Raw genomic sequence first — 57,671 nt, 5'->3', positions numbered from 1 at the left:
AGAATTAGAATCAATAACTTATTTGATAAGTGATTTAAAGTAAGCGTTCAGTTTTTAAAAGGTATTTGAAATCAAAATGAGCATCTTATTAACATAGATTAATAAAAATTAATCATTACATTATCCATTACAACCCAAATAGTTTGCTATTGAAATTTTGCCATATGACTAAATTTCCGAACTGATGAATTACTAACTTACTTTTATATACGATAAACCATTTCGATAAATGCGGCCCGAACAATTTGTTACACCAGCCTGTCATTTATGAATGTATTTTCATTTCAAGTCAGTCGAAAGAAGTAAGATGAGATATTCTGCGGCTTTTTGAAATGACCATAACAATATCAGGCATGCTTTTTTACAGAAGAAAAGACTTATTTGTATTATCATTTTTAATTATCTCCGGACTGCTTTTGATGCCCGCCCTACTTTCAGCGCAAATAATGGATTCAAGATCAATTGTGGCTCCCGGAGCTCAGATGGAAAAATTGGGCGATGGCTACAAATTCACCGAAGGACCGGTACCCGACAAAGATGGAAACGTGTTCTTTACCGATCAGCCCAACAACAAAATCATTCGCTGGGATGCTGAAACAGGGAAATTTAGTGTTTTCTCTGACAATGCAGGCCGGGCCAACGGCATGTATTTCGATAAAAAAGGTAATCTGGTTGCTTGCTCGGACGAGGAAAATCAGGTTTGGTCTTTCGATAAAAATGGCAAGCCAACCGTGTTGGTAAAAGACTACGAAGGCAAACTTCTAAATGGCCCCAATGACCTCTGGATCGACGCGAAAGGCGGGATTTATCTGACCGATCCTTTGTACAAACGTGATTACTGGAAACGTGATCCCGCTATGCAGCAGGATGGCCAGCACGTTTATTACCTGAATCCAAAGACCAAAAAACTGACGAGGGTCGATGAAAAATTGAAGAAACCCAATGGTATTATTGGAACAAAAGATGGCAAAAAGCTTTACGTCGCTGACATTGGCGATAGCAAAACCTATGTGTATGACATTCAAAAGGATGGTACTCTCGCAAACCGGACCCTTTTCGTCTCCAAAGGTTCGGACGGTATGATCCTGGACGAAGAAGGAAACCTTTACATCACCGGCGACGGAGTTACTGTTTTTGATACAAAAGGGGAACAGATCGCCCATTTCCCGGTTCATAAAGGCTGGACAGCAAATATCTGTTTCGGAGGAAAAAACAGGGATATGCTTTTTATTACTGCTGAGACTGCGGTTTATGGGTTGAAGATGAAAGTGAAGGGCGTTGCTGGATATTGATGATTGAGTGATTGACAATTGACTAGTTGGCTATTGACCGCCGACCATTGACTATTTATTACAAAAATCAATGGTCAATGGTCGATCGTCAAATTTACCGTTTACATAAAAACGCAATAACGTTTCCAACCCCAGTGCCTTATCCTGTTTCATGGCTAGTGTAATATTATTTATTAGCTATGAAACAAAATTTCAAATTCTCTCTTTTTGCTGCAAAAGCGGCTATTTTAGGTGTTCTCGTTTCGGTTGTCGCTTGCCGGACCGCCGAAGTCGCGATCGACAAAGGCTTAAAAAATGACACCGAAGTTTTTTCTGTAAAAGGTCGGCAGGGCTTTCAGATAGGGCAGATCATTTCCTTTGGCGATTTCAAAACCAGCAAGGTCAAACGCGGCTGGACCTTTGGTTACTCGATTCCTTTTATCGTCAAGTTTAATGGTGCGAAGGAAAAACTGAGCTTCCAGCAATTTGATCCAAACGGTCGCGCTGCGGATGTAGTACTGGTAAGCCAGTTTAAGGAAACCGAATATGCTCCATTGAACGATTACTTCTCAATTTCCCTGAACTACAAAAACTACTTCGCGGGCTCAGTTAAGCTGAATGAGCAGGAACATGCATGGGATTTCATCGTCCATCATGTTGACGGAGCGAGCAGGGGCCTTGGGAAAAACAACACGATCGGGTTTTTACAGAATGCTGCAACAAAAATTGACATTACCGGCGTAAGGGAATTAGAAGGCTCCACTTCCTTTATCACGCAAAACGATGTATATGGGTACGAGTTTCATCTCAACGGGAAAATAATCGGCTCTGTGTCGGTACTCAATAATGGAAAGGTGTGGTTGAAAAAAGGCCTGAGTGACGATCTAAGGCTGGTTTTGGCCAGTGTTTCCTCCGGACTCATGCTGCGGAGCAACGTGGAGGACAATGCATTGAGCATGAACTAAAAAAAGAGTTGGCCTGACCTTTGCCCTTTATAATGATCCATACTATATACCTGAGCGAGTCGTTACAAAGGGGAATCAGTTTCCCGACTATGCGATTAATCTTTACAGCTACATTCTTTTTCGCTTCATTCATCGCCTTTGCTCAGGAACGTATAACGCTTAGCGGATTTGTAAAGGAACAGGGCAGCCAGGAACAATTGCCCGGTGTCAATGTCTACCTGGAAGGCACACCTTATGGAGCGGTAACGAATACTTACGGCTTTTACTCACTCACAGTCCCTGCTGCCGACAGTGCAACTGTTTCATTCTCATTTGTCGGTTATGAAAAAACCGATCGGCGCGTCAGGCTGACCAAAAATATTGAGCTTAATATCTTTCTTAAAACCGTAAATCAACTGGAAGAAGTGGTCGTTTCGGCCCGCAGGCAGGAGGATTACGTAAGCCGGTCGGTGCAAATGAGCAAGATAGAAATCCCGATCTCGCAACTCAAAAAGGTACCTGCATTCTTTGGTGAAAAAGATGTGTTACGCGTTTTACAGCTCATGCCGGGTGTTCAGAAGGGTACCGAGGGGCAGACTGGTCTTTACGTACGCGGCGGCGGCCCTGACCAGAACCTGATCATTCTCGACGATGCTGTGGTTTATAATGCCAATCACCTTTTCGGGTTTTTCTCGATCTTCAATAGTGATGCCCTCAAAAGCGTGGAGCTTACCAAAGGTGGCTTTCCCGCCAGGTATGGCGGCCGGCTTTCGTCCGTTCTCGAAATGAATATGAAGGAAGGCAGCAAGGATAAGCTCCACGGGGAAGGCGGGATCGGGCTGATTTCTTCGCGGCTGACACTAGAAGGCCCTATTTCGAAAGGGAAATCGTCCTTTCTGGTCTCCGGGCGTCGAACATACATCGATGTACTCGCCTCCCCGTTCATTGCGCAGCAGCAGCGGGGCGATGACAGTCAGGTGAAACCTGGCTACTATTTTTACGATCTCAACGCAAAAATGAATTACGACCTCGGAAATAAGGATAAGCTGTATATCAGCGGTTATTTCGGTCGCGACAAGTTTTATGCACGCGAAAAAAGCAGCTCCTCCGAAACCCGGGCTGGGCTCGACTGGGGCAATGCCACCGCCACCATGCGCTGGAACCACGTTCTAAACCAAAAGCTGTTTGTTAATACTTCTTTGATTTTCAGCAATTTCAACTTCGGCGTTTCCAGCTATTCCAAAGATATCAATACCGACGGAAGTGCCGACGATGAGTTCAGCCTGGATTACAATTCGAGGATCAGGGACCTGGGGGTAAAAACGGATTTTGATTTTTATCCTTCTACCAAACATGCTGTCAAATTCGGGGCGCAGGCCACATTCCACAGGTTTGTCCCGTCGGCGCTGGCTATTGAGGGCTCTTTCATCGACAATCCTATCGAGCGGTCGGTAAAGCCGGTTAATGCGCTGGAAGCAGGCATTTACCTGGAAGATACCTGGCAGGCTTCCGATGCATTGAAAATCAATGGAGGTGTCCGGCTAAGTTCTTTCCAAACGCAGAGCAAAACTTACATTCGCCCTGAGCCACGGATTTCGGCAGCATTAAGACTGGCGCAGGATTTCTCTTTCAAAGCTTCCTATGCCCAAATGAACCAGTATGTTCATTTACTTTCCAACACAGGCCTTGGGCTTCCTACCGACCTATGGGTACCGACCACGGATCGCGTGGCGCCGCAGCAGTCAAAACAGATCGCCGCAGGTTTTGCAAAAGACCTTGAAAAACCTGCCCTCACGCTTACATTGGAAGGCTACTACAAAAGAATGAACAACATTCTGAACTATAAGGAAGGTTCTTCGTTTTTGAGCATCAATGGTGAAAACGCCAATGAGCTGAGCTGGGAGGACAATGTCACTGCCGGCAAAGGATGGTCGTACGGCGCAGAGTTCCTGGTTCAGAAGAAAACGGGAAGATTTTCGGGATGGATTGGCTATACATTATCATGGACTTACTGGAAATTTCCGGAGCTTAACTTCGGCAAAACATTCTTTCCCCGCTACGACCGCCGCCACGATCTTTCGGTGGTTGGTATTTATGAAATCAGCAAAAAAATCACGGTTTCCTCTACCTGGGTGTATGGTACGGGCAATGCGCTCACGCTGCCGGTGGCTACCTATACGGGTGTGAGTGATAATTTCATGACGCGGTTTAATCCCAATGGCAAAACTGCAATCGGCTGGAATGGCCCTACGGTGAGCGAATATGGACAAAAGAACAGTTTCAGGGCTGAGCCTTTCCATCGCATGGATTTTGCCATTCAATTTCACAAAAATAAAAAAAGGCATGAGCGTACCTGGGAATTCGGCGTTTACAATGCGTACAACAGAAGAAATGCATTCTTCTATGACATTGATGAGGAGACAACGGTAAACGGGACTACTACGACGACAAAAAATACCTTGAAACGGTATTCATTGTTCCCGGTACTGCCCTATTTCAGTTATAATTTCAAGTTTTAAGCTAAGTTTATGAGGTTTCGATATAGCATTCTTATTCTGTCAATGATCGGGCTTTTTGCCTGCGAATCCCTTATAACCGACATTCCGGCTTCCAAACTTCCGCAAACTGAGTCCAAGCTGGTGGTCCAGTCGTTCATTTCTCCGCAGGCGGCCCGCATTAATGTCGTTGTGACAGAATCCGTTCCGCTATTTGGTGAAATAACCAGTTCCAGGGGCAGCGTGATACCCAATGCAATTGTCAAAATTTCGGACGGGGCCAAAGAAGTAGTTATCCCTTTCGACACCGCAAGTCAGCTATACAGTCTCGACAAATCGCTTTTTACAATTGCCGCTTCCAAAACCTACACATTGAATGTCACAGACGGAAAAAGGACGGTAACTTCCAGCTGCACCGTTCCCCAAAAGCAGGTAGTAACCAAAAGCTATGTCATTGATACGTCTTTTTCTAGGGGCGACATGAATAGCGACACGGCACTTACTCTGAAAATGACCTGGGACGACATCGTCGCTGATACCAACTTTTACCGCGTAAAAGCCTCTGTGGATCTTGAATACAGTATTCCCGAAGGAAATAGCGCAGAAACTTTCAAAGAAAAGCGGGTAAGGACCCGTTTTAATTTCAATTGGGAGGAAACCATTGGAAGAAACGACTACCAGTCCGACCTTAACCTCGACGGGGTCACTTTTACCTCACCGATCGGTCGGGCTAATTTACCACAGATGGTGACCTACGATTATGGCAATGGCAATAAATTCACGGTTTATCCCAAATCCAAGATTATCATGGTCACCATGGAGATTTATAATACCGACGAAAATTATTTCAAATACCATCGTTCACTCGAATTGCGTGGAAATTCAGACAATCCCTTCGTGGAGCCTGCACTTATATTTACCAACATCAATGGCGGACTAGGCTGTTTTGCCGCGTACAACGTCGGCCAAGTCATTTTCCGCCCCCGTTAAGTACCAGACAAACTTCCTATTACCCATTTTCCGGTTCTACATTTTATGGAAAACTGAGGTCAAAGCACCTCAAAATGTACGGGCTGATTTTTCGATTTAACAGCCTCCGTAACTTCCCAGGCAAGGCATACTTTTTTGTCATCTGTCCATTATACCACTATCAGTTTTTGCGGATACAGATCATCTTATTATAATCTTAAATGACTTACTTATGGACTTGCAAGGAACCGATCAGGACAAGATTAAAAAATCAAATCCTTCCAATAAAAACATGAGTGAACCAGATACACTCATTGAAACGCTAAAAGATTTACAGGAACAGGGCTACACATATGACTTTAACCTCACCGCCCATTCGCTGGAAGTGCACAAAGATGATGGTATTTGCCTAACATTGTCACCCGACGATTTCGATATCGTACAGGTTTACCGTTTCGAAGGAATGACGGATCCTTCCGATATGTCTATTTTGTATGCCATTGAATCAAAAGACGGACTAAAAGGAACATTAGTAAGCAGTTACGGGGTATATGCTGATGCTATGTCCAACGAAATGATCAAAAAACTTGATACCAGAAGCTCTCTTATTGTTCAACATCCGGAAGGCGACGATATGGCGCATTGAATCAAATAGCGTACGCAATCATTAGTTAATCGGAAGATGTTGCTTTACCATCAAGATGGCTAGGTAACATCTTTTCCATAATTAAATACATGAGCATCACCCCCTTCCTCAGATTCAAACTAGTGGCCCCCTTATTCATCGTATTGCTCACCTTGGGCTGCACAAGGGAGAAGCCCGAAACCACCGGGTTGGTCGGTCATTACATTAACCGGACTTTCCTTGAAGCCTCCCGCGACTCCATTCCGGGCATGGTGGGAAATTACTGCCACGAACTCAATTTTGTGAGCAAGGACAGCGTGCTCATCTTCTACGGATTTGAAGAAGCAGTGCTCGGCTATGAAAAAACAGGTGATAAATATTTGATTAAAAATGCCCTTGGGGACAAGGATATGTCGTTTTTTATAGATCCATATCACAATCTGATTTTGCAGGATAGCTCCTGGACCAAGTTAAATGTGAATTCAATTTTCACCAAATCGTATCCCGCCGATACGCAGAAATGGACCTTTGAAACGGAACTGAATAAGACGCTGATCGCTGGCAGCTACACTTTATTTGAAAATAATCTGCCTACTTCTAAACAAGTAACGTTGAGCCCGGACGGCCGCGTGGATGGATTGGCCAACTTTACCAACTATGAACTGTGTTTCAGCGGGGACTGCGTGGGAGAAGTGACACCAATCTCCAATAACATCACTTTTACCAATTCCAAAGATAGCTCAGTGGTTTATGCTGTTAAATTTGGCCAGAAAAAAAGGTTCAAATTATACAATATCGAAAAGCCTGAGGAAGACATCAAGGGAGAGCGCGAAATCATAGACCTGGCGTTTGACTTTCGATAGTATTCAAAGATAAAAGGTGCTAATTAAAGCTCTGGCACGGGTATTTAGTAAAAACAAGATATAGATTAAAAGCATTTTAGACCATGGAACTGATCGAACTAACCGACGAACTTATCAAATCCGCAGAACAACGGTCTATCGGGCAGCCATATCCTTATTTCGTCAAGAACCTGAAAGCCATTGGCGTGGACAATTACGAAGTGAAAGTAAAAAATCACGAACGTACTTACACCTCCGTTACAGGAGAAAAACTGATTATTTCCGGCGACCTGCCCGAATTTGAATGTGCCGAGACTTTCGAACTGGAATCAGTAAAAACCGCCATCAGACGCACACAGGAAGGTATTACGGACTACCCATCTTTTCTGAGAGAAATTGGGGCGGCGGGAATACACACTTACGTCGCCGATTTATCGGGCATGAAAATTATTTATCAGGGGCCTAATTCAGAGTATGAATACGAAGAAATTATTCCGGAAGTTTAATGCATTAAATTTACAATGAGATTATTACCTTTCTCATTTCTTCCAGGTGGGCGTCCGTAAAATCCAGATGCGTTACAAAACGGACCAGCCCTTTACCAAAAGTAACAGCCAGTATACCGACCGTTGCCAACTTTTTGACATAGTCCGTTTCAGACAATCCGGCCGCAAGCCTTATAATAACAATATTGGTATCAATGGGAAACACTTCCTCCACTTCCACCAGGTTGTGCATAAACATCTCCCCTATTGCCCGTGCCCGTCGATGGTCTTCTCGCAAGCGTTCCACATGGTGATCAAGGGCGTAAATCCCTGCCGCTGCCAGAAAACCAGCCTGGCGCCATCCACCTCCCATGACCTTGCGGAAGCGCTTTGCTCTTTGAACCAACTCCTTCGTGCCCAGCAGCAACGACCCCACCGGACAACCAAGGCCTTTGGAAAGACAAATACTGATGCTGTCGAACACCTGACCGTACTGGGCGGGACTCTCCCCGGTTTCGACCAAAGCATTGAAAAGTCGTGCGCCATCAAGATGTAGTGGAATGCTCCTGTCCGAGCACACCTTCCGTATTGCTTTAATCTCCTCAAAGTCATAATAACAGCCGCCACCCTTGTTCATCGTATTTTCAAGCGAAACCAGGCGGGTTAATGTGGAATGAATGTCATGCTCGGGACTAATCGCATCGGCAACCTGCCCCGCAGAAATCCGGCCACGGTCCCCGTCCAGCAATTTGACCGAGGAAAGAGAATTGAGCATGATACCACCGCCTTCGTACAGATAAATGTGAGAATACTTGTCACAAATGACATCGCTTCCCGGCTGGGTATGAGCCCGTATTGCAAGCTGGTTCGTCATTGTACCCGACGGACAAAAAATAGCTGCCTCCATGCCAAATAGCCTTGCCGCCTTTTCCTGCAAAGCATTAACCGTCGGATCGTCTCCAAAAACATCATCTCCTACCTCCGCTTCCCACATTGCCTGCTGCATTTCAGGAGTGGGTTTGGTAATGGTATCGCTGCGTAAGTCTATTTTCATTTATTTTAAACTGATATATTGCGTACAAAATTAAAGCAATGGAATTCCAGGAATATTTAATAATGAAAAAAATAGATGCGGATGCGTTCAGAAAAGCGGATCATTCCCGCTTTTCTGAGTGGGAATCGCTGTTTAGGACCATGCATCCGGAAAGTTTTACCGCTCACAAAAAATTCCTCATCAATGAGATACGCCGAAGGTACCACCTGAGCTGATAGGTAGGGAAAAGTTAAAGTCTTGGTGCCCGTCAACCTTTCATTTCTTCCATTAATTTCATTAGAATCCCCACCGTTTTCTCAGTTTGTTCCTTGCTCGGTGTGGTATCCCAGTTTCCGACGATACCATTGCTCCCAATGTAAATCCCATCTTTGCGGGAGATAAAATTGGCGCCCTGCGTGTACAGCTTGTAGTTAATGTCGCTCTGAGGGATCAGGCAAGATAGCTGGCCCGAAACCGGTGTAAGTTCCTGGTCATTGAAAACCGGCTTGGCCCCCAGGCCCATACAATTCACTATAACCTTTTCGGGTAATGCGTCAATGTCTTCCAGCTTCTTGATCTCCTGGATCTTTACCTTTCCGCCAAACATCATAAAGTCTGTAAGATGATGCCGAAGGTAGGTAGGAATGTTAAACATGATGTTGGACCGCCTGGTAACATGGTCCGCTTTAAAGGGATGCTCCTTTTCAGTCAGCCTGACCCGTTCCGGCAGCAGTCCTTCTATTTCAAAATCCTCTCCGCCTGCACCTGGAATGTAAACCGGGGACTGCTTGAATACACCATATTCCTCAGCCCAGCACGCAATGTCATTCATACCCAACAGAAACTGAAAACGCCTGAAAGAGAATTTTGTAGCTTCTTCCCAGATCGCTTTAAACTCCGGTTTGGCAACTTTCACATCACATACCCGCGACGCCGGTGACCATGTACCCGTCGCCAGGTTACTAGTGATATTCGGGGGGACGTCTTTGGTGTAAATGGTTACGTCGCAACCGCTCTCCTGTAATAGCCGGGCGGTGGCTATACCTACCGTTCCGCAGCCCAGCAAAGCGATCTTCTTTTCTCCTGTTGCCAGTACCTTGTTCCGCGTAATGTTGCCGGTACCCCACGAAAGCGACCAGCCACTACCCCCATGACCATAGTTATGAACAATGGTCTTGTTACCCAGCTGTTCCACATCCAGCCGTGGTCCCGATGCCCGAAATGGGCGTAAACCAACTGTTTCCTTGACAATCCGGTCCATAGATAACCGCAGTTTGGGTATCTGATGATACCCGCGATTGATATGGAAATGCTTGTCTGGATATTGCAATTGGTTTTTTGGCACACAGGCGGTGGCCACAGCACCCAATGCAAAACTTGCGGGTACTGCCTTTTCAAAAAAGTTTCTGCGATTCATCTGGATTGGCTGGGAATAAGATTTTGGACTGTCGAAAATTAATCAGGAACATCAATGTTTACAAATTATATATGGCAACAAACAGAAGCATCAAAACAATATTTCTATTTTTAATATTAAGTCCAATTATTACCCTGCATTATACCAATTCAACCAACACCTGCCATTTCCTATTTTTATCAGTTTTTGGAAAGTGAGAAAGGAACATCTGCCGCGCTGGCTCCCCAGCTTTTATTTGGAGTGTTGCCCATTTGCAGGATCAGTTTTCCACCATTGCTAATTTCGTCGTGCGTCAGATATGTTCTGGTGAATGGTTTCCCATTCAATGTTCCGGACTGAATGTACGGTGCATCATCGGATACGCCTTTTGCCTCTATCACAAACTTTTTACCCTTGGCACCGAATATCGTCGTTTTCTCAAAAACGGGGCTTCCCAGCACATACTGCGGTGTTCCGGGAGTAACAGGATAAAAACCCGCCATACTGAAAGCCAGCCAGGCCGACATTTGCCCGCCGTCCTCATTACCACTCAATCCGCCTGGCCCGGTGTCATACTCATCACGAATGATCTTCCTGGTCCATTGCTGCGTTTTCCAAGGCTGCCCTGCGTACGGGTACAGGTACGCGATCTGGTGATTGGGCTCATTGCCATGCCAGTAATGTCCCTGTTCAAATAATGTGTCCAGTTTGCTCAAAAATGCCTTATTGCCTCCAACTAGTTTCTCCAAACCCGCAATGTCCTGTGGCACAAACCAGGTGTACTGTGCCGGTGAGCCTTCGGTAATGAAACTGGAACGCTTTGTGAAAGGATCGAAAGTGGTGATCCATTTTCCGTCCGCGTACCGACCGCGTGCGTAACCTGTTGCAGGGTCAATCACATGCTGATAGTTCAGTGCTCTTTTTTGCAGCTGGGCCGCATCCTCACTTTTCCCCAAACCTGCCGCCAGTACTGACAGGCAAAAGTCGTCATAGGCGTATTCCAATGTCCGCGAAACCTGTTCCCGCTTGTGAAAAGCCTGCCAGACGCTGTCCTCCAAAGGTACATAGCCATATTCAAGATAGGATTTCAGCGCCCTGCGTCCCTTGCCCGCCTCGTAGCTTTTGGCATCCGCATTGATTTCAAATGCATTTTTTCTCAAATAGTCATATCCCGATTTTACATCAAAACTTCTGACATTCTTGACATAGGCATCGGCCATTACAGACATGACGTGGTCACCGACCATAGCCGCCGTGTAATGGTTCCAGCAAGGGAAAATAGGCATCCACCCACCCTGTTCCGCTTTTTTGACCAAAGACTGCATCATATCTCCCGCTTTCTTCGGCTCCGTCAATATTTCCAATGGCATAGCAGCCCGGAATGTATCCCACATGCTAAAATCGCAGTAATAGTCAAATCCATCTGCCTTTTGCAAAGGCGTCCCCCCTGCGAATGAAGGATACTGCCCGTTTACGTCAGAAAAAAGTCTTGGAGAAAGTTTAGTCCGGTACAACGCGCTGTAAAAAAGCGTCTTATCTTTTTCGTTTCCTTTTACTTCTATTTTACCTAACGCCAGATTCCAAATTTTTTCCGTTGTCTTTCTCACAGTTTCAAAATCCTTTTCGCCAATTTCTTTTTCCAAATTCAGCCTGGCTCCCTCCACGCTGGTAAACGACGTCCCGATTTTGACGGTAACGGTTTGCTTCTCCTCACCAAATCCCACATAGGCCCCCAGCTTTTCTCGTTTCCCTTTTCCCGTAAGCATCCGGCTCATAGGCGAAATCGTGTCGCCCAGAAATGTGCCCGATTGAATGATTTTTTTATCAAATTTCAAGACAAAATACCCACTGAAACCCGCCGACTGACCCGCTCCCTGATAAATCCGGTGTACAGGATTGTACCCTACCACCTCGCCTCTTTCTGGAAGCACTTCCACAAATCCCTGCCCTTCGTCGCTATTAGGTTCAATGACGATGAATGATTCTTCGCCACTTTCGAAAGCAAACCGCATGACCGCAGCTCTCGCGGATGCGGTAACTTCTGCATTTATTTGATGCTCGTCGAGCCGGATGCCGTAGTAATCCGGAGAAGTCTTTTCTTTTTCATGCGTGAATGTCGCCGCTCTCAGTTCCGGGTTTGTGATCAGCTCGCCGGACATGGGCATGACCGTGAGCGTCCCATAGTCCTGCACGCAGGAGCCGTTCAGCCAATGTGTCCCGCGAAAACCCTGGAATTTGTTATCTGTATAATAGTAAGGTGCAATGCATTTTGTTTCCGTAGACCTTGTCTGCGCTGTCCATTGCGTCATTCCGTTCGGTACACCCACAGCCGGAATTGTCTGACCTTTGAGCTCGCTACCCGCCTCGCTATGCGATCTGGCACTTTCTGTTGCCGACGGAGCGGTTCCGATTCTTGTCTCTACATAGCGGATCGGTGTCTTTTGCGCATCAGAATCCTGATTATTAAAAAGTAGGGCGGAAAGGAGTAAAACGTATCTCGGAAATTGCAAATGCATGTGTCAGGCTTGTTTATTAATAATGTCGGAAGATCGAAAAAATAATGGTATGTTCGGCGGGATAATATTCCTGAACTGATTGTTAAGACGAGCAAAAACAGCTATCCCCTTATGAGAATAAATATCATTGATACCGGCTATTTCAAACTGGACGGTGGCGCGATGTTTGGCGTAGTGCCTAAAACCCTCTGGAGCAAGCATAACCCGGCCGACGAAAAGAATCTATGCAGCTGGGCAATGCGCTGCCTGCTCATTGAAGACGGCGGCAAATTGATTTTGATCGATACCGGAATGGGCGACAAACAAGACGCAAAATTCTTCGGACATTATGACCTGCACGGCGACGAAACATTACTTTCGTCCATTCGGGAAAAAGGATATGATCCCAAAGACATTACGGACGTGATTTTAACACACTTGCATTTTGATCACGTCGGCGGCGCAGTGCAGTTCAGCAAGGACGGTTCAAAGTTGAGCCCAACGTTTGCTAATGCAACTTACTGGTCCAACGATGCGCACTGGCAATGGGCGATCGAGCCCAATCCGCGGGAAAAGGCATCCTTTTTAAAAGAAAACATTCTTCCGTTACAGGAATCAGGCCAGCTGCATTTCATTGAAAAAGGTACCTCACCGTTTTCATCGATCGATTTTATTAATGTAGACGGACATACGGAGCAAATGATGCTTCCCGTGATTCGATATCAGGACAAAAAAATAATTTACGCGGCCGACCTCTTTCCGTCCTCATTTCACGTGCCTATTCCCTGGATCATGAGCTATGACATGCGGCCGCTCATTACGATGGAAGAGAAGATCCAGGTTTTGCAAATGGCCGTTAATGAAGATTGCATCCTGTTGTTCGAGCACGATCCGCTTTATGAGGCGGCATTGGTGGAGCAAACCGACAAGGGCATCAGAATTAAGCATCGCGGCGGATTAAGCGAATTCATTTAAAATCTCAGCCATGAAAATCGGTTTGGTCTTGTCGGGAGGCGGCGCGCGGGGAATTGCTCATATTGGTGTTGCCAAAGCTTTGATGGAGAAAAACATCGAACCCGAAATCATCAGCGCGACGAGTTCTGGCGCATTTGTGGGCGCGATGCTCGCATATGGTTACGCCCCGGACGAAATCATCGGGCGGATCATTGAAACGCGTTTTTATCCGTATCTGAGATTGGGGTTCGGAGCAACCGGGCTCCTGCAAATGCAGAGAATGGAGACCGTGCTGTGCAAATATATTCCCGAGAACACATTTGAATCGCTCAAAATCCCATTGGTAGTAACTGCTACCGACATTATCGCGGGTACCGAAGTGCTGTTTCGGAAAGGAGAACTCGCATTGCCCATTCTGGCGTCGTCGTGCATTCCGGGACTATTCAGTCCGATCAGGATTGAGGGGCGTGACCTGGTGGATGGAGGCGTGCTCAACAACTTGCCCGTTGAAGCGATTCGCAGTGAAGCCAGCTACATTATTGGCAGCCATTGTAACCCATTTGGCCTTGACAAACCATTGAAAAGGACTACTGAAATCGTGTACCGCAGCCTCATTCTGGCCATGCACGCCAAAACCAAAGAACGGTTCAGTAAATGCGACCTGCTCATCGAACCGCCAGCATTAAGCCGTTTCAGTATTTTCGACTTCCGCAAAGCAAGGGAATTGTTTGAAACCGGGTATTGGTTCACAAAGGATTTGCTGGAAAAAAGCACCAGCTTCCCTTTGGTTAAAAAATAATTAACCTAGTAAATCCAGAGTTAAACTTTGGATTTACTAGGTTAGCTCATGATATCAACTTCACTTTTTCAAAGTCTTAACAACCCATTCCCCAACCTGAACGCCCTGCTTCTGGCCGTTTTCGATTGCGTCCATGAAGTGAATACCGCCGTAAAAACGAGACATACCGGATTCCTGAGCAGCTGCCAAAAAGGAATCAAATTTTCTGGCTTTGAGGTTAAAACGCTCCTCTACTGTATCGGTATAAGCATAATTATCACCGAAGTAATGGGTCAATATAACAGCGGAGGCCGTAGAAATCACTGAATGCCCGCTTAGGTACTCAGGAAAAGGAGGTGTCTGCAAAAACGGTTTCCAGGTTGGATCAATGTACTTTCGGATTGCTGTTTCAGGCCTGATGCGGTTGCTGCGGTATTTCTCGTCCCAGCAGGCCATAAACCCATCCATTAGCCCTATCGTGACGGAAGTATTAATGAGTAATGTTTTGGAAAAATCTGTTTTTGCTTGCCTGCAGGCAATGTCGGTAATACCCATCCAATGTGACCCAGGAGATATCTTCTTCATGCCTACCAACAAATGCCCCTTATTTTCCAAGGCAAACGGGTTGCAGTCCCAAAACGCTGCAATCACATTGTGCTCTGGCTGATTTGTGTCGTCATAGTTTTGCTTCATTAAGTTGAAGAATGCTGAATTTTTGTCTTCTGAAAAAGCGACTGGTTCATCCGGACGAAACTGTGAGGAAGAATCTAATGTGAATGGCCTTATTGTTTTAAAATAAGGCTCCACGGGCGGGAAATAGCCAGGAGGTGTTGGGTACCAGTCACCGGCTTTGCCCGTAGGCTCATATCTCGGGAAATTACTAGTCCTGTTGTACTTGTCAGATTTGGCATATTTCAGGATCTGCTTACTGACGGCGAGCCCGTACTCCTGCGATCCAGCAATTACTTCATCCGTAAAACCGATCGTCCTGCATGAATCGATCAACTTGTCCTGGAACTTCTGCAAAAGCACACCGGAAGGCTGCATTTTTTTAGCAGTTTCCAGCATCGCAATGACTGACGCCAGCTGGTAGCTATACTCCGCTACCGCCGGCTTTGTAATTTCAGGAAATTCATTCAAAACCCCGTGCATGGTTTTATAAGCCGCATCATTCTGGGCGACTACTTCATAACCCGCGAGGCAGGTATAGGCAAAAAAGCGGGCACCCAGTGGCGGGTTAGTAACATCATGGACCATCACGTCCGTCATTTGCATGGTTACCTGCCCGATCACTGCCGGATCGATTTCCGTTTTGTTTTCACTTTTTTTGCACCCGGCGAGAATACAAATGAATGCGAGTATGAGGGGTTTTTTACTGAACTTTACCAATTTGATAAGCTTTAATTTCCTGTTGATTAATTCCGAATAACAGCTTGTTACCAATCGGTAACACACTTCTTACATCACCTTTCAATACGAACCCGGAATGGGTTTGACGAATGTATTCAAATTTACCTTTGCCATTACCTTTGAGTAAAACGCCATAATTGGCATCGTATTTTCCAAATCGGAGTCTGGCTTTGCTAACATTACCGCACAAAAGGAGGTCCTTGTTACCATCCGAATCATAATCGAGCGAGGTGATGGTGTAAACCGGCGAAACCTGCACTTCGAGTGGAAGTGATTTTTCGGTAAATTTGCCTGTCCCGGTACTTTCAAAGTACGCCGTTTTGAGATAATTCGACTTTAATTCTTTCGCTCCTTTCAACTCATCGGCGGTAAAAATCTCTTTCACAGTCGCATCTGCGTAGCTTTTGTAGTCCTGAAAACGGGTACGCATAATGCTCATCTGATCCAGCATTTCGTCCCTGGTCACATATGGATAGCTTTTGCCCTGAATGTAAAAACTCATGATCGGGTCTACAGAACCGTTGTCATCAAAATCCTTATAGATCATCTCCACCGGCTGCTCGTCACTGGCTTTGCATTGCGTGTTGAGCCCCATATTACCTATCACAAGATCCTGTTTCCCGTCGCCGTTGAAATCTTCCACCAGAATTTTATTCCACCAGCCGCTGTATGCTTTGCCGAAATATTCGGTCGTTTTGTTTTCCAGTTTGCCATTGGAATTAATAAACACGGTTACCGGCATCCACTCACCAACCACAATCAGGTCGGGCTTTTTGTCCCCGTTAAGATCTGTCCAGGCAGCATCAGTAACCAGCCCCAAACTGTCGATCTCGGGTGCATACCTGACCGTCTGATCAGCAAACTTACCCTTGCCGTCATTGATCAGAATGTAGCTTCTGGGCGTCTCGGGGTACCTGCCTGGGATGACACGGCCACCTACGAAAAGGTCTGGCTTGCCATCACTATTTACGTCTCCCATACGAACACAGCTGGTACTGGTGATCATTTGGGGCAAAGAGCCTATGCTTTTAGTCAAATTTCCTTTGCCGTCATTCAAATACAGTCTGCTTTGCAGCAATGGATCTTCCGGCATAAAACTGGCGTAACCGCCACTGGTCACAAACAGATCCTGAAAACCATCGCCATTGGCGTCGAAAAATAGTGCATCCGTATCTTCGCATTGCTTGTCTGCCTCAAAAGCGGGAACTGTTTTGTTGGTAAACGATCCATTTTTTTGCTGGATATAGAGCTGGGCCGATTCGCCTGAGCCTCCGCCCGCAAAAATATCTTCCAGCCCGTCACCATTGATATCACCCTTTTTCAGACAAGGCCCTGAAAACGAAATCGGGTTGATCAACAATGGCTGGCGTTTGAAGTCATTGGTCTTAATGATCGGACTTTTAAAGTTCACTGGCGACGGAACCGCCACATATAACGGCACATTATTCTCCCCGTCGATTTTAGCAGCGGTAGCATTCTTTTCTGACAGTACCAGCAATTGATTGGTCTTCGGGTTAGTTATTTTCTGAACTTTACCATTCAACCAAACAATTGACAATGAATCTATTACAGTCGATTTCCCTAGCCCGAAATGAAGAACTGGAGAAACACTGGACTGATAACCCCTGGTCGGCATTTGTTCCAGACATTGTTTTTGCCCCTCCTGATAAATCGTAATTTTTGCTCCGAGGCCTAATGTGTTTTTCTCTTCGCCTTCCAGCTTTATTTTCAGGAAATTATTCTTCAGAAGCTTCTCTCCATCGTTCCGATAAATGAAAGCGGGCTTGTTGATGTTATTGACCACAAGATCCAGATCACCGTCATTATCCAGGTCGGCATAGGCTGCGCCTCCGCTGTTAGAAATGTCTCCCAATCCCCAGCTGTCAGCCACATTGGTAAAAGTGAGGTTCTTTTTATTTTGAAAAAGATAATTTTTCATATTGGAAGACGGCATCTGATACACCAGATTGAGCACATCCTCGCGTTTCACCTGTCCTTCGATCCTTTTCAGATGATCACCCATGAATTTGACAAAATCCATATTGGTATAATCCCGAAGATTACCGTTGGTAATAAACAGATCTTTCCAGCCATCATTATCATAATCGGCAAAGAGCGTTGCCCAGCTCCAGTCCGTATTGGAAACACCGGCGAGCTGACCAATTTCCGAAAAAAACGGCTTTTTTGAGCCCTTACGCATTCCTTCGTTGAGTTGGAGCATATTCCGGGTGTACTGGTGGTGAAAACCCACTTTTATGTTGAACTCAAATAACTCATAATTGTCGAGCCCGGCCAATAATTTTTGCCGACGATTGTCTTCCGGTAACATATCTAATGTAAAAATGTCCGGCAAACCATCATTATTAAAATCCGCGATGTCGTTCCCCATCGAAAAATGGGAAGTGTGCCCCATTTCCGGATCTATTGCATCAGTGAACGTGCCATTTTGGTTGTTGATGTATAAAAAATCGGGAATGGAATAATCATTGGAAATATACATATCCTGCCAGCCATCCTGGTTCACATCGGCAATGCCGATTCCCAGCCCATACGTTAATGGCGAACTACGGAGGCCTGCTTTTCGAGTAACATCTATAAAAATTGGGTCACCTGAGCCTCTCATGTCATTCCTGAAAAGCCGTACACCAATGACAGGATCATCCTTGGAAAGCAGATCCGCGGTACTGGATTCATCCAAAATAGGCAGTGCCTTCGGATTATGGTTAAGAAGAAACATATCAAGGTCACCGTCCTTGTCAAAATCGAAAAAGGCTGCCTGCGTGCTATTGCTTGGATTTCCCAGCCCGTATTTTTCCGCTACTTCTTCAAATTGGGGGATCCCCTGGCCATTGTTTCCTTTGTTGATAAACAGCTGGTTTTTCAGACTTTTGAGCGAAACGTTGCCAGAGTAGCAAACGTAAATGTCCAGTTTGCCATCACCATTCACGTCGGCCATGGTAACACCTGTCTTCCAGGGTCTTTCGTGGCCTCCCACTGCTGCTGCAACGGTAATGTCTTCAAAAATCATTTCCCCTTTATTGAGATACAATTTATTGGAGACCATATTACCGGTAAAGTAAATATCATCCAGTCCGTCTCCATTCACATCTCCGACTGCCACGCCACCGCCGTTATAAAAATATTCGTACATCAACACGTTGGTATTCAAGCCTTCTGTCAATGCATTGGCAAAATCTATTTTCGTTTTTTCAGGCGCCAAAAGCGTGAAAAGCGGCGGTCCGCCAACCGTCTCTCTGGTCTCTTCCGACCCGGACGATTTCTTACAGCCGACAAAAAGAGTGGTACTGATCAGAATTGCGGTTCCTGCAAACCATGATTTCATTCGCTTCATATAGGCACGTTGAAAAGAAAAAAGAAACTATGCCTTCCAAGTGAAGACATAGTTTCTGTAAAATTAGGCATTAAAGGAATAACTAGTTATTTGTCATAACCTGGATTTTGGACCAGTTTAGCATTTCTGTTGATTTCATCACGACTGAACGGACGATAGTACATTTTGTCGACCCAGGTACGGTTTTCGTGCGATTTTTCCTCTACCGGAGTATAAGTGTAATCGTAAACGCTCGTGTCGTAGTGATATGGCTCTTTCATCGACTTTCCAGCCTTGAATTTACCCAATACGTTGATGTACTGCAGTGGTCTTCCGAGCGTAGTCGGGGCGATCATCCAGCGACGTGCATCGTGGTAACGCTGCTCCTCGTAAGACATTTCAATGCGTTTTTCCTTACGGTAAGCTTCTTTCAAGGCTGCGCCGGTGGCTTTTACCGCTGGCATACCTGCACGGAAACGAATTTTGTTAAGCCATTCCAACGCAACAGCCTCCTGGCCAACCTCAATGCTTGCCTCGATATAGTTGAACACCACCTCAGTTACGCGAAGGAAAGGCCAAGGAATGTTCTGACGATCGGTATTGTCATACAAAGACGGATTTGGATCGATGAACTTGCGCATATAATAACCTGTGCGGCTACCATTCCAGTCTTCTATTGAGCTGCTGCGCGTATCCAATCCTTTACGGTTGATCAATGCCCCTTTGTCATCCAAAAGGTCGTAAGCACCTGTCTGGATTTGGTTAGCAGGATCTTTTGCATCGGAAGGACGCGGTTTCCAGTTAGCGCCGTCATACATTACTGTTGCATAGAAACGTGGATCACGGTTAACGTACGGGTTGGCTTTGTGTGTTGGATTAGTCCACGCGAATGGTGTTCCGTCCATCATCTCATAGTCATCCACCAATGTTCCGATTGGCGTGTTTCCAGCCCAGTTATGGTATCCGTTAGGTCCGTTGTTCAAACCTGTCTGACGGGCACCTTCACCAAAACTTGGGGTAAAATACCTTCCAAAAATCAGGTCATTGGCTCCGGTAGGATCAATGGCTTTATCCCCGCTTGCGCCAGCCATAGCCAATGCAATGTAGTTAGCCTGACCTTCCGCGGGAGAAACGGGACCTGTCAAAGTTAGTTTATAACCACCATTGCTGGCATCCAGAGCAGCTTTCGCGGCTGCCTGAGCTGCCATCCAGCGTGCGTTACGGTCTCCCGATACATACCCAAGAAACTCAGGATTTGGGAAGCCCGATAATACTGTAGACTTGGCTTTGGCTGTTGGCATATCATGAAGATCACTCGCAGCATAAAGCAGCACACGTGATTTAAGCGACAGGGCAGCAATTTTTGTTGCCCGACCTTTCACAGTTGCTTTTCCATCCAGCAATAAAGCGGCGCTGTCAAGGTCGTTTACGATAGATTTTACGCATTCATCGTAGGTATTCCGTGTTATAGAATAATCTTCATTCAATGCATACGGCTTCTTGATCAAAGGTACAGAACCGTAGTAGCGCAAAAGCTGCTGGTAGTAGTAGCCGCGCATGAAATACGCCTCACCTTTCAAACGTGCTTTTAACGTTTCATCAGTAAAAGTAGCTTTCCCGAGATTTTGAATGGCAAGGTTAGCCGCACGAATGTAAGTATACATAGGTCCCCAGCCATAGGTATTGTCGACCCAGCCCAGGTTTGAAGGACTCAAACTCCCTTCATTGACCGTGTTAATATTCCGTCCTGTATGGGTAAACACAGCCTCGTCAGTAAGTGAAGCAAGCATTTGCTCGCTGAACCCACCCTGCTGAAGTCCTGCGTAAATACCTGTTACAAAACCCTCTGAAAGTGCACCGTCTCCCCAGACTGCATCGCCTGGAATTTCTGTCGGTGGAGTTACATCGAGAAAATCAGTATCGCATGACGATAAGCCACCGGCAGCCATCAGGGCAACAACTAATAAACTTTTATATTTCAATTTCATATTTCTTTTTCGTTAAAATGCTACACGGATACCTGCGTTGATAACTCTTGACTGAGGATAGTACTGGCCACTGTTAGTAGTTGCCTCAGGATCCCAAACCTTGATTTTATCAAAGGTGAACAGGTTAAGACCGTTTACGTAAACTCTGAAACTACCCAAACCAATTTTCGAACCGATTTCCGAAGGCAGGTTGTATCCCAATTCGATGTTTTTAACACGGAGATAGTTGTTGCTTTTCAGGAAGTAATTGTTGAAACCAGCCTGACCTGTGTTGGTGTAGTAACGGTTGTTACGGTTGGTCAAACGTGGGTAATCGTTGGTAGGATTGTCAATAGTCCAGCGGTGATCATAGTCATACTTCAGATAGTTTCCAATGTCACCTGATTCTGTCAGACCCACCAGCTGCAAGCCGCCCAATGTTCCCTGCATCAAAACTGACAAATCGAATGATTTGTAGCCCAGGTTGATAGAAGCACCACCAGTAAACCATGGACGTTGTACTTTTTCAGAACGGATACGGTCATCAGCACTGATTTTGCCGTCACCATTTATATCCTGAAATTTCATATCGCCAGGTCTCAGGTTTCCTGTAATTGGTGAGTAATCAAGTTTATTGGCATCGACTTCGCCTTGATCTTTAAACACACCGTCGAATTGGTAAACAAGGAAAGAACCGTAAGGCATTCCGGTTGAACGCTGATAAGAAGGTGCTCCCGGAGTTTCATCCCAGAACTTGATCTTATTTTTAGCATAACCACCATTTACACTAACAGAGTAGGTGAAATCGTCGATGTTGTTATCGTAGCTAACTTTGAATTCCCATCCTTTGTTTTGCAGTTTACCCAAGTTTTGAGGAGGAAGTTTTCCGTCGATACCAGCAGATGAAGGAGTAGAACCTACTTTTGGGATCAGGATGTTAGAACGGTTGTTAACAAAGTAGTCAAATTCGAATGCCAACTTATCGTTCAGCAATGTTCCTTCGATACCGAAGTTAGAGTTGTTCGCAACTTCCCATGTGAAGCTGTTGTTGGCCACACGTGATTCAAGTAAGGTTTTCGCCACCTGATCGTTGATAATGTAGCTACCAAAGCCCATTGTTGACAAGTATTGATATTCCGCCAGGCTCTCGGTTCCAAGGAAGTAAGGCTCAGCACCCATTTGTCCCCATGAACCACGGATTTTGACATTGTTCACGTAACGTGAAACGCTGTTTTTCCAGAAACCTTCTTCCGAAATTCTCCATCCGGCAGATACCCCAGGGAAGAAGCCGAAACGACCTTGTTTTGGGAACACGTATGAGCCATCTACACGCCAAAGGAATTCAGCAAGGTATTTTTCTTTAAAGTTGTAACCTGCACGTCCGAAATAACTTAAACGTGCTCTTCTGAAGAGGTCAATGTTACCGATGTTTTGTTCAGCAGTTCCACCAGCGAAAAGCTGATCCACAACCGGAGAGATAAAATAGCGGCGGAAAGCGAAGAAACCGTCTCCGTCCACTTTCTCACGTTGGATACCACCCATTACGTTAAAATTATGTCCGCCGAAGGTCTTTTCATAAGAAACCTGACCTGTCAGCTGAACAGATAATTCCTGTGACGAGCTCTCTGTCAAGCGTGGATCTTTGAATGTAGAACGTACGGTTCCAGTCAGGAAAGGAGTTTTTCCATCCGCTTCGTAAGTCTTTTTGTCCCAGAAATACAATGTCCAGGGAGTTTCAAAGTTTTTCTGGCGGCGGTGCTGCTTATCCAAAGCTGCCATCACATTGACTTTCAAGCCGGTAATACCTGGAATCTGAATTTCAAGACCTCCGTTTGTTTGGATATAGTCTCTTTTGTCATTGTTATAACCAGTTGTATTGGTAGTGATAACAGCTGGGTTCTGACCATTTTCGATATCCGGGCCCGGACGACCGTCTGGCCAGATAGCGATTTCTGTAGGCTTACCACGCATCAACATCCGGAAAATTGCACCCGCACCGTTACCACCGGAAGGGAAGTGACGGAATTCCTCACGCAGTGTAAGGCCGAGATTTGCAGTTACATATTTGTTGATCTTGGTATCAAGGTTGATACGCATATCATACTGCTTGTAACCCGTTGCAGAGTTGACATAGTAACCATCCTGATTGATGTGGCCCAACGAAGCAAGGTATTTAATGTTCTCGCTACCACCTGTCAGCTGCACATTATGACGTTGCTGAGGAGCCCAATTTCTAAGAACTGAACCATACCAGTCTGTATTTGGATGCAGGAAAGGATCGGTACCGTCCGCGAATTTCTTCATATCATCCGGGCTGAACACGGCATTGATCACGTTTCCGTTGTCAACTCTTTTGTAAGAACCTGTTGTGTTAAAGCCGGTTAATGCCCCTTGCCATTCGCCAACCGGAAGGTTGTCGTAGATCTGCAATTCATTACGGATCGTGGCATACTCAGATGCATTTGACATTTCAGGCGTACGTGTTGGTTGTGACAAACCGAAGTTCATGTCGTACGACAATTGTGGTTTACCAGTTTTACCGCGTTTGGTAGTAATCAGGATAACCCCGTTACCGGCGCGTGAACCGTAAATTGCAGCAGCAGCATCTTTCAATACTGAGATACTTTCGATATCAGCCGGATTGATACGGTCCAAACCACCACTACGGTTAGGAACACCATCCACAACGATCAGTGCGTTGCTGTTACCCAAGGAGTTGGTTCCACGGATACGAATGGCAGAGCCGTCATATCCTGGTTCTCCGCTGGACTGTACCGTTGATACACCCGGAAGACGTCCGCCTAATGTATTTGAAAGGTTGGCTGCCGGTGCTTTTTGAAGTTCAGCACCTTTTACAGCTGTTACTGATCCAGTCAGTGTAGCTTTTTTAGCAGTACCGTAACCCACCACGACAACCTCTTCCAATGCCTTCGTATCAGCAGCAAGTGTTACGTCCAGGCTATTTTTGCTTCCTATCGCGATCTCCTGCGTCAGGTATCCGATAAATGAAAATACAAGCGTAGAGTTTCTGTCGGCGTTAACGGTATAATTTCCTTCATTATCCGAAACAGTACCTGCGGTGGTGCCTTTAACGACAACACTAACGCCAGGCAGCGACTGTCCTTGTTCGTCTTTGATCTTCCCCTTGATTGCATTCTGTGCGAATGCGCCCATAGCAGTGGCAAGGATCAGAAAAAGAGAAAAAACACTTCGTGATGATGCACGAGGTATCCATCCAGTAGAAAATCTCATAGATTAAATGTTAAATTAAATAATTGGTAGTAAGATGATTTGCTTAACCGTATAAGCACGGAACGTAGAGTCAACCATTGGCCTCCACACGGGAAACCAGTCGAGCGAGAAGTAAAGAGTCGTTCGGAAAGTTTTTACATATGAATTTTATTAGAGTGAGTTTTTACATCAAGTGAGTCATTCAAAATTACTGTGTGAATCATACACAATTACATTCGTATTTTACAGAGTGATGTACGATAAGTACCAAATTTACTCATAAACTCGCTTGATTGTACAAAAAGATATTAAATATCTTACAAAAAAAAGCTTTCACGGATTTAGAATATGCATTCTTAAAAAATAACAATAAATAATGCGGTTTAAGCGAAAATTGTTATTGTTAGTAATATATAAGTTACAATAAATCATTCTTTTATACATATTTAGGGCTAATTCTATTTCTTCCTTATCTTCGTCATTATATCCATAGCGTTTGACTTTTCTTATCAGAATGAAATTCCGTTTACTCTCCTTCGTATTGCTTGTGACAATTTATGGTTGCAAGAAAAATGTGTCTCAGGAAGAATATAATTCCAAAGCCGCTGATCCGAAACTCTTCCACGAAACCACTACCCACCTGACGGATGTCATTATACATGATATTTTTAAACCGCCTGTGGCTAGCAGGATTTACGGATATTCCTTTCTGGCGGCTTACGAAGCGCTGGTACCGGGCTATCCCGAATACCAATCGCTTGGTGGTCAACTGGTGAAATTCGAAGCCCCGCTTAAACCGGATTCATCACTCGCTTACTGTTTTCCGCTGGCTAGTATAAAGGCTTTCAGCGTAGTAGGACGGACGCTTACGTTTTCCGGCAATATGTGGGACGCCTATGAAAAAGGCCTGTTTGAAAAGTACCAGGATATGGGCATTCCTGAAGACGTCTATAACCGCTCGATCGCCTATGGTGATTCTGTTGCGAAACATGTGCTCGCTTATGCTTCCAAAGATCATTACAAGGAAATACGCGGTTATCGCTACACGGTTACAAATTTGCCAGGAACCTGGGTACCAACTCCTCCTGCATACGCGGACGCCTGTGAACCTATGTGGAACACTGTAAGAACGTTCGCATTGGATTCGGTGACGCAATTCCGCTGCCCACCACCAGCGAAATACGACCTCAGCAAGAATAGCAAGTTTATGCAGCTTACAATGGAAGTGTACAACATTGGCAACAAACTGACCGAGGAGCAAAAGGCTACTGCTTTTTTCTGGGACGACAATGCTTTCGTCACCAATGTAGTGGGCCATGCCATGTTTGCCAATAAAAAAATGACCCCTGCCGGCCACTGGCTAGCTATTGTCAAAACGGTTACCACCGACAAAAAGCTGAATCTTATGCAGGCAACCGAAGCATATACACTGGGTGCATTGTCGATATATGACGCATTTGTCGCTTGCTGGGACGAGAAATACAGGACTGTACGTATCCGCCCGGAAACGGTTATCAATAACAACTGGGACCCAAATTGGCGACCATTCCTCGAAACGCCCGCATTCCCAGAATACGTGAGCGGACATAGTTCCATATCAGCAGCCTGCGGTACTATACTCACGCATTTGATGGGCGCGAATGTTGCTTTCACTGATACTACCGAAAAGAAATACGGTAGAGGGGTGAAATCATTTAAATCGTTCGAGGAGGCTTATTGGGACGCTTCCATCAGCAGGGTATATGGCGGTATCCACTACCGCGACGGCGTTGAGGAAGGGACCCATCTTGGCGAGAAGATTGGAGAAAACGTTTGGCAAAGAGCCGTTACCAGAAAAAATAGAGAAACAGTCGCCCGAAACTAGACATGATCTGAATTGTAGTGCAGCCCGATGTTCTCGCGTCGGGCCATTGCCATTTTAATGATCAGGTAAGAAACTGAGATCATATTCCGCAGCTCGCAGATGGCAACCGACACTTTTGATTCACGATAAAGCTGCTCGTGCTCTTCATGCAGCAGTTCCAAACGATCATAAGCCCTTTTCATCCTGCGATCGGTGCGTACGATACCCACATAATTTGACATGATACTATTGAGCTCCCGTGTCATCTCAGTGACGAGAACCTGTTCTTCGGGATGTGTCGTACCCGAATCATCCCATTCAGGAATGTTGTCAGGCGTTACAGCGGCTTCGAAATCTGCAACAGTACTTTCATAAGCACGGTGACCAAACACCACTGCTTCCAGCAATGAATTAGAAGCTAAACGGTTTGATCCGTGCAGGCCCGTACAGGCACATTCTCCTACCGCATATAGAAAATTGATATTAGTTTTCCCCCACTCATTTACCTTCACACCACCACACAAATAATGTTGCGCCGGAACTACTGGGATCATATCTTTTCGTACGTCAATCCCTTGTTGCAGGCAGTACTCAGTGATATTTGGGAAGTGTTCCAGGAATTTTTCATAATCACAATGACGAACGTCCAGATAAACGTGATCAACCCCGTTTTTCTTCATTTCGGAGTCAATCGCCCTTGCAACGATATCGCGGGGGGCGAGAGAAAGCCTGCTATCATAGTTTTCCATGAATGTGCTCCCGTCGGCCCTTTTCAAAATCCCACCGAAGCCACGGACCGCTTCCGAAATCAGGAAAGACGGTTTTTGACCGGGTTGGTAAAAGCTGGTGGGATGAAACTGGATGAATTCCATGTTATCACAAATTCCTTTCGCGCGATAAGCCATAGCAATACCATCGCCGGTTGCAATGGTTGGATTGGTAGTACTCTGATAAATGTTGCCAATGCCGCCGGTAGCGAGCATAGTGGTTTTAGCAAGAAATTTCTCTACCTCGCCAGTTTGTCTGTTCAGCACATAAGCTCCGAAACATTTGATATCCTCCCGGTAGCGGTACACTGTTTCGCCCAAGTGGTGTTGCGTGATCAGTTCTACGGCATAGTAATGTGTAAATATCTGAATGCTTTGATGTCTGTTGACTTCTTCCAGCAACGCCCGTTCAATTTCAGCGCCGGTAATGTCTTTGAAATGTAAAATCCGGTGATCCGAATGTCCGCCTTCTTTGGCCAGATCGTATTCTCCTCCCAGTTCCTTGTCAAACCGGGTTCCATAATCGATCAATTCCTGGATTCGCTCAGGCGCTTCCCTTACTACGATCTCAACGACATTGCGCTTGTTGACCTCATCGCCCGCATCCATTGTATCCTGGATATGCTTTTCAAATGAATCTGATTCTGCCCAAACTACCGCTATGCCTCCCTGGGCATACTTGGTGTTGGTTTCATCGGCCTGAACTTTGGTAATGACAGCTATTGAAATTTCTTGCTTCAATCCATCAAAGTGCCGGGCCAGTTTAGCAGCATAGCTAAGTCCGGCAATTCCCGAACCAATAATCAGAAAATCAAATTGGGGCATTTTCTTAATATTTATTGACATCGGCACTCGGCTGTCAGCTTTCGGGGCGGTGTCTATTTTAAACTCTTACTATATTCCCTTACTCAATTCAAGCATTCGTGCCACGGACTCGTAAGCTTTTAGTCTGATATCCTCAGGAACAAAAATCTCCGGCTGCTCATAGTACAGGGCGTTATACACTTTTTCCAATGTGTTCATCTTCATGTAAGGACATTCGGAGCAAGCACAGGTATTATTGTCGGAGCCTGGGGCGGGGATTAGTTTTTTGTGAGGTACCGATTGCTTCATTTTGTGCAGGATACCAGCCTCTGTCGCTACGATGAATTTCTCATGTTCCGACTCTTTCACAAACTTCAAAAGACCCGTAGTGGAGCTTACAAAATCCGCCTGCATCAGAATGTCTTCTTTGCATTCCGGGTGGGCAATGAGCAATGCGTCCGGATTTTCATCGCGGAGTTGTTTCAGTTTTTCTCTTGATATATCAATGTGGACAATGCACGCGCCATCCCACAATACCATTTCACGGCCTGTTTTATGAGCTACATACCTGCCCAGGTTAGCGTCAGGCGCAAAAATGATCTTCTGATCCTTGGGAAGACTATCTACGATCTGCAATGCATTGGACGAGGTACAGACAATGTCAGTCAATGCCTTAATTTCCGCAGAACAGTTAATGTAGCTGATCACAATATGATCCGGATATTGGGCTTTAAATGCAGCAAATTTATCGGCAGGAGCAGAGTCAGCAAGTGAGCAACCTGCATTCAGGTCCGGAATGACTACTTTTTTATTGGGACTGAGAATCTTCGCAGTTTCCCCCATAAAATGTACCCCACAAAAAATGATCATGTCCGCCTCAGTCGCCGCTGCCTGCTGCGAAAGCCCAAGACTGTCCCCAATGTAATCTGCCAGATCCTGAATCTGCTCGTTCACATAATAGTGTGCAAGGATCACTGCATTCTTTTCTTTCTTTAACCGATTTATTTCAGCAATTAAATCAATATCCTCAGCGATCGTTTCGGTTACATATCCGTAACGGTTTACCTGCTCTTCAATAGTTGTCATTATGGTGAATAATTGGCTTTTTGTTAATCGTAAAAATTCACGGCCACCGCGTAGGCCGAATTACGATATTAAACCAATGAAAACCAAAGAAAGTGCGGCACCGACCTATAAATCAAAAGCCACAGAGAATGATCTCTGCGGCTTTTGACCAATTGAATATTTTGAATAATTACAGAATCCAGCGGAAGAATACATAAAGCGTACCCGATAGGACCATCGTAACAGGCAATGTTAATACCCAGGCGATCACGATATTCCGGATGGTACCTCCCTGCAAGTTTTTAACACCTTTGCTTGCCACCATTGATCCTGCAATACCCGAAGAAAGTACGTGAGTGGTACTTACCGGAAGCCCCAGATACGATGAAACCCCAATGGTACTGGCTGCAACCAATTCAGCAGAAGCACCTTGCGCATAGGTAAGGTGTTGCTTACCAATTTTTTCGCCGATCGTCACCACAATCCGCTTCCAACCTACCATGGTACCAAGGCCCAGTGAGAGTGAGATCATTAAAATAACCCAGTCAGGTGCATAATCAGTGTAGCGGCGGATACCCGTTTCGCTAGATGCCTGTTTTTTCAAAAATGCCTTGTCTGTCACATTCAGGTTAGCCTGTCCGTTATCCAGGATCGTTTTTAGGTTACGGCTGATCAGCAATAATGAGCGGCGTGCGTTCATTCTGTCTTCCAGCGGCAATTTCTTATCGACCAAAGGTTTGCTGATCTGTGCATTCAAGGTTTCGGCCTCTTTTCTGATTGTAAACAAATGTTGTCTGTCCGAAACTGATAGTCGGCTGGAATCAATGCTGTTAACAGCTGTTTCAATGCCAATCAGGTCTGCTTTCATGTCCACTGGATTGATGCTGTTATCCAGTGCAAAATGTGCAGGGACAATACCGATCAGAATGAGCATGACAAGCCCCACTCCTTTTTGACCGTCGTTAGATCCGTGGAAGAAACTTACCAATGTACAAGTAGTGATCAGGATAGCCCTGATCCAGATAGGTGGTGCCTGGTTTTTTTTGGGTTCGCTAAACACCACTTCACGCAAAGGCTTGTCGAGCACCCGGCGAAGGATAAACATGATGATGATAGCCAGTGCGAAACCGAAGATCGGCGAAGTCAGCAGCGAAGTGAATAACTCCTGTGCCTTGGACCAGTTAACCCCCGCTCCGGCGGAATTTTCGGGCATAAATGTAAATGCCAGACCAACTCCCAAAATGGAGCCGATCAATGTATGTGAGCTTGAACTGGGAAGTCCAAAATACCAGGTTCCCAGGTTCCAGATAATCGCGCTGAATAATAATGAGAAGACCATAGCCGCACTATGGTAAACGTTCTGATCAATGAGCAATTCGACGGGTAACAGGTTGACAATACCCATTGCAACGGCAATACCACCCAGAAACACACCGCAGAAGTTCATAAAACCTGACCACATTACGGCCACATTCGGTTTTAATGAATTGGTATAAATTACTGTGGCAACTGCGTTGGCAGTATCGTGAAAACCATTTACAAATTCGAATGCACAGGCCGCTAAAATACTGAAAGCGAGGAGGAGAAAAATGTCGGTTTCAAGACCAAACATAAAAGGAGTATATAAGTTTATTAAAAAAGCTTCGCAAAACTACTTATTCTTCATGGTTGCAATATTAACAAATTGTTAAGCCGTGATGACTTTTATGCAGTTTCTTTGTTCGCCAGTTGCCCGCAAGCTGCGTCAATATCCTTACCACGGCTGCGGCGTACATGTACCGAAACCCCTCTATCTTCCAGATAAGCGGCAAATTTATCAAGACGGTCAGCCTCTGTGTTTTTAAAGTCGGCTTCTGCGATAGGATTGTACTCAATGATGTTGACACGGGCCGGAACACGTTTGGTGAATTCCCAAAGTTCTTTCGCATCCTGCAGGGTATCATTGAAATTATTGAAAACAATGTATTCGAAGGTAATGCGGTTGCCTGTCTTTTTGTAAAAGTAATTCAGCGCCTCAGCCAGGTTATCCAGCGAATTGGATTCATTGATGGGCATGATCTGGTTCCTTTTTTCATCATTAGCGGCATGCAGAGAAAGCGCCAAACGGAAACGAACCTCGTCGTCGCCCAGTTTTTTGATCATTTTGGCAATACCGGCGGTAGAAACCGTGATACGCTTGGGTGACATATTCAGTCCTTCGGGCGAAGTAATGTGTTCAATGGATTGCAGCACATTGGCATAGTTTAGTAACGGCTCGCCCATTCCCATGTAAACAATGTTGGTGAGGGGGGCATTAAAACTAGCTTCCGCCTGGCGTGCAATGGCTACTACCTGGTCGTAAATCTCGCCTGCTTCCAGGTTACGCTTGCGGTCCATATACCCCGTCGCGCAGAATTTGCAGGTTAGCGAACATCCTACCTGGCTGCTTACACAGGCTGTCATCCGGTCGGTAGCGGGTATCAAGACGCCTTCTACCAGGTTTCCGTCAAAAAGTTTGAATGCTGATTTAATGGTACCATCGTTGCTTTGCTGCTGCTTAGCAACGCCCATTGAATGTATCAGAAAGTTATCGTTCATCAGCTGGCGGGTGGCCAGTGACAGGTTGGTCATTTCATCAAATGAATGGGCTGATTTCTTCCAGATCCATTCGTGAATCTGCTTCGCCCTGAAAGCTTTTTCTCCATGATTAGTCATCCAGGTTTTGATCTGGTCAATGCTTAATTTCCGGATGTCCTGCTTATTCTGTATTTCGGTCATTTTTTCTTCTATATGTCAAATACGCGGGGTACTTGACGATTTATTTCGCAAAGGTACTGAAACTCAACAATGAAAGCTTAACCGCACACGGATTTTGAAAGTTCATTTGTCCAGATAATCCCTTTTCCACTCGCTGATCAGGTCCGTTCCATCGGGCATCAATGTCAATGCTTTTGTAATTACCGTGGGTGCAACCGGCACGACCAATGGGTAAAGATAGGTATCGTCGGTCCGGTGAGCAGGGATCTTCACCCCTATCGCATTCACCAGCCAGAAAAATACGCTGATCCCGAAAACCCAGGTAAATATACCGACCATTGCGCCGGCAAAACTATCGAATGTACCCAAAATCGAATAGCGCAGCGATCTTCGGATCATGTAGCCAAATTGATTCAGCAGAAAAATGGTAGGGAAGAATATCGCTGAAAACCCAATATAAGGAAGGATTTTCCTGGCGGTACCATCACTGAAATAGGGGGTCAAGATTTCCATTCCCAATCCCAGAAACTTGAAACCCAATATCATGGCTACCACGAGGCCTGCAATACCAATTATTTCAATCAATAAGCCTTTGCGGTAACCATGTAATGCTCCCCAGAGCAGGGGAATGAGGATGAGCACATCCAGTAACTTCATGCCAATAATCCCTTCACTAATGTAGACACTACTCTGCCGTCAGCTTGTCCGGCCAGTTCTTTCGTTGCTACGCCCATTACTTTACCCATATCAGAAGGCCCGGCTGCCCCTACCCGCGCAATAATTTCCTGTAATTTGGCTTTCACCTCATCTTCGGTCAGTTGTTTCGGAAGGAATTGCTCGATCACGGCCAGTTCAGCTTCTTCTTTTTCAAGGAGGTCAGGACGGCCCTGCGCCTTGTAAATATCAGCCGACTCTCTGCGTTGCTTGGCCGCTTTGGTCAACAGTTTAAGTTCGTCATCCGCAGTCAATTCGCCTGTTCCGCCGCCCTTTGTTTCGTCCAGCAGTATAAGTGACTTAATAGCGCGCAATGCACGTAATGTATCCTGATCTTTGGCCCGCATGGCATCTTTAATGCCTGATTCAACCTGACTTTTAAGTGACATATGTTTAATGAGTGAATTTTGAATTAGTGAATGAGTGAATATTAATGTGTGAATGCTAAATTTGCCATTGAGGGTTCAAAGTTAAAGGAATCCGTAGAAATTGTCAGTCATTCGGTCATTCTCTAATTGACAAAACCGCTATTCACCCACACTTTCATCGCGCCGTCGACCCTATCATTCACTCATTCACTCATTCAAAATTAAAAAATGACCCGTCTAAGCGTTAACATCAACAAAATCGCCACGCTCAGGAACTCACGCGGAGGTGACAATCCCAATGTTTTGAAAGTAGCGCTGGATTGTGAGCGGTTTGGAGCGCAGGGTATTACCGTCCATCCGCGCCCCGACGAGCGGCATATCCGCTACCAGGACGTGTTTGATCTAAAAGAAGTCGTGACTACCGAGTTCAACATTGAAGGTAATCCGTCCGAAAAAAAGTTTGTGGAACTCGTTTTGGCAAACAAACCGGACCAGGTGACGTTGGTACCCGACGCATTGCATGCCATTACTTCCAATGCAGGCTGGGACACGGTCAAAAACAGGAGCGAGCTGATTGATCTGGTACAAATATTCAAATCAGCCGGTATCAGGGTTTCGGTCTTTGTAGATCCCGATGAAAATATGGTGGAAGGAGCAAAAATATGCGGCGCCGACCGTGTGGAACTCTATACCGAACCTTACGCGGCAGGCTACTTTGAAAATAGACAAAAAGCTGTCTTGCCATTTATCCGCGCAGCAGAGAAGGCGCGGGAAGTTGGGCTTGGGTTAAATGCCGGCCATGATTTAAGTCTGGACAATCTTCATTTTTTAAAACAAAGCATTCCCTGGATGGACGAAGTTTCCATTGGGCACGCATTGATTTCCGACGCGCTATACATTGGCTTGGAGAATACCGTCCAAATGTACTTGCGAGAATTGGAGTTATAGTGTTTCGGCTCCGTTCAACAGGACAACGCTCAGTGTGACAGATCATCGGTCTTGTCACACTGAGCGCAGTCGAAGTGTTACCAGCCAGTCCGGTACTCTCTTTTGACAAACTGATTGGCGATATCAAAATTAGTAATCTTCATATTAGCGCCGTCCCAGATCAGTTTTTGCCTTCCGGGGAAATTCACTCCTTTTCCATCGGCTTTGCTTTCCCGATATAAGTAGGATCTTACCGCCAGGTTCCCCATCAGTACGATTTCTGTCAATGGTCCCGACTCTTCAAAAGACGAGCTTGTGTAGGTGCCATATCCTTTTTTGCAAGCCTGAACAAATTGCTGCTGATGGCCTTCCCAACTTCCCGGTACCAATGCGCGGGGCTTTGTAGCTATTCTTACTGTTTCAAATTTCTTCTCCGGCCATAATTTGGGGTTCTCTCCAAACATTTCAGCGCTTAATATGCCTTTGGTACCAATGAAAAGCATACCGCCGTCGACGCTGCCAAAAACCCTTTTATAATCACAGCCATCAGGAAGTTGCGGTCGCATGCCTCCGTCGTACCAGTTAAAGCTTATCTCCTTACCGGGCGTTTTGGAAGCGAATTTCAAATGTATGTTGGCAGAAGGCGGGCACACATCGTCGAAAAACGCCTGTTGGAAAAAGTCGGAGTAAACTGACCCTACGCTACATTCAACCGAAGTAGGGTATCCAAGTTTCATTGCCCGGAAGGGAACATCTATAAAGTGGCAGCCCATATCCCCCAGCGCCCCTGTCCCGAAATCCCAGTATCCGCGCCATCTGAAAGGCATATAAGCTTCATGATAATCACGTTTGGGAGCTGTACCCAGCCACAGGTCCCAATCAACACCTGCCGGAACCGGCTGCGACTCTCCTTTGTCTCTGGGCGATTTCACGCCTTGCGGCCAAACCGGGCGGTCCGTCCATACCTCTATAGTATGTACATCCCCCAGCACACCCGACTGCACCAATGCCTCGGTTTGTCTCGTGCCGTCGCTACTACTACCCTGGTTTCCCATTTGAGTAACAACCTTGTACTTTTTAGCAGCTAGTGTCAAATTTCTCGCTTCCCAAATGTCCTTGGTCAGCGGTTTTTCAACATATACGTGCTTTCCCAATTCAATGGCGGCCATAGCCACAGGAAAATGCATGTGGTCGGGAGTGGTAACAATGACGGCGTCGATGTTCTTAGCCTCCTTTTCAAGCATTTTTCTGTAATCCTTATAATAGGGCGCATTAGGAAACTGCTTTCTATATTTTTCCGACTGCCGGTCGTCTACATCGCACAACGCGACAAAGTTCTCGGCACCGTTATTATAGGCCAGCCGAATGTTCACGTCAGCCTTTCCGCCACAGCCCACCGCCGCAATGTTCAACTTATCGCTGGGCGGAATGAAGCCTTTACCCAGCACATGGCGTGGCACGATCATAAAACTACCGGCGGCTAATGCTCCGGCTTTTATAAAGTCCCTTCGTTTAATATCCTTGTTAGAAACCTCTTCCTGATTTTCCATTGGTTGCAAAATTCGTTGGTGAAAGTCTACTGGTCCAACGGGAAAAGACGGCCATTTTCAAAGACTACTATTTGCCCCCGAAAGTTTCAGCGATTTTCATAGCCACACCCATATCGCCATCGATTTTCAATTTCCCGGTCATCAATGCCATCATCGCATTCAGGTCGCCGTCAAGCAGTTTCAATGCATTTTTTGTCGAAACTTCGAAAGTACAATCTGCCTCTGCATCCTCATTGGAAACCGAGTTCGGTACTGTTTTTCCGTCTACAAAGACGCTGCCTTCCTCCGTCTTGAATTTGGCAGTTGCTCCAAGGCCACTATCAGTTCCAAGAATATCTTTAATGCGGTCAGTCAGGATTTGAAGGCTCATAGTAATACGGTTTTTTGCGTTATTGTAATTTTTGGACTAAAATGACAAATGTATGTCCCCTTACAAGAATATTCAAATGCCTTTGGTGTTTTCATCTAAAACCACAAATTTTACATCCTTCATCAGAAAAATCTGCTGATTTATTTTTTAACAAATGAGTGCACCAGTTAATCGACCAACGTTTCTTACCATATTGTGTTTCCTTACATTTATGAGTGCCGTTTCCGGACTTTGGACACAATCCGAAAGGTTATGGAACCCGGGAGTAATGGCCGATAAGACCAGAGAAACTTTTGAAGCCGTCCGCGAGAACATCGACAGGCAGTCGGCCACGGCAGATACCAAGACCATGGATGCCATGTTCGAAGCGGTTATTGAACAGACCACCGCGGAATCAATCAAAACAGGCGCTATCATTATGTTGATCTTCGAATCCCTTTCGTTATATGCTGCATACCTGATGTGGAATCTCGAAAAAAAGGGCTTTTATCTCTATTTGGGGGGCATAGCGGTTGCATTTCTTGCGCCTTTGATCATGATCGGCGGCTGGCTGGGAGTTATCACCGCGATGGCCGGTGTGTTTCTCAGCATTTTCATGATTATTCTGTATGCTTTCAATCTGAAACACATGCAGTAAGCATTTTTTTATCGTTTTATTCAACGCCGCGCAGCAACAGCGCAGGTACTTATGCTGTCAATTATTAGAAATTGAAATATAAGGTCTTGCATTCCATGAAGAAAAGATTTTATTTTGCGGACTAATTTGAATCGAGAAAATGGCTTTAATTAACAAAATCAGAGAAAAATCAGGGATCGCTGTGACGGTGATTGCTATCAGTTTAATTCTTTTTATGGTCGGTGGCGACCTTTTAGGCCCTAATTCGATTCTCGGAGGCGGCAATAACCAGGTAGTGGGAGAAATTGCCGGAAAAGAAATTAATATCAAGGATTTTCAAAGCCGAGTGGATGGCTTTCGTCAGAATTATGAAGCACAGTCGGGCCGCAGCCTGAATGAGAACGAGCTTGCCTCTCTGAGAGACCAGGCCTGGAACCAGTTTGTGGTTGATATAGCCTACAAAAAGCAGTTTGATGATCTTGGACTTACAGTTACAGATCAGGAACTGGTTGACATGGTTCAGGGAAATCACATCAGCCCTTCGATTCTTCAGGCTTTTTCAGATCCTACAACCGGACGTTTTGATAAAACAGCCGTAATCAACTATCTGAAAAACCTCAAAACATTACCTGTTGAGCAACAAAAATCATGGGAGAACTTTGAGAAAAGCCTGCGTGAAGAACGCACCCGTGCCAAATATGAAAACCTTCTGAAGCTTTCCACCTACACTCCGAAAGCTCAGGCTGAGAAAGAATATGTAGCGCAAACTTCCAAAGCCACTTTGCGTTATCTATATGTACCTTATTTTTCTGTGGTTGATACGACTATCAAGGTAACAGATTCACAGCTTGAAGATTACCTTAGCGCGCACCGCAAAGAGTATAAAGGAACTGATACCCGTTCTATCGAATACGTTACATTTCCGATCCAACCTGCAAAAGACGATAGCGCGGCATTGTACACCCAGATCAAAGAATTGGCCCGTGGTCTTGCAACAGCTACTAACGATTCTGTTTTCGCCAGCACAAATTCTGACATTCCATTGCCTATCAATATGTCATACGCAACTATGACTGACCAATTGAAAGAAGCGGTAAAAACATTCGTTCCAGGTGGCGTATATGGCCCATACCGTGAAGGCAACACTTATTTCATTTACAAATATGGTGGTACCAAAGTAGATACTGTGTCTTCTGCTAAGGCCAGCCACATTTTGATCGGCTTTGAAAACCAGTCTGACTCAGCAAAAGCCGCTGCACGCATCAAAGCAGAAGGAATTCTCGCTCAGATCCGCGCCGGCGCCAATTTCGAAGCATTAGCAGCTACTTCCAGCACAGACCAGGGATCTGCTCAACGTGGTGGTGATGTTGGCTATTTCCAGAACAACGGTACCATGGTTAAGCCATTTGAAGAGGCTGTTTTCTCGGCAACTGCTCCTGGCCTTATCCCAAGATTGGTAGAAAGTCAATTCGGCTTCCACATCATTAAAGTAACCGATCCGAAATCCAATACATTATACCGCATCGCTGCGATCGGAAAAACCATCGCCCCAAGCCAGGCGACCCGCGACGAAGCTTACAGAAAGGCAGACGAATTTGCCAATGCTGTAAAAACAAAAGAACAGTTCGACGAAGCAGTTAAGAAAAACAAAGCATTGGTTGTAGCAACTGCAAACCGAATCCCTGAGTCAGCAACGAACATTAATGCAATCCAGAATGGCCGTGACATCGTAAGATGGGCTTTCAAAGATGATTCAAAAATCAATTCGGTTTCTCAGGTTTTCGAAACTGAAGAACAATATATCGTGGCCGTGCTGGTTGGCAAATCAGACGCGAAAGATGTGAAAGTGGACGATTTCCGCGACGAGTTGACTACGAAGGTTCGTAATCAGATCAAGTCTGAGCAAATTACTGCCAAGTTGAAAGGTGCTACCGGAGACCTGGAAAGCATTGCTAAGAAATACGGTGCAGGTGCATTGGTTGAATCTGCTACTGACATTTCACTGGCAACCGGCTTCCTTACAAGCGCTGGTTTCGACCCGATCGCATTAGGAAAAGGATTTGGCTTGAAAGCTGGGCAGAAGTCAGATGTGTTTACCGGCGAGAATGGTGTTTTCATCATGGAACAGATCAACAAAACTGACGCCCCTAAAATTGCTGACTTTACCCAATACAAAACACAGCTGACCCAATCACTGGAAAGCCGCATGTCGTATCTGGTAAATGAAGCTATTCGTGAGAATGCTAAAATTGAAGACCGCCGCGCCAAATTCTTCTGATCAGGCGTAAAAAATATTTGAAAAAGAGGAGCAGAATTGATTTCTGCTCCTCTTTTTATTTTCACTGCAATATTTTCAAAAAAAAGTAATAGTATTGCAGTATAAAATGTCAATAATACACTTAATAATAAGTAGACGGCATTTTGAAAGAATAAGCGCGGAATTTCTTTGAAAAATTACAGAACGATTAACTAAAACACAATGAGCATTTTACTCGGAGAACAGGAGTACTTTAAAGGAATCGGGAAAATTGGTTTTGAAGGCCCTGAAACGGATAATCCCCTAGCTTACCGGTTTTATGATGAAAACCGCATCGTAGCAGGCAAAAGCATGAAGGAGCACCTTCGTTTTGCCATCGCATACTGGCACACTTTCTGCGGAGCGGGGCTTGATCCTTTCGGAGGTCCTACACTCTTTTACCCATGGGACAAAAAGCCAGACGCTGTTGACCGTGCAAAAGACAAAGCTGATGCTGCATTTGAATTGATCACAAAATTGGGCGCGCCCTACTATTGCTTCCACGATGTGGATGTGGTTGACTATGCGGACGATGTACGCACCAACGAAAAGCGTTTACAGGCATTGACCGCTTACCTGGGTGAGAAACAAAAGGCTTCCGGAGTGAAATTGCTTTGGGGAACTGCCAATTTGTTTAGCCATCATCGCTATATGAACGGTGCTTCTACAAATCCTGACTTTGATGTGGTTACCCATGCAGGTGCGCAAGTAAAAATGGCCCTTGATGCTACGATCGCATTGGGTGGCGAAAACTACGTGTTCTGGGGTGGTCGCGAAGGATATATGACATTGCTGAATACCGACATGAAGCGCGAGCAGGAGCACTTTGCTCAAATGCTTAAACTTTCTGTGGCTTATGCCCGTGCGAATGGATTCAAAGGTAAGTTCTTCATTGAACCTAAGCCTTGTGAGCCTACCAAGCACCAGTATGACTACGATGCAGCAACCGTTATCGGTTTCCTTCGTCAGCACGATTTATTGGAGGATTTCGCATTGAACCTTGAAGTTAACCACGCTACATTGGCTGGTCACACATTTGAGCATGAACTACAAGTGGCTGCTGATGCCGGCATACTGGGTTCTATCGACGCTAACCGCGGTGATTACCAGAACGGATGGGATACCGACCAGTTCCCGAACGATATCGCTGAATGGACCAAAGCACTTTTGGTGATCCTGAAAGCAGGTGGCCTGAAAGGTGGCGGTATCAACTTTGATGCAAAACGTCGCCGTAACTCTACCGATGTGGAAGATGTTTTCCACGCACACATTGGTGGTATCGACACAGTAGCAAGAGCATTACTGGTAGCTGATAAGATCATTCAAAACGGTGAGTACGATAAGATCCGCAGTAACCGCTATGCAAGCTTTGACGCCGGCAAAGGTGCCGAATTCGAAAAAGGTGCATTGAAACTGGAAGACCTGTTCGACCTGGCAGCAAGCAAAGGCGAACCGGCAACTACTTCCGGCAGACAAGAATATCTGGAAAATCTGATCAACCGTTTTATTTGATCAATTGGATTATATAAGCAAGAAAAGCCGCCCAATAGGCGGCTTTTCTTGCTTAACAGGCTGGGCATTTCAATAACCATTATTCTGTCTCAGATTCGTATTGTTCCTGATTTCAGGTGTTGGGATCGGGAAAACAAGTTCTCTTTCCGTCAATGTCGGGCCGTATGAGAATTTGTGACCAACGTAATTTTCAAACTCCTTTGTTTTAACATTGAAGGCTTTGCGCAACCTCACCATGTCAAACCAGGTAATGTTCTCAAAGCATAGTTCGTACCAGCGCTCACGCCAGATTGCCTCACGTAACTTGTCTTTCGCAAGACCTGCAAGTGCAGGCAACTGAGCCCTCGTTCTGATCGCATTGACCGCTTCCAGCACTTTGGCCGATGGTCCTCCAGCTTCGTTGGCAGCCTCTGCATAAGTCAGCAAAACATCAGCATACCTGATCACCGGCCAGTTCAAATCGCTATTTGCGGAGCTGGTCTGTGCCGTCTGGTCGAAATGCTTGTAGATAAAATATCCACCCAAATCCACTTCCAGATTACGGTTTGACTCATTAGTAAATTTCGTAAAGAAGAATTGCTTCTCCTTGATACGTAAGTCAGCCGGATCGTAAGACTTCGCAAAGTCCCCCGTAGAATAGATTCCTCCCGTTTCATCAGAATACTGTGAGATATTCTTGTTATAAGGAATAATCGATACCTGCCAGTTAGAAGGGAGAATCTGCGTTCTGAATTGGATCATGAAGATGTTCTCGTCGATATTTTTCTTCGACGGGTCGTGAAAATCGTTGTACGACGCGAACAATTTGAACTGTTTCGAATCAATAACTTCTTCTGCTTTCTTAGCTGCAAGATCATAATGTGACGCACCTTTTTGCAACGGGTATCCAGCCATTGTGAGGTAAACCTGAGAAAGCAAGGACTTAACTGCACCCATATTCACTTTGCCAGTATTATCTGTCCATGGCAGGCCAGACGCCTCAGCCGTCTTTAAATCTGATACGATCAGATTGTAAACTTCCTCCGGTGTTGCAGCCGACGGTTTCAATTGTTCCGATTCCAAACTGATAGGCTCGGTAACCAATGGAATGTTACCAAACATCCGAACCAGGTTGAAATAGTACCATGCTCTCAGAAAGTAAGCTTCGCCGAGCAACTTCTTGCCTTCGGCGGCATCCAGTCCGGGCACTGTGGGTACCTTTGCAATCGAAAGGTTGGCATTTGCAATCCCTCTGTAATAGGAAGTCCAGTAAGTCTGTCCGTATCCATTGTCCGAGGTATTTCTCAGGTCCTTGATAAAATAGCTGTTAACAGCCTGACCGAGATCGGTGGCAGCAAGACCGGTAGCGAACTCTGTCATCATCCAGGCGCCACCACCAAAGCCACTATTCATTGGATCACGCATAGGCGCATATATCGCATTGACTGAACTTCTCGCGTGGGCCGGTTGTGTGAAATAGTTTTCAACCGTGAAATTACTTGGATCTGATTCGTCCAGGAAGTCGCTACATCCTGTCGCCCAGAATATGCTCAAAACGGTGGTGAGCAGGCCGATTCTTTTTGATAATTTATTCATTTTACTTCAAGTAAGAGTCAGTAGTAGATTTTATAAACCGATGTTTAAACCCAGCATAAATACCCTTGGCTTGGGATAATCATACAGACCAAAACCCTGGTCAAACGGTGATCCCGAGTTCGATACTTCCGGATCATAGCCTTTATACTTGGTCGCTACAAAGAAGTTCTGAATGGATCCATAAACTCTCAGCCTGTCTAATTTCAACTTCGAAACTAGCGTAGAAGGGAAAGAATAGGCCAGCAGCAGGTTCCTGCCACGAATGAATGAGGCGTCGGTCACTTTGTGACTATCGTTATTGGTCGTATAGTATGCATTGATCGGACGTATCTGCGCTACTGTTGTATTCTGGTTGGTTTCTGTCCAGGCGTTCAATACAGTTTTGTAACTGTTTGCGATACCCTGCCTGTCTTCCGCAGAGTGGATACTTCTGTCGATCACATCGTTTCCGTACATATATTGCAGATCCACCGTCAGCGACCAGGCTTTATACTGGAATGTGTTCAGGAATGTTCCAAAGCCGTCGGGAATACCTTTACCGATAATGGTCCTGTCATTGTCATTAATGGCTCCGTCGTTGTTAAGGTCCTTATATTTGACATCACCGGGAAGCATGTTGTATTTTTTCGCCTGCTCCGCTTCCGCAGTTGACCATATTCCCTCATGTACCCGGCCAAAGAAGGATCCAACCGGCTCTCCTACCCTGATTACCGTAGCACCCGAGTAAATATCGCTACCGCCTGACAATGCAAGCACTTTGTTTTTATTTACCGAAATATTGAAGGTGGTGCTCCATGAGAAGTCGCCTGCCTTAATGTTCATAGAATTCACAGCAAATTCCACGCCTTTGTTTTCCATACTTCCAACATTGGTGAAGATGCTCGCATAGCCGCTGCTCAATGGAAGCGGCGCATCCAGCAACATTTCGTTCACTTTTCTTCTGTACAAATCGAGTTCGAAGCTAAGTCTGTTTGAAAACAAACCCAATTCGACACCGAAGTCAACCTGCTGTGTTTTCTCCCATTGAAGGTTAGAGTTTGACATTCTGCCGACCCCTGTTCCAATGTTACGTGCGCCACCAAAAATCACGTCATAACTGGCCATACCCGCCAAAGCTCGGTAAGCAGGGATTTCAGAGTTACCAGTTGCACCGTAGCTTGCACGCAGTTTCAGGTTGGAAATGGCCGGAACACCTTTCAGGAATTCTTCTTCGCTAACTCTCCATGCAACAGCCGCCGACGGGAAGAATGCGTAACGGTTGGCATCTCCGAATTTGGATGAACCATCGATCCGGCCGGTGAAAGTCACCAGGTACTTGTCCATTAGGCCATAGTTAACCCTAGCAAAGTACGAATTGAGTCCGTAGGCAGAAGCACTTGACGAAGGCGCAAGCGCAGTCGCTCCGGCACCAAGGTTATTGAATTGAAAATAAGTATCTGTAAAATTCTGGCTTCTGGCAAGGTTATCGAAACGGTCAACATGCTGCCACGACAACCCCAACATGGCATTGACGGAATGTATTTTACCAAAATCCTTGAAATAGGTCAGGTAATTTTCAAATTGCCATGAGTTGAACCTTCTGCTCGTAATCGATGCGTCACCATTATTGGAAATATATTGCAGACCTGCTGCGGCAAAATAGTCCTCCCGCTGGTTGATCACGTTAGTTCCCACCGTGGATTTGAAATCAAGACCATCGGCCAGGCGGATTGTCGCATAAATATTACCTAGCATTGTTTGCGTTCTGAGGTAGGACAATCTTTCTGCAACGACCCTGAGTGGGCTGTCGCCACCTTCCATCCCCGGATAATCTCTGTTACTTGCCCATTTCCCGTCAGGATATTTCACCGGAATGATAGGTAAAGCTTCCAGAACCTGACGCATGGCCGTAATACCGCCGCCGCCAAGCTGATCGATCTGCTTTTCGTTTTGGTCTGTATAACCCAGCGTGCCGCCCACTTTCAGCCAGCTTTTGATTTGGCTGTCAAATACGAAACGACCGGCAAATCTTTTCTGCCACGAATCCTTCACGATCCCATTTTCATTACGATAGTTCAGGAAAGCGCCATAGCTGCCTTTTTCGCTACCACCCGTTAATCCTAGCTGGTGATTTTGTGAAAAAGCCTTTCGAAATGTCTCCTCCTGCCAGTCGGTATCATACAGCGGGTTTCCACTTGAATCGAACAGCAATGGGTTCGTACGTTTCTTCTTGGGATCCGTGTACTTTGTTCCCGTTGCCCAGCCCACGGGATCGTATTTCGCAGCATTGGCATAAATGGTCTCTTCCACAGCCAGGAATTCCTTCGAATTAAGTACAGGCAGCTTTTTGGGAGCTATACCTATGCTGTAGTCGGTGTCGTAAGTAACCCGGCCGCCGCTTGAAGTACCGCGTTTGGTAGTCACCAAAATAACGCCGTTCGCACCCCTCGCACCGTAGATCGCCGTGGAAGACGCATCTTTAAGTACCTCAATGGAGGCAATATCATTAGGGTTTAAATAATCAATGGGGGTACTTCCGTTCGCAAGGTCGACTGCATTCAGGATCACTCCGTCGATGACATACAATGGGTTATTGGAAACACTGATCGAGCTCGCTCCACGAATCCGGATATTGGCCCTACCGCCCGGACGGCCCGAGTTGGAAGACACGTTCACACCGGCAATGCGACCCGAAAGTCCCTGGTTCAGCGACGACGCCGGTCTTTCCTGCAAAACATCTCCTTTAATCGTACCAACAGCTCCGGTCAAATCCGATTTTCTTACGCTACCATAACCAACGACTACAATTTCATCCAGTGAATTCTCATCCGGTGCCATGCTTACTTTAATGTCGGATTGGCTGCCAACGTTCACTTCCTGTGATTTGTAACCTACAAAACTAAAAACAAGCACACTCTGGCTGCCATCGGGGATATCCAGTGTAAACTCGCCGTTTGCACCGGAAGACGTCCCGCGCTGCGTACCTTTCAGTACCACGCTTACTCCGGGTAAACCGGCACCCGACTCATCCGAGACTTTACCTTTGACACTCCGATCGACCAATTGCTGGGTACTGATCTGTGCAGCCGGGCTTTCAGTGTTCAGTATCTGGTCCGACAGTGCGGCCGATTCTTTCTTTTCCTCTTTGATCGGAGCTACTTCCTTTACTTTATCTTCTGTGACTACGAATGTATTTTTCCGTGTCTTTTTATATTTCAGACCATTACGTCCCAATACAATATCCAGATTCTTTTCAATGGGCTGTGTCAGATCCAGCACGCCTGCCGTCACATTCATTGAACCCACCAAACGGTCCTCAAAAACGATCTCTACACCATAGTGCTTCTGAAGATCAAGCAGCACATTTTTGAGCTTCATTTCCTGTCTGACAGTACTATGCTGGTTAGGCGGCATAGATGCGAAGGCAATAACCTGTGAGCGGGCAACTTGCGGACATTGCGTCATGAGCACAAGCCCTATTCCCACCCATTGCTTAGCGGATAGCGTTAGATTCATAGTAAAGTGTTTTATGGATATTAGTTATTCATTAAAAGAGTGGTATTACCGTTTTGCTCAATTTTCATATCAAGCACTTCTGATATGGTTTTCAAAAGTTCGTCAGCATTCTTGGTTTTGAAATTACCCGTAATGGTGCGGTTGGCTATATTGGAATCCGATAGCACCACCTTCTGGCCAAAGTTCTCTTCGATCATCGCAAGGATGTCTTTTACAGCCGTAGCATTAAAAACGTATCGCTGTTCTGTCCAGGCTGCAAACGTCTTGGTGTCTTGTTTCTTTGCAAGCTGCACAGCTCCGCTCTGGTCCAGGAATGCCAGGTCACCGGGTTCCATCATTACCTCTTTCCGTTCGTTATTTTGAGAATAATCGATCCTTACACTGCCACATTTCAGCGCGACTTTCGTGCCTCTCGGCCGGGCAAAGACTGAGAAAGTTGTTCCTAGCACCTCCACCTGGAACTGATCCGATGTTTTTACGACAAATCGCTTATTATCAATCGTATGGCTCACCGAAAACTCTGCCTCTCCTTCCAGTATTACTTCTCTTACATCATGATCAAAGCCCAGGCGGGGCATTTTCAATTTTGAATTAGAGTTCAGCGCTACCTTACTTCCGTCTTCCAGGTATACGTTCGTTGTTTGGCCGTAAGCCGTCTGGTAGGATTTGTACTGGATCGCTTCACGAAACCACCAGCCGCAGCTCACCAGCAATGTTACGGAGGCGGCAATCAGCCAGAAGCGGCTATTCCGGTTCGGCACGAACAAAGCACGTGGGGGCTCATCCGCAAGCCGCTGCTGCTCAATACTCATATCTGTTTCCAGTCGGCGAAGCAGGTATTCAATCGCCACGTCCTGATCAGGGATGAACTGAGGGCATTTGGTTTCGTATTCCATTAACCATTGATGGAAAATTTCAGAATTCTCTTTTTCAATGATCCAGTCCTCCACCTGCTGCCTTTCCAGCGGATTGGCTCGCCCGGCCAAATACTCAAAAAGAGTATACTTCGATATAATTGTTTTCATTTTGGTTTTAGTCCAGGTACAACACAGGCCGTTACTAGCTATTTTCAGATCTCGATGATGCTACTCAGGAGGGTCAGACTAATGGAGATCATCCATTCGCCGTTCAGAGCGGATCGCAGGTGTTTCAATGCTTTGGATATATGCACCTCTACCGTTTTGGGCGATATATGCAGCTCATCCGCTATTTCATGGTATTTTTTATTTTCAAACCGGCTAAGCAGAAAGACCTTCTGGCATTGCGTAGGTAGCCGGGCAATGACTTCATTTACCTTCAGGAAAAGATTATTGTAATGAATCTCCGCATCCGGCTGCTGGTGGTAAGTTGATATGGTGTACTCGTCGGTTATCTCAAGCGTGTCCATTTTCCCGAACTCTCTACGCATATACGTATAGCATTCGTTACGCACCGACCTGAACAGGTAGCTCGTGTAGGAAGAGTTAATGTTTTCGTAAGCCCTCGTGCGGTAAAATTGAAAGAACACCTCACTCACCAGGTCCTCAGCAATTTGTTTGGAGTAAACAAACCGCACCGCGTGACTGCATAACGGGTTATAAAAGCGCCTGAACAGCAATTCCAGACCTTTTGAAGGGTTTTGCTCGAACGTCGCCTTTAAAAATATCGCCGAATCAATTTCGTTCGCACCACCCTTTGCTTCGTGTAGCGGTGACACAAATGGATTTGAACGCTTCGTCTCGTTGTTAAGCAAAGGATCTTGCATTGAGTCTTTATTTATGTAATAATAAAAAGACTTTTTTGTATTTGAATCCCCTTACTCTTGATTAAAAAAAACTAAAACTTTTTTTATTTATATAGGGTTAATGCCTCTAAAAGCAAAAAGGCCACCATTTTGAAAATGACAGCCTTTCACTAAAAAACAAACAGATTTTATAAATTCTTCGCCTTCATTTGCTTCACCGCATAGTCCACAGCCCGGGCCGAAAGCGCCATGTAAGTGAGGGATGGGTTTTGCGTAGAAGTGGAAGTCATGCACGCTCCGTCTGTTACAAACACGTTTTTGCAGGCGTGCAACTGGTTCCATTGGTTCAGCATGGACGTTTTCGGGTCTTTACCCATGCGTACACCGCCCATTTCGTGAATGTCGTTACCCGGATTTCTATTCCCGTCGTGCGATTTCACATTTTTGAACCCGGCATTGGTAAACATCTCACTCACCTGCTCTACATAGTCTTTGATCATTTTCTCGTCATTGTCATCATAACCTACGGAGATTTTGAGCTGAGCAATGCCAAACGGATCTTTCAAGTCTTTGTCCAGCGCTACGTAATTACTTTCCTTTGGAATCGTCTCGCCCATCATATGTGAGCCTACACTCCAGTTGCCGTATTTGGTTTCATGAAGGTTCGATTTCAATGATTCTCCCAATCCGTTACGGTCGGAATATGTATTTCTGTTGGCTCCAAAACCTGCTGCATAGCCTCTCAGGAAGTCTGTTTCCTGTTTATATACATTGCGGAACCTTGGGATGTAGCCGCTGTTCGGGCGCTTACCGTCGGTAGTAGAGTCCAGGAAGCCTTCGTACTCACCGGATACGCTCGCGCGGTAGTTGTGGAACGCCACATACTTGCCCAGCACACCGCTGTCATTTCCTAGTCCGTTAGGAAAACGGGAAGAAGTCGAATTGAGCAGTACAAGATTTGAATTCAATGCAGCTGCATTTACAAAAATAATATCTGCATAAAACTCCATCATTTGCTTCGTATTCGCGTCAATAACACGCACTCCCGTCGCTTTCTGTTTCTTGTCATCATAAATAATGGAGTGCACAACCGAGTGCGGACGCATCGTCAGGTTCCCGGTTTTCATCGCCCAGGGAATGGTCGACGAGTTACTGCTGAAATATCCTCCAAACGGACAGCCACGCTCGCATATTACGCGGTGCTGGCATTTCGCACGACCCTGATCAAGGTGGATCTGCTGCGGATCGGTGATGTGGGCTGCGCGACCAATGATAATATGACGGTCTTTGTACTGCTTGCCGACTTGCTCTTTGAAATATTTTTCAACGCAGTTCAAGTCATGTGGTGCAAGGAACTCCCCGTCTGGTAATGTATCAATTCCGTCTTTATTACCGGTAATACCCGCGAATTTCTCCACGTGGCTGTACCAGGGAGCAATGTCGTCGTAGCCGATCGGCCATTCCACGGCAAATTTATCACGTGCCGGTCCTTCAAAATCATACTTGCTCCATCGCTGTGTCTGACGCGCCCATAGTAGCGACTTACCTCCTACCTGGTACCCACGTATCCAGTCGAAAGGCTTTTCCTGTACATATGGATGCTCATTGTCTTTTGCAAAAAAATGGGCAGAAGATTCTTTGAAATTATAACATCTGCTAGCGATCGGGTTCGCGTCCGTAATTTCTTTGGGCAGTCGCTCGCGGTGCGCAAACTCCCACGGCATCATGTTGGTAGTGGGATAATCCTTAATGTGCTGCACATCGCGGCCACGTTCCAGTACCAGGGTTTTCAGGCCCTTTTCTGTCAGCTCCTTTGCCGACCAGCCTCCGCTGATTCCTGAGCCAATAACAATGGCATCATACGTGCGGGCTTTTTTACTATCTATATTAAAATTCGCCATAGTTAATCTTTAATAAAATGAGGAGGACGGGGCTAATGGGCCCGTTATCCTTTTTTAACCGGTACACATCCGTGATAACGCCCCGGGATCATTTCATAATGCGTGATATTGGTCATCACATATTCCGAGGTCATATAGCCCTGGATCGTGAGGTTTTTCACCATTCCCAGAAATGCTTTCTGGCTGGCATCGCTACCTTTATCTATATCCTGCAAAATCTGCAATTTCTGATCTTTGCCTGCATCTACAAATGATTTCCCAAAACGCTGTATGCTCTGCTCGTCCACATTGGAAACACCACTTGCAAGACTGGCCTGCGCTTTGCTGTCGTAGCAATCCTTCACCATTTTTTGAACAAAATCACCTACCCCCAGCTCTCCTGCTCCCGGCGTATCGGTTTTAGGAATAATCGCTTCCACGATAGCCGCCAGGTTTTTCGATTGATCAGCGGAAAGAAGTCTTCCTTTCGGTAAAGTTCCTTTGCTCCATCCGGATGCCCAGGCAGGCAAACCCGCCATTGCGCCCATGGCAACCGCCATACTTTTAAGCGCTACGCGTCTCTCCATTTCTTTTGTATTTTAATGTTAATAATAAAATCTTCGTCAAGTGACTTGTTGAGTCATGAATGGTCATTTATGGTCATGATTGTCACTTTTTGTCATTTATAGTCACTTTTCTTTTAGTCATGGATTGTCACTTGTCGTAATACCTCGCCCTGACTATATCGTGACAACAAATGACCATTTCATGACTACCTCTGACAATACCTGACTACCCCTGACCACCTCATGACTACTACCTGACCATTTCATGACGCCTCCGGCTCTACTCTTCCAGAAAATCCAGATCGCGTCCGTGTGTTTCGGGTATGGTGATGATACAAAAAATACCGATCACGAAACAGATCAATCCTACCAATGCCCCCGAATTAATCACTGAAAACGAGTCTTTAAAAGTAGCAAATAATGTTGTCATTAACACAACAGTTCCCCTTACCATATTCGGAACAGTAGTAGCCGCCGTAGCTCGCAAATTAGTCCCAAACTGCTCAGCACCAATGGTTACGAACATTGCCCAGTAACCTATCCCGAAGCCCAGCAATGCTGCAACTGTGTACAAATGCGTGACAGATTTAATACCGGCGAACAAATAAACACCACTCCATACCAACGTAAAAAGCATCAGATAAAGTACAGCTTTCTTTCTCGATTCCAGCCAGTGGCTCAGGAACCCGCTCGCCAGGTCTCCCATTGAAAGTCCCACATAGCACCACATGATCGAAAGCCCCGGTTTGACAGCCTCGGCAATGCCCAGCGCCTTACCGAACTCGTTGCTGAAAGTAGCCAGAATGCCTATCACAAACCATGTAGGCAGACCGATACCAATGCATTTCAGATATCTGAACAGTCTGTCTTTATTGGTAAAGAGTGCGAAGAAGTTACCCTTTTCAACATGTTTCTGATTTTTGAGATCTTTAAATATCCCTGACTCAAACACCCCAATGCGCAGCAGCAACAACGAAATTCCTAAACCGCCACCAATGAAGTAGGCATAACGCCAGTCAAAAAACTCTACCGTAAAATAGGCAACCACAGCTCCCAGCAGCCCGATTCCGGCTACCAGCGAAGTGCCAATCGCGCGCAAATGCTTCGGAAGGATTTCGGAAACGAGTGTGATACCTGCTCCTAGCTCGCCAGCAAGGCCGATTCCTGCAATGAAACGAAACACCTTGTATACATTGACATCCTGTACAAATCCGCAGGCAATGTTGGCCAGGGAGTAGGTAATGATGGAGCCGAACAAAACAGACAGCCTGCCTTTTTTATCCCCCAAAACACCCCAAAGTATCCCGCCAAGTAACAAACCAGTCATTTGCCAGTTGAGAATGCTGGCACCGGTAAGGGAAATTTCCGTTTCGGACAAGCCTAGCGACGCCAGACTGGGTAGCCGTACGATACCGAACAGCAGCAAATCATATATGTCGACAAAATAACCGAGGGCTGCAACTATAACCGGCGCACTAAAAAGATGGGAAGCATCTGAACGAGGTGCTGAAAGGGTCGTCATTTCTGTTTGTATGGGTTTCATCGGAATTAGTGCAATATTATGCAAATAGCCGGACATAAGACCGGCTATTTGTTTGTTAATTTCTAAAATTTAAAGAGAAAGTTGTGTTTAACGCTCATGTGTTTAGCTTCAAATAGTTAGTCAAACATGGATCAGGTTTCTTAAAATTCCAGTTTCTGTTTGTCTTTCAGAAGTTGCTCTTTCAGTTTCGCGTAGTCCACATCCTGCACTGAAACGTTACGATCGATTGCCTGAACTGCCGCGGAAGCAGCGCTTTGCCCCAGGATCATAAACACTGGTTCCATTCGAATGGAGCCGTAAGCGATGTGCGAGCTCGACAAACATACCGGCACAAATAGATTTTGGCATTCATCTTTTTTAGGAACCAGGGAAGCATATGAAATGGCGTAGGGCTTTTTGGGATGTACACCAATATCACCTTCATTTTGCACAAAACCATCTTCCTTCACATATCGCTGAGCATTGTGCGCATCCAATGAATAAGACCCCATTCCAACAGATTGAGACACCGGAGCCTTGCCCAGCGTTTCGTTTTCAGTCATCACGCCAAGCCCGATCATACGCCGCGCCTCACGCACGTAGATCTGATGCGGCCAGCCGCCATTATCTTTAAACTCATCTTTCGGTAGCCCCCACTTCTTCATCTCCGCCTGCACATCAGCAGGTACCCTTGGATCATTGGAAAGGAAATACATCAACCCTTTCTGATAAAGCTCATGATCGCGGATGATCTCTTTTCTTCTTTCATAGGTCGCATCCGGGTAATCATAGTTCATACCAATGTAATCGGTACTGAATGGCCCGTGGTTGTTGGTATCCGTTTTTTTGTTGGGGATCGGGTCGTATTTGTCAAATGTTTCCGTCCAGCCAGCGTTGTAAACCCTGGCCAGCAGCTCGTATTTGTCTGGATCGTACCCTGCCGGTTTCTCGAACGGAATGCGGTTGTCCGGATTTGCCGAAAGGCACATACGGAAACAGTATGCCTGGATTTTGTGGTCACCGCTACCATTCTTAGCTATTTTTTCATTTGAAACATAAGGCAGCAAACCGCTTTTCGGATCGCCCTCGATTTTGTAAGGGCTCACATCCTTTTTGAAATAATGTCCATGCTGAAAAACCCCGGCCTGAACTCCATTCCACTCCTCGTTATACACGCTGTTTGATTCCCTGCCTACGTGATATTTCACACCAGCAGCAGCCATCAGGTCACCCTCATAGGTAGCGTCAATGAACATTTTACCTTTGAATGTTTTACCACTCAGGGTTTTGAAAGAAACGATCCTGCCATTCATCTTAACAAGACCTTTGCCCCTGTCCAGCCACTCATCACGATAAATTTTCACATTGTTTTCTTTGACAAAGTCTTCGAAAACTTTCTCAGCCACATGCGGTTCGAAAATCCACATGGTCCGATCGGTGCCGTCCATAGCGGGTGTACCTTGCCCTTTATTGCCATACTCTTCTTTCTTTTGCCATTGCCAGGCGTCAGGAGTGTCGTAATGCATGAACACGCGGTGGTAAAATTCACGGGCCAGCCCGCCGATCACCGCCTTATTACCGGTGTCCGTGAAACCAAGTCCTCCTGCCGATAAACCGCCAAGATGCTTGTCCGGCGATACCACTATCACCGTCTTGCCCTGCTTTACCACCTGTACAGCTGCGGTTACCGCGCCGGAAGTACCGCCGTATACAATGACGTCGGCCTCATAAGTTTCGGCGCCGGGATTATTTTGGGCAAAAATCTCGGCTGACTGAGTCTGGCAGATGAATACCGTCAGCGAGAACAGAAAAAGTAATTTTCTCATTAATGAATCATATTAGGATTTAGAAATTATTTTGAATCAGGGACAAACAGAATTGCATCGGCAACCACAGCCCCTTTCTCACCATCTGATGAAATACTAACCTGTGAACCGCTGCCTTTGGGCAGATTGAACTTTCCAAGATTGTACCATTCCCCCGAAGTCTGACCTTCCACGACAATGTCCTTTTCTTTGACAGTAATGTTCTTAACTTCTTTACCATAAGTCACAGCCAGCTTCATTTCAGGGGCTAGTTTGGCAACTTTTGGAAAATATACATAGATATTGTACGCTTTGGAAACCGGAATATCAGGCGTAAAAGTGACTGTTCCAATGTTGGTATCATCCTCTTTGGTAGAGAGGAATGAGGGACCATAACCTCCTTTTTTAACAGTTGACCAGGCACCTTTCACGGTAACGTGACCAGTATCTTCATTGTCAACCAAAATCTCAGGCGTCGCACCATTCACAAGCGGATCAGCTTTCAGCTTCGCCTGCAATTGCGCAACATTGATTTTCTGAACCGGCACTTTTGAATCAATGGCCATTACCGCTCCAACCGCTGCCGACTGCGCGAGTACCATAAACACAGGCTCCATTCTGATCGAACCGTAGGCAATGTGCGTGGCGGACAGACAAACCGGTACCAGCAGATTAGTACATTCCTTGGCTTTGGGAACAAGCGAACCGTAGGCAATGGGATATGGGCCAAATCCTCCGATTTCAACATTACCTTCATTTTTCGCCATTCCCTTCACCACAATGCGCTGAATGTTGTGCGAGTCCATGGTATAAGCAGCCATTCCTACTCCGTCTTTTACCACTTCCTTTCCTTCACAATTTGCCTGGGTCATGATGTAATCTCCTATCATTCGCCGCGCTTCACGCACATACAGTTGCGGGGACCAGTTACCGGTGTCGGTGTATTCGTCTTTGGGATAGCCCCATTTCAACATGGCCTGACTGATTTCAGAAGGAACCCGGGGATCATGGCCGAAAAAGTAAAGTAATCCTTTCGTATAGCTTTCGTGCGCTTTAATGATCCTTTCCCGCGTTTCATAAGTTCCATCCGGATAGTCGTAGTTCATACCGATCATGTCCGTTGAAAACCCACCCCGATTGTTAATGTCCGTTTTATTGTTGGGCATCTTGCTCCATATAAAATAATCGGAGAGCGATTTTTCCTCAGGATGAGCCTTAATGAGTCTCGCAAGCAGCTCATAACGCGCCGGATCGTAGCCTTCCGGTTTGGTAATAGGCACCATGTTGTTTGGGTCAGACGACAAACAGATACGGTAATTGTAAGCCTGAACTTTCTTATCCCCTGAACCGGTGGCATCCAGTTTTCCATTGGATATTCCCCAAAGCAAACCACTTTCCGGCTTGCCCTCAGTTCGGTAAGGATCGATACCATCCGGGATTTGGTGTCCTGTCATGAACTGCACACCATTGATCGTCTCGTTGTAATCAGCATTGGCTTCACGGCCGACGGCATACTTAACATTTGCCTTCGCCATCAGATCACCCTCGTAGGTACAATCCATAAAGACCTTTGCCGAAACAACCCGGCTCGTTTGCATCTCCGGCTTGACACTGTTTTCGATTATAATCGATTTGATATCCGTGCCCGATTTAACAAGGCCTTTAATCCTATGATGATAAACCACATTGATCCCCGCTTCGTCAAGGTATTGCTGCAAATACTTTTTGGCAATGTGCGGCTCAAATGTCCATTGTTCAAACTTGCCGTAATGCTTGCCAATCTTGCGGTAAAAGTCTCTTGACAAGCCTGTGATCGCATACTTATTACCAATATCCGTGTAGCCGAGGCCGCCCGAAGTCATGCCACCGAGGTGATTGCCCGGCTCGATCAGGATCACGGACTTACCCATTTTCTTCGCAGTATAGGCAGCGATCACACCAGCGGAAGTTGCCCCGTAAATACAAATATCCACTGGGTCGGCAGGCGGAGTTCCGGGCCGAAACCCGGATAAAAGAAATGCGATCAAACAGGCTGCCTGTGCTAGTATTTTGCTCATATTCTCTTGTTTTAATTCGATCAAATGAAGGTATTAGTAGCCCGGGTTCTGATCCTTGGCCGTTAATGCCTTGTTGTACAGGATTTCGGAATTAGGAATAGGCCAAAGCATGTGTTTGTCTGCTACCACTATATTCTTTACTTCCAAAATCCGTTGCTTAGCTATTCCCAGTCTTTTCAGATCGTTCCAGCGCTTTCCTTCATACATAGTTTCGTAGCCTCTTTCCTGCACCACTTTATCAATAAAAGTTTTGAGTGTAAAATCAGCCAATTTGAAATCCACTGCTGACACCGCGCCGGAAGGCAACCCATATGCCCGGCGGTGTACCCTGTTCAAGCTTTCGAGCGCTTCCGCGGTTGGTGCGCCTTTAGCTCGTGCATCGGCCTCTGCGTGGAATAGCAGCACGTCCGCAAACCGGTACCATGGATAGTCGTTCCCTGCTCCCGCTCCTGCCCCTGAGGTCGCAGCCGGATCACGGTATTTTCTGTAAAGGCAAGACGTGGACCCTAGACCAATGTCGACATTATATAGAATGTGTTTCTTACGAAGATCTTTGAAATCCCAGTTTTTGATCACAGAATTCGAAACTGAATCGGTATACTGAGCATACACGCCACCGGGGCCGAAGTAGGCGTACTGGGCCGTTTTTCGGTGTGCGTAACTTACGAGGCCAAAACCCTGCTGGCGGGAGTATTTGAAATAAAATACCTCCTCCGTCGTGTTCACAACCTCGGGGCCATATATTTTCTGAAAATCCTCGGAAGTTGCTACTTCCACAAGCGAATACTTTTTGGAATCGACGACTTCCTTTGCTTTTGCACTCGACAATTCCCAATTTTCCTGATAAAGATAAATTTCCGAAAGCAATGTCTTGGCCGCCCAAATGGTTGGACGTCCGATTTCGGTAGGTGCGTCCGGAAGTCCTTTTTCAGCTTCCAATGCATCGGCCAGGATCAGTTTGTATACGTCTTCCACGCTGGATCTGGGAACATCTGCTACGGTCATATTCTCCTCCGTACGAAGCGGCACGCCTGCCCAGTTACGTACCAGCGCGAAGTAAAGGAGCGATCTCAGATATTTGGCTTCCGCCACGTACAGCGTTTTTTCAGCATCGGTCATATTCGTCCCTTTCGGAACATTGCTGATCACCAGGTTTGCATTTCGGATCGACTGGTAAAAATTGTCCCAAATCACGCCTACCCTGTTAATGTTTGTATTATCAAGCCCCTGATAAAGGCTGACGGGTGTTTGCGTTCCTCTGGAATTCCCATAATCCGCCAGACCTTCCAATTGCGCCGGATAGTTGATAGACAACCCATTATCGCCACGCATCGGGCCGTAAATCGCATTGACTGCGGCCTTAGCTTCTGCGGCAGTATTGTAAAAATTCTCTGAGGCCAGCGATTTCGGCTTTTCTTCGAGCAGATCGGAGCAGGCCGTTAAAATCATTGCCAAAAACAAACAAACGAATGTCTTATTCATATTTATATCTCTTTAACCAGTTGTTAAAAACTATCTTAAAATCCTACTCTAAGTCCTACCGTCGTTGTCTTTGCCGTCGGATAAACGTAATGGTCGATGCCCTGGACAAAGGAGTTACCGCCTCCGTAAGAATTGACTTCCGGGTCATACCATGAGTATTTGGTGAATGTGATCAGGTTTTGCGCGCTTACATACAATTGCGCTTGCGTCATCCATTTGATATGCAACTTGGTAACCGGCAGATTGTAGGCCAACTGAATGTTTTTGAAACGCAGGTACGATGCATTCTCTACGAAACGATTCGACATTTGCGCCTGAGAAGACGTTTTGATGATCGGGTATTTGGCATTGGTATTCTGGGGAGTCCAGTGGTTCAGGTACACTTCTCTTGGCATGTTTAATGCCTGTCCGTAGTCATAACCCTGTCCCTGCGCACTCAGATTGAACACATCGTTGCCCTGGGAACCTTGAAGGAACATTGTCAGCTCGAAGTTTTTGAAGGACATCGTCGAATTGAAACCATAGGTAAATTTGGGATTCGGGTTTCCGATGATTCTTTTGTCCCCGGCGTCGCGGCTGCCATTGTTGTTGTAGTCTTCGTATGCAATGAGCCCCTTCTCATCGTATCCTTTTTCAACATAGCCATAAAAAGAGCCTAACGGATAACCTTCTCTCAGAATGTTCACATTGTCATTCACAGCAGCTCCAATTGTTTGGCCCAGGATATCGTTCCCGCCATACAGCTTCACTACTTTGTTTCTGTTGATCGATAAATTAGTAGCCACATTCCATTTGAATGCACCTTCCAGAACCGTCGCGTTCACTGAGAACTCGAAACCTTTGTTCTGGATTTTTCCAATATTCTGAATGGTATAAATGTATCCCAACGACGATGGCAGAGAGACGTTGTTGAGCAGATCGCGGGTGTTTTTGATATAGTAATCAGCCGTTAAATTGATTCGGTTGTTCAACAATCCCACATCAATTCCAATGTCCGATTGAGCTGTCGTTTCCCATTTCAATGATCCGGCAAGACGTGTTCCCGGTGCGTAGGAAGTATTGAGGGCGTCGCCGAAAACTACTTGTCCGGAAGCAAGCTGATTCAATGTAAAATAGGGGGCAATAGAAGTATTACCGGTTTCACCATATCCCGCCCGTATTTTCAGGTCCGAGATGAAAGGAATCCTTTTGATAAATTCTTCTTCAGATAAACGCCAGGCCAATGCAGCCGACGGAAAATAGCCCCATTTCTGGCCTTCGCTGTATCTGGACGAACCGTCAGTACGGAAACTGACAGTAGCCAGTATTTTGCTGTTGAATGAGTAATTAACCCGTGCCAGGTACGAAAGCAGCACCCATTTTTGGTAAGACGAGCTCGGAACTCCCTGTGTAGTAGCGGCACCGATGTCGTAAGTTTCCTGATTATCGCTGATAAAACCACTTCCACTCGCATTCAGAGTTGTATTCACAAAATCCTGATAGGTGAAACCTGCCACTGCGGAGATGCTATGCTTACCGATTTCCTTATTGTAATTCACGGTATTTTCACTGAGAATGCTGCTCACCCGCGCCGTCCCAATGCTTGCTGAACCTTTTGAGTTCACAAACTTGGTAGTAGTATAAGTGTCCGTACGGTCCTCCGTGGTTTCGATACCCGCAAGTGTTTTGATCGTCAGTCCTTTCACCGGTTCAAATGTCAATGCACCGTTGGTCAGGATCTTATTGGAGCGTATAAAGTCGGAATATTGGTGAAGGAAGTTTAATGGGTTAGT

41 protein-coding genes (1 of these 41 running past the window's edge) are annotated in these 57,671 nt (G+C 45.8%); 15 read left to right on the top strand and 26 right to left on the bottom strand.

What is annotated here, in order from left to right:
* Positions 1 to 446 precede the first annotated feature (446 nt).
* The 7 genes from ON006_RS30650 to ON006_RS30620 all read left to right on the top strand — a co-directional run bounded on the left by ON006_RS30650 (position 447) and on the right by ON006_RS30620 (position 7,652).
* The gene (locus tag ON006_RS30650) at positions 447 to 1,292 is read left to right on the top strand and encodes an SMP-30/gluconolactonase/LRE family protein (RefSeq protein WP_244822058.1); all 846 of its coding nucleotides are present in this window, start codon (positions 447 to 449) and stop codon (positions 1,290 to 1,292) included.
* A 179-nt stretch (positions 1,293 to 1,471) separates the two neighbouring features.
* Complete coding sequence (locus tag ON006_RS30645; RefSeq protein WP_244822059.1) at positions 1,472 to 2,236, top strand: hypothetical protein; 765 nt, start codon at positions 1,472 to 1,474, stop codon at positions 2,234 to 2,236.
* A gap of 89 nt (positions 2,237 to 2,325) precedes the next feature.
* Complete coding sequence (locus ON006_RS30640; RefSeq protein WP_244822275.1) at positions 2,326 to 4,734, top strand: TonB-dependent receptor; 2,409 nt, start codon at positions 2,326 to 2,328, stop codon at positions 4,732 to 4,734.
* A gap of 9 nt (positions 4,735 to 4,743) precedes the next feature.
* Positions 4,744 to 5,700, top strand: coding sequence for a DUF4249 domain-containing protein (locus ON006_RS30635; protein WP_244822060.1), 957 nt, complete (start codon positions 4,744 to 4,746; stop codon positions 5,698 to 5,700).
* Positions 5,701 to 5,911: 211 nt separating this feature from the next.
* On the top strand, positions 5,912 to 6,325 hold the full coding sequence (locus ON006_RS30630; RefSeq protein ID WP_244822061.1) for a hypothetical protein: 414 nt from the start codon (positions 5,912 to 5,914) through the stop codon (positions 6,323 to 6,325).
* Between the two features lie 89 nt (positions 6,326 to 6,414).
* On the top strand, positions 6,415 to 7,167 hold the full coding sequence (locus tag ON006_RS30625; RefSeq protein ID WP_244822062.1) for a hypothetical protein: 753 nt from the start codon (positions 6,415 to 6,417) through the stop codon (positions 7,165 to 7,167).
* An 83-nt stretch (positions 7,168 to 7,250) separates the two neighbouring features.
* Positions 7,251 to 7,652, top strand: coding sequence for a DUF1398 family protein (locus ON006_RS30620; protein ID WP_244822063.1), 402 nt, complete (start codon positions 7,251 to 7,253; stop codon positions 7,650 to 7,652).
* A 10-nt stretch (positions 7,653 to 7,662) separates the two neighbouring features.
* Here ON006_RS30620 and ON006_RS30615 read toward each other — a convergent pair whose 3' ends face one another.
* Positions 7,663 to 8,685, bottom strand: coding sequence for a threonine aldolase family protein (locus ON006_RS30615; RefSeq protein WP_244822064.1), 1,023 nt, complete (start codon positions 8,683 to 8,685; stop codon positions 7,663 to 7,665).
* A 62-nt stretch (positions 8,686 to 8,747) separates the two neighbouring features.
* Here ON006_RS30615 and ON006_RS30610 point away from each other — a divergent pair, with 62 nt between their 5' ends.
* The gene (locus ON006_RS30610; RefSeq protein WP_244822280.1) at positions 8,748 to 8,900 is read left to right on the top strand and encodes a hypothetical protein; all 153 of its coding nucleotides are present in this window, start codon (positions 8,748 to 8,750) and stop codon (positions 8,898 to 8,900) included.
* 32 nt (positions 8,901 to 8,932) lie between these two features.
* On the opposite strand, the gene ON006_RS30605 is transcribed toward ON006_RS30610, so the two are convergent.
* Positions 8,933 to 10,081, bottom strand: a complete 1,149-nt coding sequence (locus tag ON006_RS30605; RefSeq protein WP_244822065.1) for an FAD-dependent oxidoreductase — start codon at positions 10,079 to 10,081, stop codon at positions 8,933 to 8,935.
* A gap of 179 nt (positions 10,082 to 10,260) precedes the next feature.
* Positions 10,261 to 12,576, bottom strand: a complete 2,316-nt coding sequence (locus tag ON006_RS30600) for a GH92 family glycosyl hydrolase (RefSeq protein ID WP_244822066.1) — start codon at positions 12,574 to 12,576, stop codon at positions 10,261 to 10,263.
* Between the two features lie 111 nt (positions 12,577 to 12,687).
* Here ON006_RS30600 and ON006_RS30595 point away from each other — a divergent pair, with 111 nt between their 5' ends.
* A complete protein-coding gene (locus ON006_RS30595; RefSeq protein WP_244822067.1) occupies positions 12,688 to 13,530 on the top strand; it encodes an MBL fold metallo-hydrolase in 843 nt (280 codons plus the stop codon).
* Positions 13,531 to 13,540: 10 nt separating this feature from the next.
* Positions 13,541 to 14,308 (top strand): patatin-like phospholipase family protein, encoded by a 768-nt coding sequence (locus ON006_RS30590; protein ID WP_244822068.1) that lies wholly within the window; start codon positions 13,541 to 13,543, stop codon positions 14,306 to 14,308.
* Between the two features lie 60 nt (positions 14,309 to 14,368).
* Here ON006_RS30590 and ON006_RS30585 read toward each other — a convergent pair whose 3' ends face one another.
* The 4 genes from ON006_RS30585 to ON006_RS30570 all read right to left on the bottom strand — a co-directional run bounded on the left by ON006_RS30585 (position 14,369) and on the right by ON006_RS30570 (position 24,169).
* Positions 14,369 to 15,682, bottom strand: a complete 1,314-nt coding sequence (locus tag ON006_RS30585; RefSeq protein WP_374760230.1) for a vanadium-dependent haloperoxidase — start codon at positions 15,680 to 15,682, stop codon at positions 14,369 to 14,371.
* Positions 15,660 to 19,040, bottom strand: coding sequence for a VCBS repeat-containing protein (locus tag ON006_RS30580; protein ID WP_445438766.1), 3,381 nt, complete (start codon positions 19,038 to 19,040; stop codon positions 15,660 to 15,662). The genes ON006_RS30585 and ON006_RS30580 overlap by 23 nt, the downstream gene beginning before the upstream one ends.
* Positions 19,041 to 19,135: 95 nt before the next feature.
* Complete coding sequence (locus tag ON006_RS30575) at positions 19,136 to 21,016, bottom strand: RagB/SusD family nutrient uptake outer membrane protein (protein WP_244822071.1); 1,881 nt, start codon at positions 21,014 to 21,016, stop codon at positions 19,136 to 19,138.
* 12 nt (positions 21,017 to 21,028) lie between these two features.
* A complete protein-coding gene (locus ON006_RS30570; RefSeq protein WP_244822276.1) occupies positions 21,029 to 24,169 on the bottom strand; it encodes a SusC/RagA family TonB-linked outer membrane protein in 3,141 nt (1,046 codons plus the stop codon).
* 571 nt (positions 24,170 to 24,740) lie between these two features.
* On the opposite strand from ON006_RS30570, the gene ON006_RS30565 reads away from it, so the two are divergent.
* The gene (locus ON006_RS30565; RefSeq protein WP_244822072.1) at positions 24,741 to 26,090 is read left to right on the top strand and encodes a vanadium-dependent haloperoxidase; all 1,350 of its coding nucleotides are present in this window, start codon (positions 24,741 to 24,743) and stop codon (positions 26,088 to 26,090) included.
* Here the strand turns inward: ON006_RS30565 and nadB are convergent.
* From nadB to ON006_RS30535, 6 genes are all read right to left on the bottom strand, one after another.
* Positions 26,087 to 27,661 (bottom strand): L-aspartate oxidase, encoded by a 1,575-nt coding sequence (gene nadB / locus ON006_RS30560; RefSeq protein ID WP_244822073.1) that lies wholly within the window; start codon positions 27,659 to 27,661, stop codon positions 26,087 to 26,089. The two genes, ON006_RS30565 and nadB, sit on opposite strands and share 4 nt — an antisense overlap.
* Positions 27,662 to 27,730: 69 nt before the next feature.
* Complete coding sequence (gene nadA, locus ON006_RS30555) at positions 27,731 to 28,726, bottom strand: quinolinate synthase NadA (protein WP_244822074.1); 996 nt, start codon at positions 28,724 to 28,726, stop codon at positions 27,731 to 27,733.
* A 169-nt stretch (positions 28,727 to 28,895) separates the two neighbouring features.
* Positions 28,896 to 30,317, bottom strand: a complete 1,422-nt coding sequence (locus tag ON006_RS30550) for an inorganic phosphate transporter (RefSeq protein ID WP_244822075.1) — start codon at positions 30,315 to 30,317, stop codon at positions 28,896 to 28,898.
* Positions 30,318 to 30,409: 92 nt separating this feature from the next.
* Positions 30,410 to 31,462 carry a dual-specificity RNA methyltransferase RlmN gene (gene rlmN, locus ON006_RS30545; protein ID WP_244822076.1) on the bottom strand — a complete coding sequence of 351 codons (1,053 nt, stop codon included), beginning with the start codon at positions 31,460 to 31,462 and terminating at the stop codon, positions 30,410 to 30,412.
* Positions 31,463 to 31,564: 102 nt separating this feature from the next.
* Entirely contained in the window at positions 31,565 to 32,098 is a 534-nt protein-coding gene (locus tag ON006_RS30540; RefSeq protein WP_244822077.1) for a CvpA family protein, read from the bottom strand.
* Complete coding sequence (locus ON006_RS30535) at positions 32,095 to 32,544, bottom strand: GatB/YqeY domain-containing protein (protein WP_244822078.1); 450 nt, start codon at positions 32,542 to 32,544, stop codon at positions 32,095 to 32,097. The genes ON006_RS30540 and ON006_RS30535 overlap by 4 nt, the downstream gene beginning before the upstream one ends.
* Before the next feature lie 207 nt (positions 32,545 to 32,751).
* Here ON006_RS30535 and ON006_RS30530 point away from each other — a divergent pair, with 207 nt between their 5' ends.
* Entirely contained in the window at positions 32,752 to 33,471 is a 720-nt protein-coding gene (locus ON006_RS30530) for a pyridoxine 5'-phosphate synthase (RefSeq protein ID WP_244822079.1), read from the top strand.
* 77 nt (positions 33,472 to 33,548) lie between these two features.
* Here ON006_RS30530 and ON006_RS30525 read toward each other — a convergent pair whose 3' ends face one another.
* On the bottom strand, positions 33,549 to 35,000 hold the full coding sequence (locus ON006_RS30525; RefSeq protein WP_244822080.1) for a Gfo/Idh/MocA family protein: 1,452 nt from the start codon (positions 34,998 to 35,000) through the stop codon (positions 33,549 to 33,551).
* Positions 35,001 to 35,067: 67 nt separating this feature from the next.
* Positions 35,068 to 35,370 carry an SCP2 sterol-binding domain-containing protein gene (locus ON006_RS30520; RefSeq protein WP_244822081.1) on the bottom strand — a complete coding sequence of 101 codons (303 nt, stop codon included), beginning with the start codon at positions 35,368 to 35,370 and terminating at the stop codon, positions 35,068 to 35,070.
* Positions 35,371 to 35,524: 154 nt separating this feature from the next.
* Between ON006_RS30520 and ON006_RS30515 the strand changes: the two genes are divergently transcribed.
* From ON006_RS30515 to xylA, 3 genes are all read left to right on the top strand, one after another.
* Positions 35,525 to 36,007: a hypothetical protein gene (locus tag ON006_RS30515; protein WP_267609932.1), complete on the top strand. Its 483-nt coding sequence runs from the start codon at positions 35,525 to 35,527 to the stop codon at positions 36,005 to 36,007.
* A gap of 139 nt (positions 36,008 to 36,146) precedes the next feature.
* On the top strand, positions 36,147 to 38,264 hold the full coding sequence (locus ON006_RS30510) for a peptidylprolyl isomerase (RefSeq protein ID WP_244822083.1): 2,118 nt from the start codon (positions 36,147 to 36,149) through the stop codon (positions 38,262 to 38,264).
* A gap of 201 nt (positions 38,265 to 38,465) precedes the next feature.
* On the top strand, positions 38,466 to 39,794 hold the full coding sequence (xylA, locus tag ON006_RS30505; protein ID WP_244822084.1) for a xylose isomerase: 1,329 nt from the start codon (positions 38,466 to 38,468) through the stop codon (positions 39,792 to 39,794).
* A gap of 69 nt (positions 39,795 to 39,863) precedes the next feature.
* Here the strand turns inward: xylA and ON006_RS30500 are convergent, their stop codons facing one another.
* The 11 genes from ON006_RS30500 to ON006_RS30450 all read right to left on the bottom strand — a co-directional run.
* Positions 39,864 to 41,369: a RagB/SusD family nutrient uptake outer membrane protein gene (locus ON006_RS30500; protein WP_244822085.1), complete on the bottom strand. Its 1,506-nt coding sequence runs from the start codon at positions 41,367 to 41,369 to the stop codon at positions 39,864 to 39,866.
* A gap of 30 nt (positions 41,370 to 41,399) precedes the next feature.
* Entirely contained in the window at positions 41,400 to 44,864 is a 3,465-nt protein-coding gene (locus ON006_RS30495) for a SusC/RagA family TonB-linked outer membrane protein (protein WP_244822086.1), read from the bottom strand.
* 20 nt (positions 44,865 to 44,884) lie between these two features.
* Positions 44,885 to 45,889, bottom strand: a complete 1,005-nt coding sequence (locus ON006_RS30490) for a FecR family protein (protein ID WP_244822087.1) — start codon at positions 45,887 to 45,889, stop codon at positions 44,885 to 44,887.
* Between the two features lie 44 nt (positions 45,890 to 45,933).
* Positions 45,934 to 46,608: an RNA polymerase sigma-70 factor gene (locus ON006_RS30485; RefSeq protein ID WP_244822088.1), complete on the bottom strand. Its 675-nt coding sequence runs from the start codon at positions 46,606 to 46,608 to the stop codon at positions 45,934 to 45,936.
* A 167-nt stretch (positions 46,609 to 46,775) separates the two neighbouring features.
* Entirely contained in the window at positions 46,776 to 48,488 is a 1,713-nt protein-coding gene (locus ON006_RS30480; RefSeq protein WP_244822089.1) for a GMC oxidoreductase, read from the bottom strand.
* A gap of 44 nt (positions 48,489 to 48,532) precedes the next feature.
* On the bottom strand, positions 48,533 to 49,054 hold the full coding sequence (locus ON006_RS30475) for a gluconate 2-dehydrogenase subunit 3 family protein (protein ID WP_244822090.1): 522 nt from the start codon (positions 49,052 to 49,054) through the stop codon (positions 48,533 to 48,535).
* Between the two features lie 259 nt (positions 49,055 to 49,313).
* Positions 49,314 to 50,576, bottom strand: coding sequence for an MFS transporter (locus tag ON006_RS30470; protein ID WP_244822091.1), 1,263 nt, complete (start codon positions 50,574 to 50,576; stop codon positions 49,314 to 49,316).
* Between the two features lie 140 nt (positions 50,577 to 50,716).
* Positions 50,717 to 52,381 (bottom strand): FAD-dependent oxidoreductase, encoded by a 1,665-nt coding sequence (locus tag ON006_RS30465; protein WP_244822092.1) that lies wholly within the window; start codon positions 52,379 to 52,381, stop codon positions 50,717 to 50,719.
* 26 nt (positions 52,382 to 52,407) lie between these two features.
* The gene (locus ON006_RS30460) at positions 52,408 to 54,417 is read right to left on the bottom strand and encodes an FAD-dependent oxidoreductase (protein ID WP_244822093.1); all 2,010 of its coding nucleotides are present in this window, start codon (positions 54,415 to 54,417) and stop codon (positions 52,408 to 52,410) included.
* Positions 54,418 to 54,450: 33 nt separating this feature from the next.
* Entirely contained in the window at positions 54,451 to 55,899 is a 1,449-nt protein-coding gene (locus ON006_RS30455; RefSeq protein WP_244822094.1) for a RagB/SusD family nutrient uptake outer membrane protein, read from the bottom strand.
* Positions 55,900 to 55,934: 35 nt separating this feature from the next.
* Positions 55,935 to 57,671: the 3' portion of a TonB-dependent receptor gene (locus tag ON006_RS30450; protein ID WP_310590205.1), read on the bottom strand. The gene runs 1,599 nt beyond the window's last position; only the last 1,737 of its 3,336 coding nucleotides appear in the window; its start codon lies beyond the right edge, outside the window — the gene reads right to left on this strand; the stop codon is at positions 55,935 to 55,937.

The sequence above is a fragment of the Dyadobacter pollutisoli genome (assembly GCF_026625565.1).
In the GTDB taxonomy this organism is placed as follows: Bacteria; Bacteroidota; Bacteroidia; order Cytophagales; family Spirosomataceae; genus Dyadobacter; species Dyadobacter pollutisoli.
The sequence above is the reverse complement of the archived record's forward strand: the minus strand, read 5'-3'. Positions and strand labels throughout refer to the sequence as shown.

Bases quoted from the DNA above. Each gene is read 5' to 3' on its own strand.
- ON006_RS30645 (WP_244822059.1), top strand. From the start codon at position 1,472: ATGAAACAAAATTTCAAATTCTCTCTTTTTGCTGCAAAAGCGGCTATT.
- ON006_RS30535 (WP_244822078.1), bottom strand. From the start codon at position 32,544: ATGTCACTTAAAAGTCAGGTTGAATCAGGCATTAAAGATGCCATGCGG.
- ON006_RS30455 (WP_244822094.1), bottom strand. From the start codon at position 55,899: ATGAATAAGACATTCGTTTGTTTGTTTTTGGCAATGATTTTAACGGCC.
- ON006_RS30630 (WP_244822061.1), top strand. From the start codon at position 5,912: ATGGACTTGCAAGGAACCGATCAGGACAAGATTAAAAAATCAAATCCT.
- ON006_RS30590 (WP_244822068.1), top strand. From the start codon at position 13,541: ATGAAAATCGGTTTGGTCTTGTCGGGAGGCGGCGCGCGGGGAATTGCT.
- ON006_RS30580 (WP_445438766.1), bottom strand. From the start codon at position 19,040: ATGAAATCATGGTTTGCAGGAACCGCAATTCTGATCAGTACCACTCTT.
- ON006_RS30495 (WP_244822086.1), bottom strand. From the start codon at position 44,864: ATGAATCTAACGCTATCCGCTAAGCAATGGGTGGGAATAGGGCTTGTG.
- ON006_RS30650 (WP_244822058.1), top strand. From the start codon at position 447: ATGGATTCAAGATCAATTGTGGCTCCCGGAGCTCAGATGGAAAAATTG.
- ON006_RS30610 (WP_244822280.1), top strand. From the start codon at position 8,748: ATGAAAAAAATAGATGCGGATGCGTTCAGAAAAGCGGATCATTCCCGC.
- ON006_RS30510 (WP_244822083.1), top strand. From the start codon at position 36,147: ATGGCTTTAATTAACAAAATCAGAGAAAAATCAGGGATCGCTGTGACG.
- rlmN (WP_244822076.1), bottom strand. From the start codon at position 31,462: ATGACCGAAATACAGAATAAGCAGGACATCCGGAAATTAAGCATTGAC.
- ON006_RS30475 (WP_244822090.1), bottom strand. From the start codon at position 49,054: ATGGAGAGACGCGTAGCGCTTAAAAGTATGGCGGTTGCCATGGGCGCA.
- ON006_RS30565 (WP_244822072.1), top strand. From the start codon at position 24,741: ATGAAATTCCGTTTACTCTCCTTCGTATTGCTTGTGACAATTTATGGT.
- ON006_RS30465 (WP_244822092.1), bottom strand. From the start codon at position 52,381: ATGAGAAAATTACTTTTTCTGTTCTCGCTGACGGTATTCATCTGCCAG.
- xylA (WP_244822084.1), top strand. From the start codon at position 38,466: ATGAGCATTTTACTCGGAGAACAGGAGTACTTTAAAGGAATCGGGAAA.
- ON006_RS30460 (WP_244822093.1), bottom strand. From the start codon at position 54,417: ATGAGCAAAATACTAGCACAGGCAGCCTGTTTGATCGCATTTCTTTTA.
- ON006_RS30625 (WP_244822062.1), top strand. From the start codon at position 6,415: ATGAGCATCACCCCCTTCCTCAGATTCAAACTAGTGGCCCCCTTATTC.
- ON006_RS30470 (WP_244822091.1), bottom strand. From the start codon at position 50,576: ATGAAACCCATACAAACAGAAATGACGACCCTTTCAGCACCTCGTTCA.
- ON006_RS30620 (WP_244822063.1), top strand. From the start codon at position 7,251: ATGGAACTGATCGAACTAACCGACGAACTTATCAAATCCGCAGAACAA.
- ON006_RS30550 (WP_244822075.1), bottom strand. From the start codon at position 30,317: ATGTTTGGTCTTGAAACCGACATTTTTCTCCTCCTCGCTTTCAGTATT.
- ON006_RS30570 (WP_244822276.1), bottom strand. From the start codon at position 24,169: ATGGGCGCATTCGCACAGAATGCAATCAAGGGGAAGATCAAAGACGAA.
- ON006_RS30635 (WP_244822060.1), top strand. From the start codon at position 4,744: ATGAGGTTTCGATATAGCATTCTTATTCTGTCAATGATCGGGCTTTTT.
- ON006_RS30480 (WP_244822089.1), bottom strand. From the start codon at position 48,488: ATGGCGAATTTTAATATAGATAGTAAAAAAGCCCGCACGTATGATGCC.
- ON006_RS30520 (WP_244822081.1), bottom strand. From the start codon at position 35,370: ATGAGCCTTCAAATCCTGACTGACCGCATTAAAGATATTCTTGGAACT.
- ON006_RS30485 (WP_244822088.1), bottom strand. From the start codon at position 46,608: ATGCAAGATCCTTTGCTTAACAACGAGACGAAGCGTTCAAATCCATTT.
- ON006_RS30640 (WP_244822275.1), top strand. From the start codon at position 2,326: ATGCGATTAATCTTTACAGCTACATTCTTTTTCGCTTCATTCATCGCC.
- ON006_RS30540 (WP_244822077.1), bottom strand. From the start codon at position 32,098: ATGAAGTTACTGGATGTGCTCATCCTCATTCCCCTGCTCTGGGGAGCA.
- nadB (WP_244822073.1), bottom strand. From the start codon at position 27,661: ATGCCCCAATTTGATTTTCTGATTATTGGTTCGGGAATTGCCGGACTT.
- ON006_RS30515 (WP_267609932.1), top strand. From the start codon at position 35,525: ATGAGTGCACCAGTTAATCGACCAACGTTTCTTACCATATTGTGTTTC.
- ON006_RS30595 (WP_244822067.1), top strand. From the start codon at position 12,688: ATGAGAATAAATATCATTGATACCGGCTATTTCAAACTGGACGGTGGC.
- ON006_RS30605 (WP_244822065.1), bottom strand. From the start codon at position 10,081: ATGAATCGCAGAAACTTTTTTGAAAAGGCAGTACCCGCAAGTTTTGCA.
- ON006_RS30575 (WP_244822071.1), bottom strand. From the start codon at position 21,016: ATGAAATTGAAATATAAAAGTTTATTAGTTGTTGCCCTGATGGCTGCC.
- ON006_RS30525 (WP_244822080.1), bottom strand. From the start codon at position 35,000: ATGGAAAATCAGGAAGAGGTTTCTAACAAGGATATTAAACGAAGGGAC.
- ON006_RS30500 (WP_244822085.1), bottom strand. From the start codon at position 41,369: ATGAATAAATTATCAAAAAGAATCGGCCTGCTCACCACCGTTTTGAGC.
- nadA (WP_244822074.1), bottom strand. From the start codon at position 28,726: ATGACAACTATTGAAGAGCAGGTAAACCGTTACGGATATGTAACCGAA.
- ON006_RS30600 (WP_244822066.1), bottom strand. From the start codon at position 12,576: ATGCATTTGCAATTTCCGAGATACGTTTTACTCCTTTCCGCCCTACTT.
- ON006_RS30490 (WP_244822087.1), bottom strand. From the start codon at position 45,889: ATGAAAACAATTATATCGAAGTATACTCTTTTTGAGTATTTGGCCGGG.
- ON006_RS30530 (WP_244822079.1), top strand. From the start codon at position 32,752: ATGACCCGTCTAAGCGTTAACATCAACAAAATCGCCACGCTCAGGAAC.
- ON006_RS30615 (WP_244822064.1), bottom strand. From the start codon at position 8,685: ATGAAAATAGACTTACGCAGCGATACCATTACCAAACCCACTCCTGAA.